Genomic DNA, 57,671 nt, shown 5'->3' on the forward strand with positions numbered 1-57,671 from the left:
CTGTACGGCCTGGGCCTCGGGTAGGGGTTCGGTTCCGGAGTTGCGCACCCGGATCGTGTACTGGATCTGGTCACCCGGGCCCAGCCGCTCCTCGTCGGTATGGGCCTCCAGGTCCACGTGCAGGCTGTCCGTGCCGGGCACGGCCTCCCCCGCCGCCTTTCCCGGCTGGCCGGATGCGAGATGGGTGCCGGGCAGGGCGATCAGGGTCGCCAGTCCCAGCGCTGACACCACGGTTGCTGCGGCCATGATCCCCTCCACGTACGAGCACAGTAATAACAATGCGTATATACGGAATAACACGCAGTATTCATTTTGTTCGTACGCCATGCGGAGAGACCCGGAACACGCGTCGGGGGCGGACGGCCGCTCGGGCCGTCCGCCCCCGGTGCCCGCGTCGGAGGCGGGCGCGGGTGGAGCGCTGGTTCAGGCTCCCACGAAGGACCGCAGCGCGGCGGCGCGCTCGGTGCTCTCCCAGGTGAACTCGGGCAGCTCACGGCCGAAGTGGCCGTAGGCGGCCGTCTTGGAGTACATCGGACGCAACAGGTCCAGATCGCGCACGATGGCGGCCGGACGCAGGTCGAAGACCTCCTTGACCGCCTTCTCGATCAGCTCCGGGGCGACCCTCTCGGTGCCGAAGGTCTCGATGAACACACCGACCGGGTGGGCCTTGCCGATGGCGTAGGCGACCTGGACCTCGGCACGCTCGGCGAGCTCGGCGGCGACGATGTTCTTGGCGACCCAACGGGTGGCGTAGGCGGCCGAGCGGTCCACCTTCGACGGGTCCTTGCCGGAGAAGGCTCCGCCGCCGTGGCGGGCGTAGCCGCCGTAGGTGTCCACGATGATCTTGCGGCCGGTCAGGCCGGCGTCGCCCATGGGACCGCCGATCTCGAAGCGGCCGGTCGGGTTGACCAGGAGGCGGTAGTCGTCGGCCTCCAGGCCGTAGGCGGACACGACCGGCTCGATGACGTGCTCGCGGATGTCGGGAGCGAGCATCTCGTCGAGGTGGATGTCCGCGGAGTGCTGGCTGGAGACCACGACGGTGTCCAGGCGAATCGGGGTCTGGCCCTCGTACTCGACGGTGACCTGCGTCTTGCCGTCCGGGCGCAGGTAGGGCACCGTGCCGTTGCGGCGGACCCCGGCCAGGCGCTCGGAGAGAGCGTGCGCCAGCTTGATCGGCAGGGGCATCAGCTCGGGGGTCTCACGGTTGGCGTAGCCGAACATCAGGCCCTGGTCGCCGGCGCCCTGCTGGTTGAGGGCGTCGTCCTCGTTCCCAACGCGTGCCTCGTAGGCGGTGTCGACGCCCTGGGCGATGTCCGGGGACTGGGCGTCGATGGAGACGTTGACCCCGCAGGAGTCACCGTCGAACCCCTTCGCGGAGGAGTCGTAGCCGATCTCGAGGATCTTCTCGCGCACGATGGCGGGGATGTCGACGTAGGTCTGAGTGGTGACCTCACCCGCGATGTGGACCTGACCAGTGGTGATCAGCGTCTCGACCGCGACCCGGCTACACGGGTCCTGGGTGAGCATCGCGTCGAGGATCGCGTCACTGATCTGGTCGGCCATCTTGTCGGGATGGCCTTCGGTGACCGACTCGGAGGTGAAAAGGCGGCGGGACACGTTGCGTGACTCCTTGCAGCGGCTGCTGGCTGACATGCGTCGGCGGCGGTTCCCGGCTGCGCGCCGGGGCCCAATACCGACCGACGGGGTTGGTTATTGGTCCACTGTAACGGGAGTGGTGGGAACGGGCACCCCTCGGCCACCCCGCTGGGCGCCGCGGGGGACGCGGGCGCCCGTTCGAAGTGTGGCGTACTCGGCGGTAGGAATCCAGTCCTCGGACACGCGTGGCCCGGATGCGGTCGTGGTTCCCATGTGGCGGGCCCACGTCGGCGCGGGGTCAGCCCAGGCGCTGGCGGACCAGGTCCCAGACCCTGTCGGCGAGGTCCTCCTTGGGCCCGGTGGGCACGTCCACCGAGGCGCCCTCCGCATCGAGGATGAGGGCCTGATTGTCCTCGGTACCGAACGCGCGCCCCTCACCGACCTGGTTGACCACGAGCAGGTCGCAGCCCTTGCGCGCCAGTTTGGCGCGGCCGTTGGCGATCACGTCGTCGGTCTCGGCGGCGAACCCCACGATGATCTGTTCCAGCTGCTCGGTGTCGCGGGAGGCGACCAGCCCGGCGAGGATGTCGGGGTTCTCCGCGAGCTCGATGGGCGCGGGCGCCGTACCCGACTTCTTGATCTTGGAGGCGGCGCTGGCGACCGGACGGAAGTCGGCGACGGCGGCGCTCATCACGACCGCGTCGGCGCCGACGCGGTCGGCGTCCATGGCCTCGGCCAGTTCCACGGCCGAGCCCACGCGTACGACGCGCACGCCGGCCGGGTCGGGCAGGGAGACGTTCGCGGCGACCAGGGTCACGTCGGCGCCGCGTGCGGCGGCGGTACGCGCCAGGGCGTACCCCTGCTTGCCGGAGGAGTGGTTGCCGAGGAAGCGGACCGGGTCGATGGCCTCGCGGGTGCCGCCCGCGGAGACGACCACGCGCCGGCCGGTCAGGTCGGGGGCGGTGGTGCCGCGGCGTAGCGCCAGGCGGGCGGCCTCGAACAGCTCCGAGGGCTCGGGCAGGCGGCCGCGCCCGGTGTCCGCGCCGGTCAGGCGGCCCACGGCCGGGTCGAGGACCGTGGATCCGCGCGCGCGCAGGGTGGCCACGTTGGCTTGGGTGGCGGGGTGCTCCCACATCTCGGTGTGCATCGCGGGTGCGAACACCACCGGGCAGCGCGCGGTGAGCAGGGTGTTGGTGAGCAGGTCCTCGGCCAGGCCCGCCGCCGCCCTGGCCAGGATGTTGGCGGTGGCCGGAGCCACAAACACCAGGTCGGCTTCCTGGCCGATGCGCACGTGCGGGACCTCATGCACCCGGTCCCACACACCGGTGGCGACGGGCTGGCCGGACAGGGCGGCCCAGGTGGGCTCACCGACGAAGCGCAGGGCCTCGGCGGTGGGCACGACCCGGACCCGGTGGCCGGTCTCGGTGAGTCGGCGCAGCAGCTCGCAGGCCTTGTAGGCGGCGATGCCCCCGCCGACGCCGAGGACCACCCGGGGAACGGTTCGCGTGTCACTCACCGGGTCTCCCGGAGAACGCTCCGGCTGTGGGCCGGAAGGGGCCTTGTCGAACGGCGAGGCGCGGATCGGTGTCCGGCGGTGGGTTCACGCGTTGGTGGAGGTGGTGGGGCGGGAACCAGGCGCGCATGTCCTTCTCCGCTCTTGTCAGAGCTTTCCTCCGGGCTGGGCCCAGCCCGGCTGATGTCGGTCGTGGAGGACTCGGCCGTGCGCCGAGCAGCGTGATCCGAAGCCCGCTCCCCGACGAGGGGGCGGGTCGAAGGGGCGGGAGTCCTACCGGCCGGGCCTCCTCACGCACACGAGCGTCGGCCCGGTTCCGCGTGCGGAACCGGGCCGACGACGGATGACGGGCGCCGGTGACGGCGGAGAACCTCGGTTCCCTCTGCCCCGTGTGCGTGACGGGCCCCTCAGGAACCTTCGTAGGGCTCAGCGGTGAGCAGGCCCGACTTGACCTCGCGCAGAGCGATGGACAGGGACTTCTCCTGGACCTGGGTCTCCACCAGCGGGCCGACGTACTCCAGCAGGCCTTCGCCGAGCTGGGCGTAGTAGGCGTTGATCTGACGGGCCCGCTTGGAGGCCATGGTGACCAGGCTGTACTTGCTGTCCACCAGCTCCAGCAGATCGTCGATCGGCGGGTTGGTGATGCCTTCGGCGACGGGCTCGGTACCAGCCACTTCGAATTACCCCCAGAGATGGTCCGCGGCTCGACGGAGGAGCCGCGGCGCGGTGGTCGGGTCTACGGACGCCGCCGGGACGGTTCCCGGCGCGGGCGCGGGTGGCGCGGGCCGCGGGGCCCGGCCGCTATCACACCTTGGGCGCGGTGATCAACGCTAGCAGCTCCTCGCACACTTCCTGCACGGACGTGTTGACGAGCGTGGTGTCGAACTCCTTCTCGGCGGCCAGCTCGACCCTGGCCACCTCCAGGCGCCGCTGGACGACCTCGTCGGACTCGGTGCCGCGCCCGGTGAGGCGGCGCACCAGCTCCTCCCAGGAGGGCGGGGCGAGGAAGACGTGCAGGGCGTCGGGCATCGACTCGCGGACCTGACGGGCGCCCTGGAGCTCGATCTCCAACAGGACGGGGAGTCCGGCCTGGAGGCGCTCCTCGACGGGGCGGCGCGGGGTGCCGTAGCGGTTGCCCGCGAACTGGGCCCATTCCAGGAGCTGGCCGTCGGTGACGAGGCGGTCGAACTCCTCGTCGGTGACGAAGTAGTACTGGACGCCGTCCTGCTCGCCCGGGCGGGGCTTGCGGGTGGTGACCGAGACCGAGAGCCACACTTCGGGGTTCTCACGTCGCAGGTGGGCGACCACCGTGCTCTTTCCCACACCAGACGGTCCGGAGAGGACGGTCAGCCGTTTCCGGGCCGGGTGGGAATGGGATCCGGGATCGGGCATGTGTGTTCCAGGCTTCCCTTCGGGCCTGTCCGCCACGGGGCGGCGGGGCCGAGGCCCTCGCGTCGCGCACCGGGGACCTGGTTCGGTCCGGGCGCCGTCGCCGTGCGGGCGGCTGGTGTGCGGGTGTCCGCGTACGGTCGCGGGAAGTTCCCTTTATACCACCGGGCCGCGGCGCGGCGGACGGCCGTGACCTGGGGCCACCCGTCCACCGGCCGCGGCCCGGTAGAAGCTCACCGGAGGTCGGCCGCCGATGCGGCGCGGTCTCCGCCGCGACTGTGGGGGACGCGGCGGGCCGGCGGCGTCCAGGTGCTGTTGGTGCCACCTGGTACCGCGGTACTGCGTGGTGCTACTTGGTGAGGTCGCCGAACTCGGCCTCGAGGGCGGAGCGCTGGTTGGTTCCCAGACCGCGGACACGGCGCGACTCGGCGATGTTGAGCCGCTCCATGATCTGCTTGGCCCGGACCTTACCGACGCCGGGAAGGGATTCGAGCAGTGCCGAAACCTTCATCTTTCCGATGACGTCGTCCTTGAGTCCGTCAGAGAGGACCTCGGACAGCGAGATACCGCCGTTCTTCAGTTTGTTCTTGACCTCCGCACGCTCTTTTCTGGCCTTGGCGGCCTTCTCCAGAGCCGCGGTGCGCTGTTCGGGTGTCAGGGGAGGAAGGGCCACGCCGGGTCACCTCGGATTTCTACTCGTTTGTAGAGGGCGGACGCCTGCGCAAGTTAGTAGGTCTGACCCCTGTTAGGCAACGTAAAGTGCCCTTTCAGAGGCTTTTTCGTCGAACTAACTACTTAGAGTAACCAATCAATTGCTAACAGAGACGAAAATCAGGACCTTAGTCCCGGTTGAGCGAAGCACCAAGCGTGTCACCTGTGCAGGTCACACAGGGGTGACCCGGGTCACTCTAGGCAGTGAGTTCCGAGTTTCGGACATGCCTAATTAGCGACCATCTGCGATACATAATCAGGTTTATCCGACCCGTTGCGACAGTTCGTCACTCGGATCCGTCGATCCCTTCGCCCCACGCTTCCCCGCACCGTCGAAGAGTGCTCCCGAAGCCCCGTCCTCCTTCGCTTGCCTAGACGCGAACCCCGGCCCGGCGCACGGCCGCCGCGAGGGAGGCCGCCGCCGATCCGGGGTCCGGCGCCCTGGTGATGGGGCGGCCGATGACCAGCAGGTCCGCCCCCGCCTCGATGGCCTCCTCCGGGGTCGACACCCGCGACTGGTCACCCTTGTCCGCCCCAGCCGGGCGCACGCCCGGCGTGATGAGGGTGATGTCCGGGCCCACCTCGGCTCGCACAAGAGCCACCTCCCGCGGTGAGCACACCAGGGCACGGGCCCCGGCCCCCACCGCCAGCACCGCCAGGCGCCGCACCGCGTCGCGGGCCGGACCGAGCAGCCCCACCTGCTCCAGGTCCGCCTCGCCCATCGAGGTGAGCACCGTCACGGCGGCGATCTCGGTCTCCGGGGCGGCCTCGGCCGCCGCACGGACCATGTCCGCCCCTCCGCCGGCGTGCACCGTGAGGATCGAGGGCTTCAGGCCTGCGACGCTGCGCGCGGCACCGGCGACCGTGGCCGGGATGTCGTGCAGCTTCAGATCGAGGAAGACCCCCAGCCTGCTGGCACCGCGCACCGCGCTGACCACGTCGGGCCCGTAGCGCAGGTACAGCTCCAAGCCCACCTTGACCGTGCTCACGTGCGGCGCGACCGCCGAGGCCCAGGTGGCCGCGGTCTCAAGATCCTTGGCGTCGAGTGCGACGGCGATGGGCGCGGAAGGCGCGGTCATGTCGGTATCTCCAATCGTGTGCGGCCGACCGGGTCGGCGCATGCAACGCACGGATGTACTTACGGACGTGCTTACCGAAGCACCGGACGATGCACGTTCACTGTCATGTGCACACCATCAAGGTGTGCGGTTCCCCGGATGAGGCGCTTCATGCGCCCCACCCGTGTCACTTCCCCGTAACGGCGGCTCAGATGGCCCCAGACGGATCTCACCACCTGGGCAATGAATGGGGACCAAATGCACGCGTTTGGTCGCACAGAGCCATTTCAAGGCCATTCAGGCCGGTCAGCGCCCCCACGTGCCGTGTGCCCGCTGTGTCATACCCCTGCTCCCGTTCGGTGGGCGGCGCCCACGACGTCGGTGGCCCTGGCGACGCCCCGCGCGTCCAGCAGCTCGCTGAGTTCCCGGAGCACGCGCGCGCACGCCGAGGGGTCGGAGAAGTTGGTCGTGCCGACCGCCACCGCGCTGGCCCCGGCCGCCATGAACCCCAGCGCGTCGGTGCCCGTGCGGATCCCTCCCATCCCGACGATGGGCACGTCCGGCAGCGCCTCGTGCACGCGGTAGACGCACCCCACCGCGAGCGGGCGGATGGCCGGACCGGACAGCCCGCCCATCCCCCCGGCCACCGCCGGGCGCAAGGTGCGGACGTCCACGGCCATGCCGCGCATCGTGTTGACCATGGAAAGCCCGTCCGCGCGTGCCTCCACGCACGCGTTCGCCAGTTCCACCACATCGGGGACGTCGGCCGCCAGCTTGGCCAGCACCGGCAGCCCGGAGCGGGTGTGGGAACGAACCGTCCCCACCACCGCCGCGGCCCGGGTGGGGTCGTCCGCGAAACGGCGCCCGGCGGGGTCGGAGGGGTCGGGGCAGGAGAGGTTGACCTCGATCGCGCTGACCCCGTCCGCGGCCGAGACACGCCTGGCCAGCTCACCGAACTCGCCCACGCCCGCGCCGGCGACGGACACGACGGCTCGTCCGCCCCGGGAGAGCAGCCAGGGCAGGTCCCGCTGGAGGAACACGTCCACCCCCGGGCCCTGCATGCCGGTCGTGCTGAGCATCCCGCTGGGCGTCTCCGCCATGCGGGGGGCGGGCCGTCCGGCGTGGGGCTCCAACATCACCGACTTGGTGGTGACGGCGCCGATCGATGCGATGTCGAGGAACTGAGCCAGTTCGCGGCCCGATCCGGCGCATCCGGCCGCGGTGACCACCGGGTTGGGCAGCTCCCAGCCGCCCAGCCGGGTCCTGAGGTCTGCGTTCACGTTTCCTTCTGCTCTCGGGTGCTGGTCGGCGGCCCGGAGGCGCTTCGGTCCGGGTCGTCCACAGGTACGGGCGGGTCTGTCCGGCCGTGGCCGGGAGGGCCGGCCCGGGTGCGGGGGCCGCGGTGTCCGGGGCGGAGCGGGATCCCCGGGGCCGGGGCCCGCACGCCGTCCCGTTCCTCGGCCGCGCGTTCGAATCCTTGTCGGGGTCGGCGCCTCAGGCGATGTCGCGTGCCGACTCGGCGGCGCGGGCCGCGCTGGAGCCCTTCCAGCCTGGCGCGCCCAGGGCGTCGAAGGGGATCGTCCCCACGTCGTCGAAGCGCACCTGCTCGCCTCGGAAGACCGGGCCGTCCACGCACGAGCGGACCATGCGGGTGATGCCGTCCTCCCCCACCACCGGGATGACACAGGTCATGCAGATCCCGGTACCGCAGGCCATGGTCTCCTCCACCGCCACCTGGACGGGGATGCCGTGGCCGCCCGCCACGTCGGTGACCGCGTGCAGCATGGGCATGGGTCCGCAGGTGTAGACGGCGTCGGAGCGGCATTCCTCGATCACCCGGCCCAGGACGTCGGTGACCCGTCCGCGTGTGCCGAAGGAGCCGTCCTCGGTGGTGAAGGCGGCCGTCTCGGCGATGCGGCGGGCGGTGATGGCGCTGAACACCCGGTCGGCGGATGCGGCTCCCAGCACGAAGTCCACCCGGCAGCCGCGCCTGCGCAGCGACTGGGCGAGCGGAAACAGCGGAGCGCTGCCCGAACCGCCGCCCACGAGCACGCAGTTGACCGGTTCGCGCGGCAGCGGGAAGGGGCGGCCCAGCGGGCCGACCACGTCCACCAGGTCGCGTGATCTTCGCTCCGACAACCAGGCGGTACCGGTACCGCGCACCGAGAACAGGAACTCGACGGTGCCGCCGTAGTCGGGCTTGACGTCGTGGATGGCGAAGGGACGGCGCAGCAGGGTGCTGGAGTGGTCGCCGCCGACCGCCACCGACACGAACTGCCCGGAGCGAAAGCGCTCGGCGATGCCCGGGGCGACCACGGTGATGGCGTAGTAGGCGTCCACCCTGCGCACGTTCAGCACGGGGCACCTGGCCTGCACCGGTCCGTTGTCGCTCATCAGGTCATGGCGTCCCTGCCCCGGTACCGCGGACCGGGACGTCGGCGGGACGCCGTCCTCCCCCCTCTGGATTCCTGAGTTGCCCTGTGCGACAACCGTATCGGCGGGGGCGCCGTGGACACACCTTCCACAGCGCCCCCGCCCACGGCCTCGGGCCCGAACGGCCCGGCCACCGGGTAGCCCGAACGACGAGGGGACCTCGCCGCGGGCGCCCGTCAGGGGTGGCGGGCGAAGCGGAGCCCGAAAGCAGGCACAGCTCAGGCGCGGCTGGCGGTGAGGGTCTGCGCGTGCTCCTGGAGGGAGCGCACGCCGACGGCGCCGCGCACCCGTGCCTCGATCGCCTGCACCGCGGCGGCCAGGCCCTGCACGGTGGTCACGCTGGGCACGCCACGCACCACGGCCGCGGTGCGGATCTCGTACCCGTCCAGGCGCGGACCGGCCTGGCCGGCGCTGCCGAACGGCGTGTTGACGATGAGGTCGACGCCCCCGGAGTGGATGAGCTGCACGATGGTCGGTTCCCCGGCGGGACCGCTGCCCTCGCTGTGTTTGCGCACCACCGTGGAGTGCACGCCGTTGCGGCGCAGCACCACGGCGGTGCCCTCGGTGGCCAGGATCTCGAAGCCGAGGTCGGCCAGGCGCTTGACCGGGAAGATCATCGAGCGCTTGTCACGGTTGGCCACGGAGACGAACACCCGGCCCCGTGCGGGCAGGGAGCCGTTGACGGCCAGCTGCGACTTGGCGTAGGCGGAGCCGAACTCGGTGTCCAGGCCCATGACCTCGCCCGTGGAGCGCATCTCGGGGCCGAGGATGGTGTCGACGCCCTCGCCCTCCTTGTCGATGAACCGGTTGAAGGGCAGCACGGCCTCCTTGACCGACACCGGGGCGTCGACGGGCAGGTCGCCGCCGTCACCGCTGGCGGGCAGCAAGCCCTCCTCGCGTAGTTCGGCGACGGTGCTCCCGGCCATGACGCGGGCGGCGGCCTTGGCCAGCGGCACCGCGGTGGCCTTGGACACGAACGGCACGGTGCGCGAGGCGCGCGGGTTGGCCTCCAGCACGTTGAGCACGCCGGAGGCGAGCGCGTACTGGACGTTGAGCAGACCGCGCACCCCGGTGCCCTTGGCGATGGCCTCGGTGGAGTAGCGGATGCGCTCGATGTCCTCGCGCCCCAGCGTGATGGAGGGCAGGGTGCACGCCGAGTCGCCGGAGTGGATCCCGGCCTCCTCGATGTGCTCCATGACGCCGCCCAGGTACAGGTCGCGGCCGTCGTAGAGCGCGTCGACGTCGATCTCGATGGCGTCGTCGAGGAAGCGGTCGATCAGCACCGGGTGCTCGGGGCTGACCTCGGCGTTGCGCTCGATGTAGTCGGCGAGCATCGCCTCGCTGTAGACGATCTCCATGCCCCGGCCGCCCAGCACGTAGGAGGGGCGGACCATGACGGGGTAGCCGATCTCGTCGGCGGCGACCTTGGCCTCGGCGAAGGAGTGGGCGGTGCCGTACTTGGGCGCGGGCAGGCCGGCATCGGCCAGGACCTTGCCGAACTCACCGCGGTCCTCGGCCAGGTCGATGGCCTCGGGGCTGGTGCCGATGATGGGCGCCCCGGCCTCCTTGAGGCGGCGGGCCAGCCCCAGCGGGGTCTGGCCGCCCAGTTGGACGATGACCCCGGCGACCGGTCCGGCGGCCTGCTCGGCGCGCACGACCTCCAGCACGTCCTCCAGGGTGAGCGGCTCGAAGTAGAGCCGGTCGCTGGTGTCGTAGTCGGTGGAGACGGTCTCGGGGTTGCAGTTGACCATCACGGTCTCGTACCCGGCGTCGGAGAGCGCGAAGGAGGCGTGGACGCAGGAGTAGTCGAACTCCACGCCCTGACCGATGCGGTTGGGTCCCGAGCCCAGGATGATGATCTTGGGCCTGTCGCCCTCGGGGACCTCGGTCTCCTCGTCGTAGCTGGAGTACAGGTAGGGCGTCTGGGCCTCGAACTCGGCTGCGCAGGTGTCCACGGTCAGGTAGACGGGGCGGATGTCCAGGGCGTGGCGCAGTTCGCGGACCACGTCCTCGCTCTTACCGGTGATCTGGCCGATCTGGTCGTCGGAGAAGCCCAGTCCCTTGGCCTCGCGCAGCAGGTCGGCCCCGAGCTTGGGCGCGTCGGCCAGGACGCGGGCCATCTCCTCCAGGCGCAGCATCTGGTCCAGGAACCAGGGATCGATCCGGGTGGCCTCGTGGAGCTCCTCGACGGTGGCCCCGGCGCGCAGGGCCTGCTGGACCTGGCGCAGGCGGCGCTCGGTGGGGACGGCGGCCCGGCTCAGCAGCGCGTCCTTGTCGTCGGGCACGCCCTCCCAGGTCAGGCCGACGCCCGACTTCTCCAGGGAGCGCATGGCCTTCTGGAGTGCCTCGGGGAAGGACCGGCCGATGGCCATGGCCTCGCCGACCGACTTCATGGTGGTGGTCAGTGCGGGGTCGGCGCCGGGGAACTTCTCGAAGGCGAAGCGGGGCACCTTGACGACCACGTAGTCGAGCGTGGGCTCGAAACTGGCCGGGGTCTTCCTGGTGATGTCGTTGGGGATCTCGTCCAGGGTGTAGCCGACGGCGAGCTTCGCGGCGATCTTGGCGATCGGGAAGCCGGTGGCCTTGGAGGCCAGCGCCGAGGAGCGGGACACGCGCGGGTTCATCTCGATGACGATGATCCGGCCGGTGGTGGGGTGGACGGCGAACTGGATGTTGCAGCCGCCGGTGTCCACTCCGACCTCGCGGATGACCGCGATACCGACGTCGCGCAGCTTCTGGTACTCGCGGTCGGTGAGGGTCATGGCGGGGGCGACGGTGATGGAGTCACCGGTGTGCACGCCCATGGGGTCGAGGTTCTCGATGGAGCACACGACCACGACGTTGTCGTTGGTGTCGCGCATCAGCTCCAGCTCGTACTCCTTCCAGCCGAGGATGGACTCCTCCAGGAGCACCTCGGTGGTCGGGGAGAGCGCCAGCCCCTGGCCGGCCATGCGCCGCAGCTCGGTCTCGTTGTGCGCGAAGCCCGATCCCGCGCCGCCCATGGTGAAGGAGGGGCGCACGACGACGGGGTAGTCGAGCTCCTCGGCGGCGGCCAGGCACTCGTCCAGGGTGTGGCAGATACGCGAGCGGGCGGACTCGCCGCCGATGCTCTCCACGATGCCCTTGAAGCTCTCGCGGTCCTCACCGGACTGGATGGCCTCGACGTTGGCGCCGATGAGCTCGACGCCGTACTTGTCCAGGATGCCCGACTCGTGCAGGTCGATGGCGGCGTTGAGCGCGGTCTGCCCGCCCAGAGTGGGCAGGAGCGCGTCGGGGCGCTCCTTGGCGATGATCTTCTCGATCATCTCGGTGGTGATCGGCTCGACGTAGGTGGCGTCGGCGATCTCCGGGTCGGTCATGATCGTGGCCGGGTTGGAGTTGACCAGGATGACCCTGAGGCCCTCGGCCCGCAGGACACGGCAGGCCTGGGTACCCGAGTAGTCGAACTCGGCCGCCTGCCCGATCACGATCGGGCCGGAGCCGATCACGAGGACGGATGAAAGGTCACTACGGCGCGGCATGCTCTGTTCCCTCTTGCTTACTTGGCAGCCGGTGCGGGCTGGGCGGACATCAGGTCGACGAACGCGTCGAAGAGCTCGGCGGCGTCGTGGGGGCCGGCGGCGGCCTCGGGGTGGAACTGGACGCTGAACGCGGGCCGGTCCAGCAGCCGCAGGCCTTCGACCACCTGGTCGTTGAGGCCGATGTGGCTGACCTCGGCCTGGCCGTAGAGGGTGTCGAAGGGAGCGTCGAGGGGAGCGTCGACGGCGAAGCCGTGGTTCTGGCTGGTGATGGCGACCCGGCCGGAGCGGGTGTCGATCACCGGCTGGTTGACGCCCCGGTGCCCGAAGGGCAGCTTGTAGGTGCCCAGGTCCAGGGCCCGCCCCAGGATCTGGTTGCCGAAGCAGATGCCGAAGAGCGGTCTGCCCGCGTCCAGGACCCCGCGCATAGCGGCGACGGGGGCGTCGGCGGTGGCCGGGTCGCCGGGGCCGTTGCTGAAGAACACCCCGTCCGGGTCCAGCGCGAGGATGTCCTCGGCGGTGGCCGTGGCGGGCAACACGGTGACCCTGCAACCGCGCTCGGCCAGGCGCTGGGGGGTCATGGCCTTGATGCCGAGGTCGACGGCGGCGACGTGGAAGCGGGTCGGAACCCCTTCGGGCGGCAGGATCTCGTAGGAATCCCCGGTGCTCACCTCAGCGGCCAGCTCGGCACCGGCCATGGACGGCTGCTGGCGCACACGGGCCAGCAGCGCCCGCGGATCGGCCTCGGTGGTGCTGATGGCGGCGCGCATGGCACCTCTGTCGCGCAGGTGGCGGGTCAGGGCGCGGGTACCGGTGAGGGCGATGCCGACCACCTCCTGGCGGCGCAGTTCCTCGTCCAGGGTGCGCTGGGCGCGCCAGTTGGAGGGGATGCGGGCGGGCTCGCGCACGACGTACCCGGCCACCCAGATGCGGCCGGACTCGGGGTCGTCGTCGTTGACGCCGGTGTTGCCGATGTGCGGTGCGGTCATCGCCACGATCTGGCGGTGGTAGGAGGGGTCGGTGAGGGTCTCCTGGTAGCCGGTCATGCCGGTGTTGAAGACCGCCTCGCCGAAGGTCTCACCGGTGGCGCCGAAGGAACGGCCGTGGAACACGCGTCCGTCCTCGAGTACCAGAATCGCCGGTCCGCCGGTTGTCTCGGACACGTTCGCCCCCTCCTCCTCGCCAGGGCTGGCCTGGGCGTTCACTGTTGTGCTCACTGAATCTTCCCCTCCAGGACGGTCGGGGCACCACGCAGGAACGTGGCGCGCACCCGGCCGGGCAGGGTCATGCCCCGGAACGGGGTGTTGCTGCTCTTGGTGACCATGGCCGTCCCGTCGGCCTCCACGGGCGCCGCCGGGTCGTACAGGACCACGTTGGCGTCCTCACCCACGGCGAGGCCGCGGCCGTGGTCATGGGCGCGGCCGATGCGGGCCGGGGCCGCGGACATGCGGTCGGCGACGTCGGCCCAGGTGAGTAGGCCGGTGTCGACCATGGTGCGCTGCACGACGGCCAACGCGGTCTCCAGGCCGACCATCCCCATGGCGGCGGTGGACCACTCGGTCTCCTTGGCCTCCACGGGGTGGGGGGCGTGGTCGGTGGCGACGACGTCGATCGTGCCGTCGGCCAGGCCCTCGCGCAGCGCATGGACGTCCTCCGCGGTGCGCAGGGGCGGATTGACCTTGTAGACGGGATCGTAGCTCTCCACCAGCTCGTCGGTCAGGAGCAGGTGGTGGGGGGTGACCTCGGCGGTGACGTCGCAGCCGCGGGCCTTGGCCCAGCGGAGGATGTCGACCGATCCCCTCGTGGAGACGTGGCACACGTGCAGGCGCGAGCCCACGTGCTGGGCGAGCAGGCAGTCGCGGGCGATGATCGCCTCCTCGGCGACCGCGGGCCAGCCCGGCAGGCCGAGGCGGTCGGAGACGCAGCCCTCGTTCATCTGCGCGCCCTGCGTCAGGCGGGGTTCCTGGGCGTGCTGGGCGACGACTCCGTCGAAGGCCTTGACGTACTCCAGGGCGCGGCGCATGAGCAGGGCGTCGGAGACGCAGATGCCGTCGTCGGAGAAGACCCGGACCTCTGCGGCCGAATCGGCCATGGCGCCGATCTCGGAGAGCTGCTTCCCGGCCAGTCCGACGGTGACGGCGCCGACGGGGCGCACGTCGCAGTACCCGGCCTCGCGGCCCAGGCGCCAGACCTGTTCGACGACCCCGGCGGTATCGGCGACCGGGTCGGTGTTGGCCATGGCGTGGACGGCGGTGTAGCCGCCCATGGCCGCGGAGCGGGAGCCGGTGGCGACGGTCTCGGCGTCCTCACGGCCGGGTTCGCGCAGGTGGGTGTGCAGGTCCACCAGTCCCGGCAGGACTACCAGGCCGGAGGCGTCGACGGTCTCGGCGTCGGCGGGGGCGTCGAGGTCCCGGCCGATCGCGGCGATCCGGCCGTCGGCCAGGAGCAGGTCGACGGGGTCGCCGCCGAGAGGGCTGGCGCCGCGGATCAGGTGCGGTCCGTTGGTGTCGGGCATCGCGTTGTTGGCTTCCTCGTGTTCTCGAATGGGGAGGGGTTCGTGGGCGCCGGGCACCGGGGCGTACCCACCCGGTGCGGGGCGCGGCTGCTCGGTTCGGGCGCCGTCCGGCCTTGGCGGGAACGCGGACGCGATCGCGGGATGGGGTCCATCGCACCTGAGGTCCCGGGGGTTCCCGGTCTCTCTGGCTCCCGGCCCCCGCAGGAGCCTCGCGCGGCCTCCGCCGAGGGTGGTGGCGGGTGACGAGCCGCAAAAGCGAGGCGGCGCCCGGAAGCGAGCACTGTCAGGAGCCGCCGAGCAGCAGGTAGAGCACGGCCATGCGCAGGCTGACGCCGTTGGCGACCTGCTCGGTGACGGTGCACCGGGGCGAGTCGGCGACCTCAGCGGAGATCTCCATGCCGCGGACCATGGGGCCGGGGTGCATCACGATGGCGTCCCCGGGCATGCGGGACAGGCGTTCGCCGTCCAGCCCGTAGTTGCGGCTGTACTCGCGCACGGAGGGAAAGAAGGACTCGTGCATGCGTTCGGCCTGCACGCGCAGCATCATGACCACGTCGGACTTGGGCAGGACGGCGTCGAGGTCGTAGGAGACCTCACACGTCCAGGTGTGCACCGAGACCGGCACCAGGGTGGGCGGCGCGACCAGGGTGACGTGCGCGCCCAGGGTGGTGAGCAGCAGCACGTTGGAGCGGGCGACACGGCTGTGCAGGATGTCGCCGACGATGGCCACACGCAGTCCGTCCAGACGGCCCAGGCGCGAGCGCATGGTGAAGGCGTCCAGCAGGGCCTGGGTGGGGTGCTCGTGGGTGCCGTCGCCCGCGTTGAGGACGGAGCCGTCGACCCAGTTCGCCAGTCGGTGCGCGGCACCGGAGGCGCTGTGCCGGATGACGACGCCGTCGGCGCCCATGGCCTGCAAGGTCAGCGCGGTGTCCTTGAGGCTCTCGCCCTTGGAGACGCTGGAGCCCTTGGCGGAGAAGTTGATGACGTCCGCGGACAGGCGCTTGGCGGCCAGCTCGAAGGAGGTGCGGGTGCGGGTGGAGTCCTCGTAGAAGAGGTTGACCACGGTGCGTCCGCGCAGGGTGGGGAGCTTCTTGACGGAGCGGTCGCCGACCTGGGCGAGCTCGGCGGCGGTGTCCAGCACGAGGGTGGCCTCGTCACGGGACAGGTCGCCGGCGGAGAGCAGGTGGCGCATCAGTCGTTCCCCTCTGTCGTGGAGGGAGACTCCTCGGCCGCAGGCCGACGGTTGAGGGTGGTGGAGGGTGACGAAGAGGGAGACTCCTCGGCCGCAGGCCGACGGTTGAGGGTGGTGGAGGGTGACGGGTGGGCGGGCCCGAGAAGCACCGCGTCGTGTTCGTCGGTCTCGTCCAGGCACACGGTGACGCTCTCGCGCAGGGACGTGGGCAGGTTCTTGCCCACGTAGTCAGCGCGGATGGGCAGTTCGCGGTGGCCCCGGTCGACGAGGACGGCGAGCTGGACGGAGCGGGGGCGGCCCAGGTCGCCGAGGGCGTCGAGGGCCGCGCGGACCGTGCGACCGGAGAAGAGGACGTCGTCGACCAGGACGACGACGCGGTCGTCGATCCCGCCCGCGGGGACTTCGGTCCTGCCCAGAGCCCGGACAGGGGCGGAGCGCAGGTCGTCGCGGTACATGGTGATGTCGAGCGAGCCCGCGGGGACGATAAGGTCCTCCACGCGTTCGATGCGCCGTGCCAGGCGCTGGGCGAGCGGTACCCCGCGCGAGGGAATACCCAGGAGGGTGACGTCCTGGCCGCCCTTGGTGCGTTCGAGCACCTCGTGGGCGATGCGGGTCAGCGCCCGGTTGATCTCATTGCCGTCGAGGACGGCGCGTGTGCCCTCGGGCAGCTGGTAAACACCGCCACCGGCATCACCCGTGGTCGGTTTTTGCGCACGCAAAGTAGTGACTCCCTTCCCTGCCTCACTGAACAGGTCGTTAAAGGACGTCGATCGGATCCACGCTATCAGCGGTGGCAGGACCCCCTGGGGAGCAGCCAGCGACCCCAAGTTGCCAGTGTGACTCTCGTCACATTACACACCCTCATCCTTTCATCTGAATGTAGCCGTATCGTCACTATGCGGATTCGCCCACGAAGCGGTCGAAACATGAAATTCCCTGGAGGAGCGGGCTTTTCGGGACATCGTGACGCACGACTCATCCCGTTCGGTCCGCACATGAGAGGTGCCTCACTTACGCACGGTTTGGCCACCGATTAGCCGTGTTTCACACCAACGGCTTGACCTGGAAGGCAGACCCCCCTACCGTCACTGTCTGTAACCACTGCCGGGTGGGGTTGCATCCCGTGACCATCCGCTGGACCGCATAGGCGGCCCGCCGAGTACGAGCGGACGTCTCCCCCACCACGCCAGCCACCGTCACGGCCGGGAGCGACAAGAAGATGCCATCCGAATACGCCAAGTCCCTTGGTGCGCGGCTGCGTGCCATCCGCACCCAGCAAGGCCTTTCCCTGCACGGGGTGGAAGAGAAGTCACACGGACGCTGGAAGGCCGTCGTGGTCGGCTCCTACGAGCGCGGCGACCGTGCCGTCACCGTCCAGAAGCTCGCCGAACTGGCCGACTTCTACGGTGTGCCGATGTCGGAGCTGCTGCCCGGCGGCGCGGCCCCCACTCCGCTGGGGCCCACACCCAAACTGGTCATCGACCTGGAGCGCATGCAGCAGCTTCCGCAGGAGAAGGCCGGTCCGCTCTCGCGCTACGTCGCCACGATCCAGAGCCAGCGCGGCGACTACAACGGGCGGGTGCTCTCCGTCCGCCAGGAGGACCTGCGCTCACTCGCGGTCATCTACGACAAGTCGCCCGCGGACCTGACCGAGGAGCTCATCAACTGGGGCGTCCTCGACCCCGAGGCACGCCGCGCGGTCGACGCCTTCTAGAACAAGCGCGAAACCGCACCCGCTCGACGAGGACCGGCGCATGTGCGCCGGTCCTCGTCGTGTTCGGGACGCCCGGGCACTGGCGGGCGCGAAGAGGCGGCGCGACCGGACGTGGGGCTTCCCCTCCCCAACCCGGCCGCGCCGCCCTCCGCCGGGCGGGGCCCGACGGAGACTGATCGAACCTCTGTTCGACATCGTCCAGTTAACCCCAGCCCACCGGACCCGTCAAGGACTCCGCGGGGGCTCGCCCCGAAACCGAACGGACCGCGCGGTTCGGGGCTAGGGTTGGATCGTGGTAGCCGATATCGAGCTGCGTGAACTGGCCCCACCCGCCTTCACACACGCCGTCCCCGCGCTGCTCCAGGTGTACGAGGCGGCCATGCGCCCGCCCCCGGAGCAGCTGCCCGGGCGGGCGGCCGTCATGAGCAGCCACGCCTTCCATCCGGGCTTCCGCTCGTTGGCGGCCCTGCGCGAGGGTCACCCGGTCGGCTTCGCCTACGCCTTCCACGGGCACCCCGGCCAGTGGTGGCACGACACGGTCGTGCGGGAACTGCACACGAACGGGCGGGCCGAGCAGGCGCGCCACTACCTGTCCGACCCGCTGGAGATCGCCGAGGTACACGTCCATCCCGAGGCGCAGAACCAGGGCGTGGGCCGGTCCCTGCTCCACGCCCTGTGCCGGAGGCGGCCGGAGCGCACCGCGGTGCTGTCCACCCTCTCGGGCCCCTCCGCGGCGCGCCACCTGTACCGCTCGTGCGGCTTCGCCGAGGTGCTGGAGGACCTGTCCTTTCCCGGCAGCCCCGGTCAGCCCTACTCGATCATGGCCGCCTGGCTGCCTCTGGACGGCTCCGGTGACCGGCGACCTCCTGGTAGATCTGCCTGGTGGCCGTGGACTGGTTCGAGGTGATGAAGTGGATACCCGGCGCGCCCTCGGCCAGAAGCCGCTCACACATGCGCTGGGCGTGCTCGATACCGAAGGACCGCACGGACTCGGCGTCGTCGCCGAAGGACTCGAACCGCTCGGCCAGGTCGCGCGGGAAGGGGGCCCCGGAGAGCTTCTCCGAGCGCGGGATGAACGAGGTGCGCACCACCGGGAAGACCTCGGGGATAATGGGTACCTCGCAGCCGCGCGCGGCCACTCGGTCGCGCAGGCGCAGGTAGTCCTCGGGGTCGAAGAACATCTGCGTGATGGCGTAGTCGGCGCCCGCCTCGCACTTGCGGACGAAGTGGTCGGTGTCGGTCTCGACGTCGGCCGAGCGCGGGTGCTTGAACGGGAAGGCGGCCACGCCCACGCAGAAGTCGCCGCTGTCCTTGATCAGACGGACCAGTTCCTCGGCGTAGGACAGTCCCTGCGGGTGGCGGACCCACTCACCGTCGGGGTCACCGGGCGGGTCTCCGCGCACGGCGAGCATGTTGGACACGCCCGCGTCGGCGAGGCGGCCCACGAGGTGGCGCAGTTCGGCGACGGAGTGATCGACCAGGGTCATGTGCGCGACCGGCAGCAGGGTGGTGTCGGTCGCGATGCGTTCGGTGGTCTCCACCGTCAACCCGCGCGTACTACCTCCAGCGCCGTAGGTGACCGAGACGAAGGAGGGGCCGAGGGCCTCGATCTCCCGGATCGCGCGCCACAGCCGCTCCTGCGACTGGGGTGTGCGCGGCGGAAAGAACTCGAAGGAGAACATCGGCTCGCCCGCGTCGAGGAGTTCGCGGATATGACGCGGCCTGGGGGCCGGGCTTCGGAGCGCCACGGGGCGTGTCGGTGCTGACAGCATGTACACCACCTTAGGCGAGGCACCCTCACTCGGTGGGAGCGACGTCCCACCCTGTGAGACCAGTGGCGGACGACACGCTCCCCGGCACCCGGGACCGGCCCATACCGGACAGCCGATAATGTGCAGAACATGGCCCTTTCTTCTCCGTCCGCCTCACCCGTGTCCGTGATCCGCTCCGACGTGGACCGCGAGCTGTCCGGGTTCAGCGCCGCCCACCGGACCCAGGTGCTGGAGGTCGGTGAGGAACTGGCCCCGGCGATGGACGCGCTGGAGGCGATGCTCTCCGGCGGCAAGCGCCTGCGCCCGACCTTCTGCTACTGGGGGTGGCGTGGAGCGGGCGGCGCGGCCGACGATGAGCGGGTGGTCCGGGCGGCGGCCTCCCTGGAGCTCCTCCAGGCGTGCGCGCTCGTCCACGACGACGTGATCGACAACAGCGACACCCGGCGCGGGATGCCCGCCACCCACAAACGGCTGGCCAAACTGCACGCCGACCACGGGTGGAGCGGCGACAGCGAGGGCTTCGGCATGGGCGCGGCGATCCTCATCGGCGACCTGTGCCTGGCCTGGTCGGACGAGATGTACCAGGCCAGCGGCTTCCCGGCGGAGGTCCTGCGGGACGGGCGGCACCCGTTCGACGCGATGCGCACCGAGGTGATGGCCGGGCAGTACCTGGACACCCTGGAGCAGGTGCGGGGCACCACCACCCGCGAGGCCGCGCTGCGCGTGATGCGCTACAAGACCGCCAAGTACACCGTGGAGCGCCCGCTGCACCTGGGCGCCGCCCTGGCGGGCCGCTACGAGGATCTGGCCGGGGTGTACACCGCCTACGGCATCCCGCTGGGAATCGCCTTCCAGCTGCGCGACGACGTGCTCGGCGTGTTCGGCGCCCCCTCCACCACTGGCAAGCCCGCGGGCGACGACCTGCGTGAGGGCAAGCGGACACTGGTCGTGGCCGAGACCCTGGCACGGGCGGGGGCGGCCGATGCCAAGCGGTTCCGCTCTCTGCTGGGCGTGCCGAACCTGTCGGTGGAGTCGGTGGAGTGGATGTGCTCCCTGATCGAGGACTCGGGCGCCCTGGCTGTGTGCGAGGAGCTGATCGCCGAGTACGCCGACCAGGCCGTGGCGGCCCTGGAGAGCCCTGAGCTGGACGCCGACGCGCGCGGGCCGCTGCGCCAGCTGGTGGTGGCGGCCACCTCCCGATCCCACTGAGAGGCCCTCCCCGGGGATCTCCGAGGGTCTTCCCCGCGAGGGGCGCGTTGTGCCCGGTTCCCCCCTCCGGTTGAATCGCTGACAAGGCATAGCGTGAAACCGGGGAGCCTCCGATGTCTGGACACACCGTCTCGCGTGGTCCTGTCAGCACGGGTGAGCGAGCGCTCGCACCCGACCTGGCGCGCGGGTTCATGCTCTTGTTCATCGCACTCGCGAACACGGTCTGGTTCCTGTGGGCGGCCCCCATGGGCGTGTCGGGTGCCCACCCCGAGCCCGCGGGCACGCTGGACGGCGTCGCGCAGTTCCTCACCATCGTGGCGGTGGACGCGCGCAGCTATCCGATGTTCGCCTTCCTGTTCGGGTACGGCATGGTGCAGCTGGCCCGGCGTCAGGAGGCGGCGGGCGCCGACGCGCGGGACGTGGGCGCGCTGCTGCGCCGCCGCAACCTGTGGCTGATCGCGTTCGGCTTCGTACACGCCCTGTTGTTGTGGATGGGCGACGTCCTGGGCGCCTACGGCCTGGCCGGACTGGTGCTGGGCTGGCTGTTCTTCCGGCGCGCGGACAGGACGCTGTTGCTGTGGGCCGGGCTGCTCACCGGGCTGATGCTGGTGCTGTCGGCGTTCAGTCTGGCGGGGCTGGTGTTCGCACCCGACGACGGTTCGGCCACCCCAGCGGCCGACCTGGGGCAGGCCGCCGCCAACATCGGCGACCCCTCGCCGTGGAGCGCCGCCCTGGGGCGGGTGATGACATGGCCCCTCGTCGTCCTGGGCCAGGGGCTCGTGGGCCTGACCGTGCCCACGGCGATCCTGCTCGGCTACTGGGCGGCACGCCGCCGGATCCTGGAGGAGCCGGGGAACAACCTGGTGCTGCTGCGCCGTGTGGCGGTCCTCGGCGTCTGCGCGGGCTGGCTGGGCGGGGTGCCCCCGGCCCTGGCCCAGGTCGGGGCCGGGGACCTGTCGTACCCGCGGGCCAGCATGCTGGACATGCCGCACACGGTGACCGGCCTGGTCTGCGGTGTCGGCTACGTGGCGCTGATCGCCCTGGTGACGCACCGGATCCATGGGCACGGGCGCGAATCCGGCGTGGTGGTGCGGGCGCTGAGCGCGACGGGTGAGCGCTCGCTGTCGGCCTACCTGGCCCAGTCGGTACTGTGCGCGCCGGTTCTGGCTGCCTGGGGCCTGGGCGTGGGGGCCGACCTGACTTCGTGGTCGATGCCGCTGTTCGCGACCGGCGTGTGGCTGGTGACCGTGGTGGCGGCCTACGCGCTGGAGCGCGCGGGCAGGCGCGGACCCGCCGAGGTGCTGCTGCGCCGCCTGGCCTACCGCCGGCCCCGGGAACCGGGGAGGGGGCCGACCGCGGGACCCCGGCGGGGCAGCGACCGGGAACGCACCATTCCCTGATCCTCCCTGATCCCAAAGCGCGAAAAAGGGGCGTGCCGGTGAGTGCTCGGCACGCCCTCGTAACGCAGGATGGGGTGTCATGGGCGACGATCACATGACAAACCACACCATAGGGGTGACCGGGGCGACCGGGGCGCTTGGCGGGCGGGTCGCCGCCCGGATCGCGAGGCTGGAGGTGGCCCAGCGGCTCATCGTACGCGACATCAACCGCGCTCCGGAGTATCCCGGCAGCAGTGCGGCGATGGCGGCCTACGAGGACACGGAGTCCTTCGCGAGGGCGTGCCGGGGGGTGGACACGCTGTTCCTCGTCTCGGCGACCGAGTCCGAGGACCGGATCGACGTCCACCTGAGCGCGGTGGACGGCGCGGTCAAGGCCGGTGTGTCCCGGATCGTCTACCTGTCCTTCCTGCGTGCGGGGCCGGCGTCGACGTTCACGTTCGCGCGCACCCACTTCTTCACCGAGGCGCACATCAGGTCGACCGGGGTGCGGTACACGTTCCTCAGACCCAGCCTGTACCTGGACCTGCTGCCGAACTGGGTGAACGATGACGGCGTGGTGCGCGGCCCGGCTGGTGAGGGCAGGATCGCTTGGGTGTCTCGGGACGACGTGGCGGACGTGGCCACGGCGGTGCTGACCGATCCGGCGACCACGCTCAGCTCCGAAAACGCCACCTACGACGTCACCGGCCCGGAGGCTCTGTCCCTGGGCGCGACGGTGGACAGGCTGGGCACGCTCACCGGCCGTCCGGTCCGGTATGTGCCCGAGACCCGCGAGGAGGCGCTGGAGTCGCGCCGCGGCGGCGGCTCCCCCGACTGGGCCGTCGAGGGGTGGGTGTCGTCGTACGAGGCGATCGCCTCCGGAGAACTGGACGTGGTCGCGCCCACCGTCCCGAAGCTGACCGGCCACCCGGCCCAGTCGATCGAGGGCTTCCTCCGGCGCCATCCCAGCGCCCTGTCGCACGTCTCGGTCTGACCTCGGGCCCGCTTCCGCCGCCGTGCCACGCGCGCGGCGGTTTCGTCGTCCTCGGGCCCGTGGCACGGTGGACCGGTCCACCGTGCCACGGGCCCGAGGACGACGAAACCGCCGCGCGCGTGGCACGGCGGCGGAAGCGGGCCCGAGGTCAGACCGAGACGTGCGACAGGGCGCTGGGATGGCGCCGGAGGAAGCCCTCGATCGACTGGGCCGGGTGGCCGGTCAGCTTCGGGACGGTGGGCGCGACCACGTCCAGTTCTCCGGAGGCGATCGCCTCGTACGACGACACCCACCCCTCGACGGCCCAGTCGGGGGAGCCGCCGCCGCGGCGCGACTCCAGCGCCTCCTCGCGGGTCTCGGGCACATACCGGACCGGACGGCCGGTGAGCGTGCCCAGCCTGTCCACCGTCGCGCCCAGGGACAGAGCCTCCGGGCCGGTGACGTCGTAGGTGGCGTTTTCGGAGCTGAGCGTGGTCGCCGGATCGGTCAGCACCGCCGTGGCCACGTCCGCCACGTCGTCCCGAGACACCCAAGCGATCCTGCCCTCACCAGCCGGGCCGCGCACCACGCCGTCATCGTTCACCCAGTTCGGCAGCAGGTCCAGGTACAGGCTGGGTCTGAGGAACGTGTACCGCACCCCGGTCGACCTGATGTGCGCCTCGGTGAAGAAGTGGGTGCGCGCGAACGTGAACGTCGACGCCGGCCCCGCACGCAGGAAGGACAGGTAGACGATCCGGGACACACCGGCCTTGACCGCGCCGTCCACCGCGCTCAGGTGGACGTCGATCCGGTCCTCGGACTCGGTCGCCGAGACGAGGAACAGCGTGTCCACCCCCCGGCACGCCCTCGCGAAGGACTCCGTGTCCTCGTAGGCCGCCATCGCCGCACTGCTGCCGGGATACTCCGGAGCGCGGTTGATGTCGCGTACGATGAGCCGCTGGGCCACCTCCAGCCTCGCGATCCGGGCGGCGACCCGCCCGCCAAGCGCCCCGGTCGCCCCGGTCACCCCTATGGTGTGGTTTGTCATGTGATCGTCGCCCATGACACCCCATCCTGCGTTACGAGGGCGTGCCGAGCACTCACCGGCACGCCCCTTTTTCGCGCTTTGGGATCAGGGAGGATCAGGGAATGGTGCGTTCCCGGTCGCTGCCCCGCCGGGGTCCCGCGGTCGGCCCCCTCCCCGGTTCCCGGGGCCGGCGGTAGGCCAGGCGGCGCAGCAGCACCTCGGCGGGTCCGCGCCTGCCCGCGCGCTCCAGCGCGTAGGCCGCCACCACGGTCACCAGCCACACGCCGGTCGCGAACAGCGGCATCGACCACGAAGTCAGGTCGGCCCCCACGCCCAGGCCCCAGGCAGCCAGAACCGGCGCGCACAGTACCGACTGGGCCAGGTAGGCCGACAGCGAGCGCTCACCCGTCGCGCTCAGCGCCCGCACCACCACGCCGGATTCGCGCCCGTGCCCATGGATCCGGTGCGTCACCAGGGCGATCAGCGCCACGTAGCCGACACCGCAGACCAGGCCGGTCACCGTGTGCGGCATGTCCAGCATGCTGGCCCGCGGGTACGACAGGTCCCCGGCCCCGACCTGGGCCAGGGCCGGGGGCACCCCGCCCAGCCAGCCCGCGCAGACGCCGAGGACCGCCACACGGCGCAGCAGCACCAGGTTGTTCCCCGGCTCCTCCAGGATCCGGCGGCGTGCCGCCCAGTAGCCGAGCAGGATCGCCGTGGGCACGGTCAGGCCCACGAGCCCCTGGCCCAGGACGACGAGGGGCCATGTCATCACCCGCCCCAGGGCGGCGCTCCACGGCGAGGGGTCGCCGATGTTGGCGGCGGCCTGCCCCAGGTCGGCCGCTGGGGTGGCCGAACCGTCGTCGGGTGCGAACACCAGCCCCGCCAGACTGAACGCCGACAGCACCAGCATCAGCCCGGTGAGCAGCCCGGCCCACAGCAACAGCGTCCTGTCCGCGCGCCGGAAGAACAGCCAGCCCAGCACCAGTCCGGCCAGGCCGTAGGCGCCCAGGACGTCGCCCATCCACAACAACAGGGCGTGTACGAAGCCGAACGCGATCAGCCACAGGTTGCGGCGGCGCAGCAGCGCGCCCACGTCCCGCGCGTCGGCGCCCGCCGCCTCCTGACGCCGGGCCAGCTGCACCATGCCGTACCCGAACAGGAAGGCGAACATCGGATAGCTGCGCGCGTCCACCGCCACGATGGTGAGGAACTGCGCGACGCCGTCCAGCGTGCCCGCGGGCTCGGGGTGGGCACCCGACACGCCCATGGGGGCCGCCCACAGGAACCAGACCGTGTTCGCGAGTGCGATGAACAAGAGCATGAACCCGCGCGCCAGGTCGGGTGCGAGCGCTCGCTCACCCGTGCTGACAGGACCACGCGAGACGGTGTGTCCAGACATCGGAGGCTCCCCGGTTTCACGCTATGCCTTGTCAGCGATTCAACCGGAGGGGGGAACCGGGCACAACGCGCCCCTCGCGGGGAAGACCCTCGGAGATCCCCGGGGAGGGCCTCTCAGTGGGATCGGGAGGTGGCCGCCACCACCAGCTGGCGCAGCGGCCCGCGCGCGTCGGCGTCCAGCTCAGGGCTCTCCAGGGCCGCCACGGCCTGGTCGGCGTACTCGGCGATCAGCTCCTCGCACACAGCCAGGGCGCCCGAGTCCTCGATCAGGGAGCACATCCACTCCACCGACTCCACCGACAGGTTCGGCACGCCCAGCAGAGAGCGGAACCGCTTGGCATCGGCCGCCCCCGCCCGTGCCAGGGTCTCGGCCACGACCAGTGTCCGCTTGCCCTCACGCAGGTCGTCGCCCGCGGGCTTGCCAGTGGTGGAGGGGGCGCCGAACACGCCGAGCACGTCGTCGCGCAGCTGGAAGGCGATTCCCAGCGGGATGCCGTAGGCGGTGTACACCCCGGCCAGATCCTCGTAGCGGCCCGCCAGGGCGGCGCCCAGGTGCAGCGGGCGCTCCACGGTGTACTTGGCGGTCTTGTAGCGCATCACGCGCAGCGCGGCCTCGCGGGTGGTGGTGCCCCGCACCTGCTCCAGGGTGTCCAGGTACTGCCCGGCCATCACCTCGGTGCGCATCGCGTCGAACGGGTGCCGCCCGTCCCGCAGGACCTCCGCCGGGAAGCCGCTGGCCTGGTACATCTCGTCCGACCAGGCCAGGCACAGGTCGCCGATGAGGATCGCCGCGCCCATGCCGAAGCCCTCGCTGTCGCCGCTCCACCCGTGGTCGGCGTGCAGTTTGGCCAGCCGTTTGTGGGTGGCGGGCATCCCGCGCCGGGTGTCGCTGTTGTCGATCACGTCGTCGTGGACGAGCGCGCACGCCTGGAGGAGCTCCAGGGAGGCCGCCGCCCGGACCACCCGCTCATCGTCGGCCGCGCCGCCCGCTCCACGCCACCCCCAGTAGCAGAAGGTCGGGCGCAGGCGCTTGCCGCCGGAGAGCATCGCCTCCAGCGCGTCCATCGCCGGGGCCAGTTCCTCACCGACCTCCAGCACCTGGGTCCGGTGGGCGGCGCTGAACCCGGACAGCTCGCGGTCCACGTCGGAGCGGATCACGGACACGGGTGAGGCGGACGGAGAAGAAAGGGCCATGTTCTGCACATTATCGGCTGTCCGGTATGGGCCGGTCCCGGGTGCCGGGGAGCGTGTCGTCCGCCACTGGTCTCACAGGGTGGGACGTCGCTCCCACCGAGTGAGGGTGCCTCGCCTAAGGTGGTGTACATGCTGTCAGCACCGACACGCCCCGTGGCGCTCCGAAGCCCGGCCCCCAGGCCGCGTCATATCCGCGAACTCCTCGACGCGGGCGAGCCGATGTTCTCCTTCGAGTTCTTTCCGCCGCGCACACCCCAGTCGCAGGAGCGGCTGTGGCGCGCGATCCGGGAGATCGAGGCCCTCGGCCCCTCCTTCGTCTCGGTCACCTACGGCGCTGGAGGTAGTACGCGCGGGTTGACGGTGGAGACCACCGAACGCATCGCGACCGACACCACCCTGCTGCCGGTCGCGCACATGACCCTGGTCGATCACTCCGTCGCCGAACTGCGCCACCTCGTGGGCCGCCTCGCCGACGCGGGCGTGTCCAACATGCTCGCCGTGCGCGGAGACCCGCCCGGTGACCCCGACGGTGAGTGGGTCCGCCACCCGCAGGGACTGTCCTACGCCGAGGAACTGGTCCGTCTGATCAAGGACAGCGGCGACTTCTGCGTGGGCGTGGCCGCCTTCCCGTTCAAGCACCCGCGCTCGGCCGACGTCGAGACCGACACCGACCACTTCGTCCGCAAGTGCGAGGCGGGCGCCGACTACGCCATCACGCAGATGTTCTTCGACCCCGAGGACTACCTGCGCCTGCGCGACCGAGTGGCCGCGCGCGGCTGCGAGGTACCCATTATCCCCGAGGTCTTCCCGGTGGTGCGCACCTCGTTCATCCCGCGCTCGGAGAAGCTCTCCGGGGCCCCCTTCCCGCGCGACCTGGCCGAGCGGTTCGAGTCCTTCGGCGACGACGCCGAGTCCGTGCGGTCCTTCGGTATCGAGCACGCCCAGCGCATGTGTGAGCGGCTTCTGGCCGAGGGCGCGCCGGGTATCCACTTCATCACCTCGAACCAGTCCACGGCCACCAGGCAGATCTACCAGGAGGTCGCCGGTCACCGGAGCCGTCCAGAGGCAGCCAGGCGGCCATGATCGAGTAGGGCTGACCGGGGCTGCCGGGAAAGGACAGGTCCTCCAGCACCTCGGCGAAGCCGCACGAGCGGTACAGGTGGCGCGCCGCGGAGGGGCCCGAGAGGGTGGACAGCACCGCGGTGCGCTCCGGCCGCCTCCGGCACAGGGCGTGGAGCAGGGACCGGCCCACGCCCTGGTTCTGCGCCTCGGGATGGACGTGTACCTCGGCGATCTCCAGCGGGTCGGACAGGTAGTGGCGCGCCTGCTCGGCCCGCCCGTTCGTGTGCAGTTCCCGCACGACCGTGTCGTGCCACCACTGGCCGGGGTGCCCGTGGAAGGCGTAGGCGAAGCCGACCGGGTGACCCTCGCGCAGGGCCGCCAACGAGCGGAAGCCCGGATGGAAGGCGTGGCTGCTCATGACGGCCGCCCGCCCGGGCAGCTGCTCCGGGGGCGGGCGCATGGCCGCCTCGTACACCTGGAGCAGCGCGGGGACGGCGTGTGTGAAGGCGGGTGGGGCCAGTTCACGCAGCTCGATATCGGCTACCACGATCCAACCCTAGCCCCGAACCGCGCGGTCCGTTCGGTTTCGGGGCGAGCCCCCGCGGAGTCCTTGACGGGTCCGGTGGGCTGGGGTTAACTGGACGATGTCGAACAGAGGTTCGATCAGTCTCCGTCGGGCCCCGCCCGGCGGAGGGCGGCGCGGCCGGGTTGGGGAGGGGAAGCCCCACGTCCGGTCGCGCCGCCTCTTCGCGCCCGCCAGTGCCCGGGCGTCCCGAACACGACGAGGACCGGCGCACATGCGCCGGTCCTCGTCGAGCGGGTGCGGTTTCGCGCTTGTTCTAGAAGGCGTCGACCGCGCGGCGTGCCTCGGGGTCGAGGACGCCCCAGTTGATGAGCTCCTCGGTCAGGTCCGCGGGCGACTTGTCGTAGATGACCGCGAGTGAGCGCAGGTCCTCCTGGCGGACGGAGAGCACCCGCCCGTTGTAGTCGCCGCGCTGGCTCTGGATCGTGGCGACGTAGCGCGAGAGCGGACCGGCCTTCTCCTGCGGAAGCTGCTGCATGCGCTCCAGGTCGATGACCAGTTTGGGTGTGGGCCCCAGCGGAGTGGGGGCCGCGCCGCCGGGCAGCAGCTCCGACATCGGCACACCGTAGAAGTCGGCCAGTTCGGCGAGCTTCTGGACGGTGACGGCACGGTCGCCGCGCTCGTAGGAGCCGACCACGACGGCCTTCCAGCGTCCGTGTGACTTCTCTTCCACCCCGTGCAGGGAAAGGCCTTGCTGGGTGCGGATGGCACGCAGCCGCGCACCAAGGGACTTGGCGTATTCGGATGGCATCTTCTTGTCGCTCCCGGCCGTGACGGTGGCTGGCGTGGTGGGGGAGACGTCCGCTCGTACTCGGCGGGCCGCCTATGCGGTCCAGCGGATGGTCACGGGATGCAACCCCACCCGGCAGTGGTTACAGACAGTGACGGTAGGGGGGTCTGCCTTCCAGGTCAAGCCGTTGGTGTGAAACACGGCTAATCGGTGGCCAAACCGTGCGTAAGTGAGGCACCTCTCATGTGCGGACCGAACGGGATGAGTCGTGCGTCACGATGTCCCGAAAAGCCCGCTCCTCCAGGGAATTTCATGTTTCGACCGCTTCGTGGGCGAATCCGCATAGTGACGATACGGCTACATTCAGATGAAAGGATGAGGGTGTGTAATGTGACGAGAGTCACACTGGCAACTTGGGGTCGCTGGCTGCTCCCCAGGGGGTCCTGCCACCGCTGATAGCGTGGATCCGATCGACGTCCTTTAACGACCTGTTCAGTGAGGCAGGGAAGGGAGTCACTACTTTGCGTGCGCAAAAACCGACCACGGGTGATGCCGGTGGCGGTGTTTACCAGCTGCCCGAGGGCACACGCGCCGTCCTCGACGGCAATGAGATCAACCGGGCGCTGACCCGCATCGCCCACGAGGTGCTCGAACGCACCAAGGGCGGCCAGGACGTCACCCTCCTGGGTATTCCCTCGCGCGGGGTACCGCTCGCCCAGCGCCTGGCACGGCGCATCGAACGCGTGGAGGACCTTATCGTCCCCGCGGGCTCGCTCGACATCACCATGTACCGCGACGACCTGCGCTCCGCCCCTGTCCGGGCTCTGGGCAGGACCGAAGTCCCCGCGGGCGGGATCGACGACCGCGTCGTCGTCCTGGTCGACGACGTCCTCTTCTCCGGTCGCACGGTCCGCGCGGCCCTCGACGCCCTCGGCGACCTGGGCCGCCCCCGCTCCGTCCAGCTCGCCGTCCTCGTCGACCGGGGCCACCGCGAACTGCCCATCCGCGCTGACTACGTGGGCAAGAACCTGCCCACGTCCCTGCGCGAGAGCGTCACCGTGTGCCTGGACGAGACCGACGAACACGACGCGGTGCTTCTCGGGCCCGCCCACCCGTCACCCTCCACCACCCTCAACCGTCGGCCTGCGGCCGAGGAGTCTCCCTCTTCGTCACCCTCCACCACCCTCAACCGTCGGCCTGCGGCCGAGGAGTCTCCCTCCACGACAGAGGGGAACGACTGATGCGCCACCTGCTCTCCGCCGGCGACCTGTCCCGTGACGAGGCCACCCTCGTGCTGGACACCGCCGCCGAGCTCGCCCAGGTCGGCGACCGCTCCGTCAAGAAGCTCCCCACCCTGCGCGGACGCACCGTGGTCAACCTCTTCTACGAGGACTCCACCCGCACCCGCACCTCCTTCGAGCTGGCCGCCAAGCGCCTGTCCGCGGACGTCATCAACTTCTCCGCCAAGGGCTCCAGCGTCTCCAAGGGCGAGAGCCTCAAGGACACCGCGCTGACCTTGCAGGCCATGGGCGCCGACGGCGTCGTCATCCGGCACAGCGCCTCCGGTGCCGCGCACCGACTGGCGAACTGGGTCGACGGCTCCGTCCTCAACGCGGGCGACGGCACCCACGAGCACCCCACCCAGGCCCTGCTGGACGCCTTCACCATGCGCTCGCGCCTGGGCCGTCTGGACGGACTGCGTGTGGCCATCGTCGGCGACATCCTGCACAGCCGTGTCGCCCGCTCCAACGTGCTGCTGCTCACCACCCTGGGCGCGCACGTCACCCTGGTCGCGCCGCCCACCCTGGTGCCGGTCTCGGTGCACACCTGGACGTGTGAGGTCTCCTACGACCTCGACGCCGTCCTGCCCAAGTCCGACGTGGTCATGATGCTGCGCGTGCAGGCCGAACGCATGCACGAGTCCTTCTTTCCCTCCGTGCGCGAGTACAGCCGCAACTACGGGCTGGACGGCGAACGCCTGTCCCGCATGCCCGGGGACGCCATCGTGATGCACCCCGGCCCCATGGTCCGCGGCATGGAGATCTCCGCTGAGGTCGCCGACTCGCCCCGGTGCACCGTCACCGAGCAGGTCGCCAACGGCGTCAGCCTGCGCATGGCCGTGCTCTACCTGCTGCTCGGCGGCTCCTGACAGTGCTCGCTTCCGGGCGCCGCCTCGCTTTTGCGGCTCGTCACCCGCCACCACCCTCGGCGGAGGCCGCGCGAGGCTCCTGCGGGGGCCGGGAGCCAGAGAGACCGGGAACCCCCGGGACCTCAGGTGCGATGGACCCCATCCCGCGATCGCGTCCGCGTTCCCGCCAAGGCCGGACGGCGCCCGAACCGAGCAGCCGCGCCCCGCACCGGGTGGGTACGCCCCGGTGCCCGGCGCCCACGAACCCCTCCCCATTCGAGAACACGAGGAAGCCAACAACGCGATGCCCGACACCAACGGACCGCACCTGATCCGCGGCGCCAGCCCTCTCGGCGGCGACCCCGTCGACCTGCTCCTGGCCGACGGCCGGATCGCCGCGATCGGCCGGGACCTCGACGCCCCCGCCGACGCCGAGACCGTCGACGCCTCCGGCCTGGTAGTCCTGCCGGGACTGGTGGACCTGCACACCCACCTGCGCGAACCCGGCCGTGAGGACGCCGAGACCGTCGCCACCGGCTCCCGCTCCGCGGCCATGGGCGGCTACACCGCCGTCCACGCCATGGCCAACACCGACCCGGTCGCCGATACCGCCGGGGTCGTCGAACAGGTCTGGCGCCTGGGCCGCGAGGCCGGGTACTGCGACGTGCGCCCCGTCGGCGCCGTCACCGTCGGACTGGCCGGGAAGCAGCTCTCCGAGATCGGCGCCATGGCCGATTCGGCCGCAGAGGTCCGGGTCTTCTCCGACGACGGCATCTGCGTCTCCGACGCCCTGCTCATGCGCCGCGCCCTGGAGTACGTCAAGGCCTTCGACGGAGTCGTCGCCCAGCACGCCCAGGAACCCCGCCTGACGCAGGGCGCGCAGATGAACGAGGGCTGCGTCTCCGACCGCCTCGGCCTGCCGGGCTGGCCCGCGGTCGCCGAGGAGGCGATCATCGCCCGCGACTGCCTGCTCGCCCAGCACGTGGGCTCGCGCCTGCACGTGTGCCACGTCTCCACGAGGGGATCGGTCGACATCCTCCGCTGGGCCAAGGCCCGCGGCTGCGACGTCACCGCCGAGGTCACCCCCCACCACCTGCTCCTGACCGACGAGCTGGTGGAGAGCTACGATCCCGTCTACAAGGTCAATCCGCCCCTGCGCACCGCGGAGGACGTCCATGCGCTGCGCGAGGGCCTGGCCGACGGCACGATCGACGTCGTCGCCACCGACCACGCCCCCCACCCCGTGGAGGCCAAGGAGACCGAGTGGTCCACCGCCGCCATGGGGATGGTCGGCCTGGAGACCGCGTTGGCCGTCGTGCAGCGCACCATGGTCGACACCGGCCTACTCACCTGGGCCGACGTCGCCGACCGCATGTCCGCGGCCCCGGCCCGCATCGGCCGCGCCCATGACCACGGCCGCGGCCTCGCCGTGGGTGAGGACGCCAACGTGGTCCTGTACGACCCGGCGGCGCCCGTGGAGGCCGACGGGACGGCCATGGTCACCAAGAGCAGCAACACCCCGTTCCGGGGCATGACCCTGCCCGGCCGGGTGCGCGCCACGTTCCTGCGTGGTGCCCCGACCGTCCTGGAGGGGAAGATTCAGTGAGCACAACAGTGAACGCCCAGGCCAGCCCTGGCGAGGAGGAGGGGGCGAACGTGTCCGAGACAACCGGCGGACCGGCGATTCTGGTACTCGAGGACGGACGCGTGTTCCACGGCCGTTCCTTCGGCGCCACCGGTGAGACCTTCGGCGAGGCGGTCTTCAACACCGGCATGACCGGCTACCAGGAGACCCTCACCGACCCCTCCTACCACCGCCAGATCGTGGCGATGACCGCACCGCACATCGGCAACACCGGCGTCAACGACGACGACCCCGAGTCCGGCCGCATCTGGGTGGCCGGGTACGTCGTGCGCGAGCCCGCCCGCATCCCCTCCAACTGGCGCGCCCAGCGCACCCTGGACGAGGAACTGCGCCGCCAGGAGGTGGTCGGCATCGCCCTCACCGGTACCCGCGCCCTGACCCGCCACCTGCGCGACAGAGGTGCCATGCGCGCCGCCATCAGCACCACCGAGGCCGATCCGCGGGCGCTGCTGGCCCGTGTGCGCCAGCAGCCGTCCATGGCCGGTGCCGAGCTGGCCGCTGAGGTGAGCACCGGGGATTCCTACGAGATCCTGCCGCCCGAAGGGGTTCCGACCCGCTTCCACGTCGCCGCCGTCGACCTCGGCATCAAGGCCATGACCCCCCAGCGCCTGGCCGAGCGCGGTTGCAGGGTCACCGTGTTGCCCGCCACGGCCACCGCCGAGGACATCCTCGCGCTGGACCCGGACGGGGTGTTCTTCAGCAACGGCCCCGGCGACCCGGCCACCGCCGACGCCCCCGTCGCCGCTATGCGCGGGGTCCTGGACGCGGGCAGACCGCTCTTCGGCATCTGCTTCGGCAACCAGATCCTGGGGCGGGCCCTGGACCTGGGCACCTACAAGCTGCCCTTCGGGCACCGGGGCGTCAACCAGCCGGTGATCGACACCCGCTCCGGCCGGGTCGCCATCACCAGCCAGAACCACGGCTTCGCCGTCGACGCTCCCCTCGACGCTCCCTTCGACACCCTCTACGGCCAGGCCGAGGTCAGCCACATCGGCCTCAACGACCAGGTGGTCGAAGGCCTGCGGCTGCTGGACCGGCCCGCGTTCAGCGTCCAGTTCCACCCCGAGGCCGCCGCCGGCCCCCACGACGCCGCCGAGCTCTTCGACGCGTTCGTCGACCTGATGTCCGCCCAGCCCGCACCGGCTGCCAAGTAAGCAAGAGGGAACAGAGCATGCCGCGCCGTAGTGACCTTTCATCCGTCCTCGTGATCGGCTCCGGCCCGATCGTGATCGGGCAGGCGGCCGAGTTCGACTACTCGGGTACCCAGGCCTGCCGTGTCCTGCGGGCCGAGGGCCTCAGGGTCATCCTGGTCAACTCCAACCCGGCCACGATCATGACCGACCCGGAGATCGCCGACGCCACCTACGTCGAGCCGATCACCACCGAGATGATCGAGAAGATCATCGCCAAGGAGCGCCCCGACGCGCTCCTGCCCACTCTGGGCGGGCAGACCGCGCTCAACGCCGCCATCGACCTGCACGAGTCGGGCATCCTGGACAAGTACGGCGTCGAGCTCATCGGCGCCAACGTCGAGGCCATCCAGTCCGGTGAGGACCGCGAGAGCTTCAAGGGCATCGTGGAGAGCATCGGCGGCGAGTCCGCCCGCTCGCGTATCTGCCACACCCTGGACGAGTGCCTGGCCGCCGCCGAGGAGCTCGACTACCCCGTCGTCGTGCGCCCCTCCTTCACCATGGGCGGCGCGGGATCGGGCTTCGCGCACAACGAGACCGAGCTGCGGCGCATGGCCGGCCAGGGGCTGGCGCTCTCCCCGACCACCGAGGTGCTCCTGGAGGAGTCCATCCTCGGCTGGAAGGAGTACGAGCTGGAGCTGATGCGCGACACCAACGACAACGTCGTGGTCGTGTGCTCCATCGAGAACCTCGACCCCATGGGCGTGCACACCGGTGACTCCATCACCGTCGCCCCCGCCATGACCCTCACCGACCGCGAGTACCAGAAGCTGCGCGACGTCGGTATCGCGGTCATCCGCGAGGTCGGAGTGGACACCGGCGGCTGCAACATCCAGTTCGCCGTCCACCCCACCACCGGCCGGATCATCGTCATCGAGATGAACCCGCGCGTGTCCCGCTCCTCGGCGCTGGCCTCCAAGGCCACCGGCTTCCCGATCGCCAAGATCGCCGCGAAGCTCGCCGTCGGCTACACCCTGGACGAGATCCCCAACGACATCACCAGGAAGACCCCGGCCAGTTTCGAGCCCACGCTCGACTACGTGGTCGTCAAGGTGCCCCGCTTCGCCTTCGAGAAGTTCCCCGGCGCCGACCCCGCACTGACCACCACCATGAAGTCGGTCGGCGAGGCCATGGCCATCGGCCGGTCCTTCCCCGAGGCACTCCAGAAGGCCATGCGCTCCCTGGAGAAGTCGGGCGTCGGCCTGACCTGGGAGGGCGTGCCCGACGACAAGGACGCGCTGCTGAGCCGGGCCGCCGTCCCCACCGAGCGCCGCCTGCGCCAGGTCCAGCAGGCCCTGCGCGCCGGGGCCACCGTCGAGGAGCTCCACGAGGCCACCCGGATCGATCCCTGGTTCCTGGACCAGATGCTGCGCCTGGAGGAGATGGCCCGCGTCCTGGCCGACGCGCCCAAGCTCGGGGCCGACCTGCTGCGCGAGGCCAAGGGACTGGGCTTCTCCGACGACCAGATCGGCCAGATCACCGGTAAGAGCGAGGACGTGGTCCGCGAACTGCGCCACGCCCTGGACATCCGCCCCGTCTACCTGACCGTGGACACCTGCGCAGCCGAGTTCGAGGCCCAGACGCCCTACCTGTACTCCAGCTACGACGAGGAGACCGAGGTCCCCGAGGGCGACAGGCCCAAGATCATCATCCTGGGCTCGGGACCCAACCGCATCGGTCAGGGCGTGGAGTTCGACTACTCCTGCGTCCACGCCTCCTTCGCGCTCTCCGACGCCGGGTACGAGACCGTGATGGTCAACTGCAACCCCGAGACCGTCTCCACCGACTACGACACCAGCGACCGGCTCTACTTCGAGCCGCTCACCCTGGAGGACGTGCTGGAGGTCGTGCGCGCCGAGCAGGCCGCCGGACCGGTCGCCGGGGTCATCGTCCAACTGGGCGGCCAGACCCCGCTGGGGCTGGCCCGCCGCCTCAAGGAGGCCGGGGCGCCCATCATCGGCACCAGCCCCGAGGCCATCGACCTGGCCGAGGACCGCGGTGAGTTCGGCAAGGTCCTGGCCGATGCCGGCCTGCCCGCGCCCAAGTACGGCACCGCCCACTCCTTCGCCGAGGCCAAGGTCGCCGCCGACGAGATCGGCTACCCCGTCATGGTCCGCCCCTCCTACGTGCTGGGCGGCCGGGGCATGGAGATCGTCTACAGCGAGGCGATGCTCGCCGACTACATCGAGCGCAACGCCGAGGTCAGCCCCGAGCACCCGGTGCTGATCGACCGCTTCCTCGACGACGCCATCGAGATCGACGTCGACGCGCTCTACGACGGCCGCGACCTGTACCTGGGCGGCGTCATGGAGCACATCGAGGAGGCCGGGATCCACTCCGGCGACTCGGCGTGCACCCTGCCCTCCATCACGCTGGGGCGCGAGGACATCGAGCGCATCCGCTACTCCACCGAGGCCATCGCCAAGGGCACCGGGGTGCGCGGTCTGCTCAACGTCCAGTACGCGCTCGCCTCCGGCGTGCTCAACGTGCTGGAGGCCAACCCGCGCGCCTCGCGCACCGTGCCGTTCGTGTCCAAGGCCACCGCGGTGCCGCTGGCCAAGGCCGCCGCCCGCGTCATGGCCGGGAGCACCGTCGCCGAACTACGCGAGGAGGGCTTGCTGCCCGCCAGCGGTGACGGCGGCGACCTGCCCGTCGACGCCCCGGTGTCGGTCAAGGAGGCCGTGCTGCCCTTCAACCGGTTCATCGACAAGGAGGGCGAGGGCGTCGACACCATCCTCGGCCCCGAGATGCGCTCCACGGGCGAGGTCATGGGCCTGGACACCGAGTTCGGCTCCGCCTACGCCAAGTCGCAGCTGGCCGTCAACGGCTCCCTGCCCGCACGGGGCCGGGTGTTCGTCTCCGTGGCCAACCGTGACAAGCGCTCGATGATCTTCCCGGTCAAGCGCCTGGCCGACCTCGGCTTCGAGATCCTGGCCACCGAGGGCACCGCCGTGGTGCTGCGCCGCAACGGCGTGCACTCCACGGTGGTGCGCAAACACAGCGAGGGCAGCGGTCCCGCCGGGGAACCGACCATCGTGCAGCTCATCCACTCCGGGGGCGTCGACCTCATCGTCAACACGCCGTTCGGCAGCGCCGGCCAGGCCGGTCCGCGCCTGGACGGGTACGAGATCCGCACCGCGGCCGTGGTGCGTGGCGTGCCCAGCGTGACCACCGTGCAGGGCCTGGCCGCCGCGGTGCAGGCGATCGAGGCACGGGTGCGCGGCGCCGTCGGCGTGCGCTCCCTCCAGGAGCACGCGCAGACCCTCACCGCCAGCCGCGCCTGAGCTGTGCCTGCTTTCGGGCTCCGCTTCGCCCGCCACCCCTGACGGGCGCCCGCGGCGAGGTCCCCTCGTCGTTCGGGCTACCCGGTGGCCGGGCCGTTCGGGCCCGAGGCCGTGGGCGGGGGCGCTGTGGAAGGTGTGTCCACGGCGCCCCCGCCGATACGGTTGTCGCACAGGGCAACTCAGGAATCCAGAGGGGGGAGGACGGCGTCCCGCCGACGTCCCGGTCCGCGGTACCGGGGCAGGGACGCCATGACCTGATGAGCGACAACGGACCGGTGCAGGCCAGGTGCCCCGTGCTGAACGTGCGCAGGGTGGACGCCTACTACGCCATCACCGTGGTCGCCCCGGGCATCGCCGAGCGCTTTCGCTCCGGGCAGTTCGTGTCGGTGGCGGTCGGCGGCGACCACTCCAGCACCCTGCTGCGCCGTCCCTTCGCCATCCACGACGTCAAGCCCGACTACGGCGGCACCGTCGAGTTCCTGTTCTCGGTGCGCGGTACCGGTACCGCCTGGTTGTCGGAGCGAAGATCACGCGACCTGGTGGACGTGGTCGGCCCGCTGGGCCGCCCCTTCCCGCTGCCGCGCGAACCGGTCAACTGCGTGCTCGTGGGCGGCGGTTCGGGCAGCGCTCCGCTGTTTCCGCTCGCCCAGTCGCTGCGCAGGCGCGGCTGCCGGGTGGACTTCGTGCTGGGAGCCGCATCCGCCGACCGGGTGTTCAGCGCCATCACCGCCCGCCGCATCGCCGAGACGGCCGCCTTCACCACCGAGGACGGCTCCTTCGGCACACGCGGACGGGTCACCGACGTCCTGGGCCGGGTGATCGAGGAATGCCGCTCCGACGCCGTCTACACCTGCGGACCCATGCCCATGCTGCACGCGGTCACCGACGTGGCGGGCGGCCACGGCATCCCCGTCCAGGTGGCGGTGGAGGAGACCATGGCCTGCGGTACCGGGATCTGCATGACCTGTGTCATCCCGGTGGTGGGGGAGGACGGCATCACCCGCATGGTCCGCTCGTGCGTGGACGGCCCGGTCTTCCGAGGCGAGCAGGTGCGCTTCGACGACGTGGGGACGATCCCCTTCGACGCCCTGGGCGCGCCAGGCTGGAAGGGCTCCAGCGCGGCCCGCGCCGCCGAGTCGGCACGCGACATCGCCTGAGGCGCCGACCCCGACAAGGATTCGAACGCGCGGCCGAGGAACGGGACGGCGTGCGGGCCCCGGCCCCGGGGATCCCGCTCCGCCCCGGACACCGCGGCCCCCGCACCCGGGCCGGCCCTCCCGGCCACGGCCGGACAGACCCGCCCGTACCTGTGGACGACCCGGACCGAAGCGCCTCCGGGCCGCCGACCAGCACCCGAGAGCAGAAGGAAACGTGAACGCAGACCTCAGGACCCGGCTGGGCGGCTGGGAGCTGCCCAACCCGGTGGTCACCGCGGCCGGATGCGCCGGATCGGGCCGCGAACTGGCTCAGTTCCTCGACATCGCATCGATCGGCGCCGTCACCACCAAGTCGGTGATGTTGGAGCCCCACGCCGGACGGCCCGCCCCCCGCATGGCGGAGACGCCCAGCGGGATGCTCAGCACGACCGGCATGCAGGGCCCGGGGGTGGACGTGTTCCTCCAGCGGGACCTGCCCTGGCTGCTCTCCCGGGGCGGACGAGCCGTCGTGTCCGTCGCCGGCGCGGGCGTGGGCGAGTTCGGTGAGCTGGCCAGGCGTGTCTCGGCCGCGGACGGGGTCAGCGCGATCGAGGTCAACCTCTCCTGCCCCGACCCCTCCGACCCCGCCGGGCGCCGTTTCGCGGACGACCCCACCCGGGCCGCGGCGGTGGTGGGGACGGTTCGTTCCCACACCCGCTCCGGGCTGCCGGTGCTGGCCAAGCTGGCGGCCGACGTCCCCGATGTGGTGGAACTGGCGAACGCGTGCGTGGAGGCACGCGCGGACGGGCTTTCCATGGTCAACACGATGCGCGGCATGGCCGTGGACGTCCGCACCTTGCGCCCGGCGGTGGCCGGGGGGATGGGCGGGCTGTCCGGTCCGGCCATCCGCCCGCTCGCGGTGGGGTGCGTCTACCGCGTGCACGAGGCGCTGCCGGACGTGCCCATCGTCGGGATGGGAGGGATCCGCACGGGCACCGACGCGCTGGGGTTCATGGCGGCCGGGGCCAGCGCGGTGGCGGTCGGCACGACCAACTTCTCCGACCCCTCGGCGTGCGCGCGCGTGCTCCGGGAACTCAGCGAGCTGCTGGACGCGCGGGGCGTCGCCAGGGCCACCGACGTCGTGGGCGCCGCCCACCGAACGGGAGCAGGGGTATGACACAGCGGGCACACGGCACGTGGGGGCGCTGACCGGCCTGAATGGCCTTGAAATGGCTCTGTGCGACCAAACGCGTGCATTTGGTCCCCATTCATTGCCCAGGTGGTGAGATCCGTCTGGGGCCATCTGAGCCGCCGTTACGGGGAAGTGACACGGGTGGGGCGCATGAAGCGCCTCATCCGGGGAACCGCACACCTTGATGGTGTGCACATGACAGTGAACGTGCATCGTCCGGTGCTTCGGTAAGCACGTCCGTAAGTACATCCGTGCGTTGCATGCGCCGACCCGGTCGGCCGCACACGATTGGAGATACCGACATGACCGCGCCTTCCGCGCCCATCGCCGTCGCACTCGACGCCAAGGATCTTGAGACCGCGGCCACCTGGGCCTCGGCGGTCGCGCCGCACGTGAGCACGGTCAAGGTGGGCTTGGAGCTGTACCTGCGCTACGGGCCCGACGTGGTCAGCGCGGTGCGCGGTGCCAGCAGGCTGGGGGTCTTCCTCGATCTGAAGCTGCACGACATCCCGGCCACGGTCGCCGGTGCCGCGCGCAGCGTCGCAGGCCTGAAGCCCTCGATCCTCACGGTGCACGCCGGCGGAGGGGCGGACATGGTCCGTGCGGCGGCCGAGGCCGCCCCGGAGACCGAGATCGCCGCCGTGACGGTGCTCACCTCGATGGGCGAGGCGGACCTGGAGCAGGTGGGGCTGCTCGGTCCGGCCCGCGACGCGGTGCGGCGCCTGGCGGTGCTGGCGGTGGGGGCCGGGGCCCGTGCCCTGGTGTGCTCACCGCGGGAGGTGGCTCTTGTGCGAGCCGAGGTGGGCCCGGACATCACCCTCATCACGCCGGGCGTGCGCCCGGCTGGGGCGGACAAGGGTGACCAGTCGCGGGTGTCGACCCCGGAGGAGGCCATCGAGGCGGGGGCGGACCTGCTGGTCATCGGCCGCCCCATCACCAGGGCGCCGGACCCCGGATCGGCGGCGGCCTCCCTCGCGGCGGCCGTGCGCCGGGCCGGGGTTCGCGTCTAGGCAAGCGAAGGAGGACGGGGCTTCGGGAGCACTCTTCGACGGTGCGGGGAAGCGTGGGGCGAAGGGATCGACGGATCCGAGTGACGAACTGTCGCAACGGGTCGGATAAACCTGATTATGTATCGCAGATGGTCGCTAATTAGGCATGTCCGAAACTCGGAACTCACTGCCTAGAGTGACCCGGGTCACCCCTGTGTGACCTGCACAGGTGACACGCTTGGTGCTTCGCTCAACCGGGACTAAGGTCCTGATTTTCGTCTCTGTTAGCAATTGATTGGTTACTCTAAGTAGTTAGTTCGACGAAAAAGCCTCTGAAAGGGCACTTTACGTTGCCTAACAGGGGTCAGACCTACTAACTTGCGCAGGCGTCCGCCCTCTACAAACGAGTAGAAATCCGAGGTGACCCGGCGTGGCCCTTCCTCCCCTGACACCCGAACAGCGCACCGCGGCTCTGGAGAAGGCCGCCAAGGCCAGAAAAGAGCGTGCGGAGGTCAAGAACAAACTGAAGAACGGCGGTATCTCGCTGTCCGAGGTCCTCTCTGACGGACTCAAGGACGACGTCATCGGAAAGATGAAGGTTTCGGCACTGCTCGAATCCCTTCCCGGCGTCGGTAAGGTCCGGGCCAAGCAGATCATGGAGCGGCTCAACATCGCCGAGTCGCGCCGTGTCCGCGGTCTGGGAACCAACCAGCGCTCCGCCCTCGAGGCCGAGTTCGGCGACCTCACCAAGTAGCACCACGCAGTACCGCGGTACCAGGTGGCACCAACAGCACCTGGACGCCGCCGGCCCGCCGCGTCCCCCACAGTCGCGGCGGAGACCGCGCCGCATCGGCGGCCGACCTCCGGTGAGCTTCTACCGGGCCGCGGCCGGTGGACGGGTGGCCCCAGGTCACGGCCGTCCGCCGCGCCGCGGCCCGGTGGTATAAAGGGAACTTCCCGCGACCGTACGCGGACACCCGCACACCAGCCGCCCGCACGGCGACGGCGCCCGGACCGAACCAGGTCCCCGGTGCGCGACGCGAGGGCCTCGGCCCCGCCGCCCCGTGGCGGACAGGCCCGAAGGGAAGCCTGGAACACACATGCCCGATCCCGGATCCCATTCCCACCCGGCCCGGAAACGGCTGACCGTCCTCTCCGGACCGTCTGGTGTGGGAAAGAGCACGGTGGTCGCCCACCTGCGACGTGAGAACCCCGAAGTGTGGCTCTCGGTCTCGGTCACCACCCGCAAGCCCCGCCCGGGCGAGCAGGACGGCGTCCAGTACTACTTCGTCACCGACGAGGAGTTCGACCGCCTCGTCACCGACGGCCAGCTCCTGGAATGGGCCCAGTTCGCGGGCAACCGCTACGGCACCCCGCGCCGCCCCGTCGAGGAGCGCCTCCAGGCCGGACTCCCCGTCCTGTTGGAGATCGAGCTCCAGGGCGCCCGTCAGGTCCGCGAGTCGATGCCCGACGCCCTGCACGTCTTCCTCGCCCCGCCCTCCTGGGAGGAGCTGGTGCGCCGCCTCACCGGGCGCGGCACCGAGTCCGACGAGGTCGTCCAGCGGCGCCTGGAGGTGGCCAGGGTCGAGCTGGCCGCCGAGAAGGAGTTCGACACCACGCTCGTCAACACGTCCGTGCAGGAAGTGTGCGAGGAGCTGCTAGCGTTGATCACCGCGCCCAAGGTGTGATAGCGGCCGGGCCCCGCGGCCCGCGCCACCCGCGCCCGCGCCGGGAACCGTCCCGGCGGCGTCCGTAGACCCGACCACCGCGCCGCGGCTCCTCCGTCGAGCCGCGGACCATCTCTGGGGGTAATTCGAAGTGGCTGGTACCGAGCCCGTCGCCGAAGGCATCACCAACCCGCCGATCGACGATCTGCTGGAGCTGGTGGACAGCAAGTACAGCCTGGTCACCATGGCCTCCAAGCGGGCCCGTCAGATCAACGCCTACTACGCCCAGCTCGGCGAAGGCCTGCTGGAGTACGTCGGCCCGCTGGTGGAGACCCAGGTCCAGGAGAAGTCCCTGTCCATCGCTCTGCGCGAGGTCAAGTCGGGCCTGCTCACCGCTGAGCCCTACGAAGGTTCCTGAGGGGCCCGTCACGCACACGGGGCAGAGGGAACCGAGGTTCTCCGCCGTCACCGGCGCCCGTCATCCGTCGTCGGCCCGGTTCCGCACGCGGAACCGGGCCGACGCTCGTGTGCGTGAGGAGGCCCGGCCGGTAGGACTCCCGCCCCTTCGACCCGCCCCCTCGTCGGGGAGCGGGCTTCGGATCACGCTGCTCGGCGCACGGCCGAGTCCTCCACGACCGACATCAGCCGGGCTGGGCCCAGCCCGGAGGAAAGCTCTGACAAGAGCGGAGAAGGACATGCGCGCCTGGTTCCCGCCCCACCACCTCCACCAACGCGTGAACCCACCGCCGGACACCGATCCGCGCCTCGCCGTTCGACAAGGCCCCTTCCGGCCCACAGCCGGAGCGTTCTCCGGGAGACCCGGTGAGTGACACGCGAACCGTTCCCCGGGTGGTCCTCGGCGTCGGCGGGGGCATCGCCGCCTACAAGGCCTGCGAGCTGCTGCGCCGACTCACCGAGACCGGCCACCGGGTCCGGGTCGTGCCCACCGCCGAGGCCCTGCGCTTCGTCGGTGAGCCCACCTGGGCCGCCCTGTCCGGCCAGCCCGTCGCCACCGGTGTGTGGGACCGGGTGCATGAGGTCCCGCACGTGCGCATCGGCCAGGAAGCCGACCTGGTGTTTGTGGCTCCGGCCACCGCCAACATCCTGGCCAGGGCGGCGGCGGGCCTGGCCGAGGACCTGCTCACCAACACCCTGCTCACCGCGCGCTGCCCGGTGGTGTTCGCACCCGCGATGCACACCGAGATGTGGGAGCACCCCGCCACCCAAGCCAACGTGGCCACCCTGCGCGCGCGCGGATCCACGGTCCTCGACCCGGCCGTGGGCCGCCTGACCGGCGCGGACACCGGGCGCGGCCGCCTGCCCGAGCCCTCGGAGCTGTTCGAGGCCGCCCGCCTGGCGCTACGCCGCGGCACCACCGCCCCCGACCTGACCGGCCGGCGCGTGGTCGTCTCCGCGGGCGGCACCCGCGAGGCCATCGACCCGGTCCGCTTCCTCGGCAACCACTCCTCCGGCAAGCAGGGGTACGCCCTGGCGCGTACCGCCGCCGCACGCGGCGCCGACGTGACCCTGGTCGCCGCGAACGTCTCCCTGCCCGACCCGGCCGGCGTGCGCGTCGTACGCGTGGGCTCGGCCGTGGAACTGGCCGAGGCCATGGACGCCGACCGCGTCGGCGCCGACGCGGTCGTGATGAGCGCCGCCGTCGCCGACTTCCGTCCGGTCGCCAGCGCCGCCTCCAAGATCAAGAAGTCGGGTACGGCGCCCGCGCCCATCGAGCTCGCGGAGAACCCCGACATCCTCGCCGGGCTGGTCGCCTCCCGCGACACCGAGCAGCTGGAACAGATCATCGTGGGGTTCGCCGCCGAGACCGACGACGTGATCGCCAACGGCCGCGCCAAACTGGCGCGCAAGGGCTGCGACCTGCTCGTGGTCAACCAGGTCGGTGAGGGGCGCGCGTTCGGTACCGAGGACAATCAGGCCCTCATCCTCGATGCGGAGGGCGCCTCGGTGGACGTGCCCACCGGGCCCAAGGAGGACCTCGCCGACAGGGTCTGGGACCTGGTCCGCCAGCGCCTGGGCTGACCCCGCGCCGACGTGGGCCCGCCACATGGGAACCACGACCGCATCCGGGCCACGCGTGTCCGAGGACTGGATTCCTACCGCCGAGTACGCCACACTTCGAACGGGCGCCCGCGTCCCCCGCGGCGCCCAGCGGGGTGGCCGAGGGGTGCCCGTTCCCACCACTCCCGTTACAGTGGACCAATAACCAACCCCGTCGGTCGGTATTGGGCCCCGGCGCGCAGCCGGGAACCGCCGCCGACGCATGTCAGCCAGCAGCCGCTGCAAGGAGTCACGCAACGTGTCCCGCCGCCTTTTCACCTCCGAGTCGGTCACCGAAGGCCATCCCGACAAGATGGCCGACCAGATCAGTGACGCGATCCTCGACGCGATGCTCACCCAGGACCCGTGTAGCCGGGTCGCGGTCGAGACGCTGATCACCACTGGTCAGGTCCACATCGCGGGTGAGGTCACCACTCAGACCTACGTCGACATCCCCGCCATCGTGCGCGAGAAGATCCTCGAGATCGGCTACGACTCCTCCGCGAAGGGGTTCGACGGTGACTCCTGCGGGGTCAACGTCTCCATCGACGCCCAGTCCCCGGACATCGCCCAGGGCGTCGACACCGCCTACGAGGCACGCGTTGGGAACGAGGACGACGCCCTCAACCAGCAGGGCGCCGGCGACCAGGGCCTGATGTTCGGCTACGCCAACCGTGAGACCCCCGAGCTGATGCCCCTGCCGATCAAGCTGGCGCACGCTCTCTCCGAGCGCCTGGCCGGGGTCCGCCGCAACGGCACGGTGCCCTACCTGCGCCCGGACGGCAAGACGCAGGTCACCGTCGAGTACGAGGGCCAGACCCCGATTCGCCTGGACACCGTCGTGGTCTCCAGCCAGCACTCCGCGGACATCCACCTCGACGAGATGCTCGCTCCCGACATCCGCGAGCACGTCATCGAGCCGGTCGTGTCCGCCTACGGCCTGGAGGCCGACGACTACCGCCTCCTGGTCAACCCGACCGGCCGCTTCGAGATCGGCGGTCCCATGGGCGACGCCGGCCTGACCGGCCGCAAGATCATCGTGGACACCTACGGCGGCTACGCCCGCCACGGCGGCGGAGCCTTCTCCGGCAAGGACCCGTCGAAGGTGGACCGCTCGGCCGCCTACGCCACCCGTTGGGTCGCCAAGAACATCGTCGCCGCCGAGCTCGCCGAGCGTGCCGAGGTCCAGGTCGCCTACGCCATCGGCAAGGCCCACCCGGTCGGTGTGTTCATCGAGACCTTCGGCACCGAGAGGGTCGCCCCGGAGCTGATCGAGAAGGCGGTCAAGGAGGTCTTCGACCTGCGTCCGGCCGCCATCGTGCGCGATCTGGACCTGTTGCGTCCGATGTACTCCAAGACGGCCGCCTACGGCCACTTCGGCCGTGAGCTGCCCGAGTTCACCTGGGAGAGCACCGAGCGCGCCGCCGCGCTGCGGTCCTTCGTGGGAGCCTGAACCAGCGCTCCACCCGCGCCCGCCTCCGACGCGGGCACCGGGGGCGGACGGCCCGAGCGGCCGTCCGCCCCCGACGCGTGTTCCGGGTCTCTCCGCATGGCGTACGAACAAAATGAATACTGCGTGTTATTCCGTATATACGCATTGTTATTACTGTGCTCGTACGTGGAGGGGATCATGGCCGCAGCAACCGTGGTGTCAGCGCTGGGACTGGCGACCCTGATCGCCCTGCCCGGCACCCATCTCGCATCCGGCCAGCCGGGAAAGGCGGCGGGGGAGGCCGTGCCCGGCACGGACAGCCTGCACGTGGACCTGGAGGCCCATACCGACGAGGAGCGGCTGGGCCCGGGTGACCAGATCCAGTACACGATCCGGGTGCGCAACTCCGGAACCGAACCCCTACCCGAGGCCCAGGCCGTACAGTTCCTGCCGCCGACGATGCGCCACGTCCCCGCCTCGCCCGGTGCCGAGGCGGGGGAGGGGCGGGTGACGTGGCCGCTGTCCCTGGAACCGGGGGAGCAGAGGAGTATGCGGGTCACCGGCGAGATCACCGGGGTCCGCGACGGGGACGCGCACCCGGTCACCACGGTGTGCGCGCGCCCCGAACCCGGAGCGGTCCTGGTCTCCTGCGACGCCGCCGTGCACCGGGTCCACGAGGCGCTGCCGCTGGTGTGGGTGGTCACGGCTCTGGCGTTCTCCGCCTCCGTGGCACTGTGTCTCGGCGGCATGGTGCGTCACCGGAACGCGCAGAGCCAGGAGCCCGGCAGCGGTGGGGCGCGGACCGAACGGAAGGTCAGCCACGTGCTCGCGGCGGAACCCAGGGTCGGACCCGAGCCCGAGCCCGAGCCCGAGCCCGAGCTTCGGCCCATGCCCCGACCGGTGCCCGGACTGCGTGTGGAGGCGCCCCCGGAGAGGGCCGTCGAACTCGACGCCCAGCCCTAGACAGCACTCCACCGCCCCCAACGGCGCCCGAGAGGCGGTGTTCACGCGGCAGGCCCCGCAGAGGTGGTAGCGCACACGACGGGCCGCGTCCCCGGGGGAGCCCGGATTCGGGGACGCGGCCCGTCAGCGGCTCAGCTCAGCTCGTTGAGCGCCTTCTCCGCCTCGGCCAGCCACGAGCGGCGGGCCTCCAGCGCGTCCTCGTGCTCCTTGGCGCGACGGGTGTCACCGCTCGCCCGGGCCTTGTCCAGCTTGGCCTCCAGGCCGCTGATGGCCGACGCCAGCTGGGAGACCGTGTCCTCGGCGCGGGCCCGCGCCTCGGGGCTGGTGCGCTCCCACTCGGCCTCCTCGGCCCGGCGTACGCCGTCCTCGATCTGCCGGAAGGCGCCCTCCAGTTGGTCGCGCACATCACGCGGCAGCTCGCCGGCCTCCTCCCATGCCTCCTGGAAGCCGCGCAGTCGGGCACGCGCCCGGCGGGGGTCGGAGATGGCGGGGATCTCCGCCTTGGCCTCGGCCAGGATGCGCTCCTTGGCCTCGGCGTTGACCCGCAACTCGGCGTCGCGCTCGGCGAAGGTGGCGTTGCGCGCGTCGAAGAAGGTGTCCTGGGCGGTCTTGAAACGCGCCCACAGCTTGTCCTCACTGGCTCTGTCCGCGCGGCCGCTTCTCTTCCACCGCTGCATCAGGTCGCGGTAGGCGCGGGCTGTGGGCCCCCAGTCGGTGGAGTTCGCCAGCGCCTCGGCCTCCACCACGATGCGCTCCTTCTCCACGCGCACCACCTCGCGTTCCTGGTCCAGGTTGGCGAAGTAGGCCTTGCGCCGCTTGGAGAAGGAGTTGCGCGCCGCCGACATGCGCTTCCACAGCGCCTGCTCGGTGGGGCGGTCGGCCCGCGGAGCCTTCTTCCACTCCTCGATGAGCTGTAGCATCCGCTCGCCGCCGGACTTCCAGTGCGTCGTCTCCACCGCGACCCGCTCGGCCTCGGCGACGATGCGCTCCTTGATCTCCCGGGCCTGGCCGCGAGCCTGCTCCTGGGCCTGCTTCTGCTCGACCTTGCGCTCCTCGGCGCGGTCAGCCAGAGAGTCCAGGCGCTTCATCAGCGCGTCCAGGTCACCGACCGCGCTCGCATCCCGTACGGAGCCGCGCAGCTTGTCGATGCTCGCCATCGCGGCGGAGGCGGACAGGTCGGTGCTGCGGAGCCGCTTTTCCAGCAGCTCCACCTCGGTGACCAGGGCGTCGTATTTGCGGTGGAAGAATGCCAGGGCTTCCTCCGGCGCCCCCGCCTGCCACGATCCGACGACCCGTTCGCCTTCGCTCGTGCGCACGTAGACCGTGCCGTCGTCGTCTACGCGGCCCCAAGGGTCCGTGGTCACCGTGTCCTCCTGCTGTCATGAGCCCGGCCGTGGGACGGGTTCGGGTCGTCGCGTCGTGTCCTCGCCGGTTCGTGATGGGAACCACCGTGCTCAGCACGATATCCATACGATTCGACGGTGGGCGCCGCGCCGTGGTTCACGTCTACGCAGATCATGGGTGTCCGCGCGTCCTCGGGCGTCAGGCCGGGAGCCCTCCCGCCCAGCAGAGGCGCAGGCAGAGGCCTCGGCGTATACCAAGGACGGTGACCAATATGGCATTACCACGCGGTTTGGCAAAGAGGCCAGCCGCTGGCGGTGATCGAATGGTGATCAAACACGTTCCGCACTTCGGCGATCGGGTCGCTGCTCCCTCCGCGTCTCGGTAGGCTCTGAAGACGGGTGGTCCGCGTGTCCGGCCTGCGGACCCACCGCCCACGACCGCGCACCCGACCGAGGACAGGACGACACCCGCCGTGCTCATCGCCGCACTTCCCACCGGGCCCCTCGCCGCGAACTGCTACGTGCTCGCACCGGCCCCCGACGGCGAGTGCGTCATCGTCGACCCGGGCCAGGAGGCCACCGAGCAGGTCGACAAGGCCCTGTCCGAGCACAGGCTGACCCCCGTCGCGGTGCTGCTCACCCACGGCCACTTCGACCACGTGTGGTCGGCCGCCGAGATCGGTGGGCAGCACGGTGTTCCCGTCCATCTGCACGCCGCCGACCGCGGCCTGCTCACCGAGCCCGCCTCCGGGGTCGACCCCGGCTTCGCGGCGCAGCTGTCCGCGCTCCTGGGCCCGGGCCCGCACACCGAACCCGAGGACCTCGTGGAGGTCTCCGGAGGCGACACCCTCACCCTGGCCGGACTGGACTTCGGGGTCGAGCACACCCCCGGTCACACCCCCGGCTCGGTCGTCTACACGGTGACCACCGGGGACGGCGTCCCCGTGATGTTCGCAGGGGACCTGGTCTTCGCCGGATCCATCGGCCGCACCGACTTCCCCGGCGGCGACCACACCGCCATGCTGGCCAGCCTCGCCAGCGCGGTGCTGGGCCGCCCCGACGACACCCAGGTCCTGCCCGGCCACGGTCCCGCCACCACGGTCGGGCGCGAGCGCGCCACCAATCCCTACCTGCGCGATATCACCAGCTGAACCGTTGGCCACGGCCGTCGCGGCGAACCAGCTTGCCCGGCAGACGGGCTCACGGCGCCGGGGCCCGCCAGCCGGTCCCGGCCCGGAGACGGGAGGCGGTGCTGGTGGTGGACGGTAGGATTCCAGGTGTTCAAGGGGCACTCTTTCAGCCGGTCCCAGTCAGGGCTCTCCGGCGCCTTCCCTCAGCCGTGTAGTTAGTGGACTTGGTAACTCATGCATCGTTACAGGACTCATACGTGTGGTCAGCTCCGCAAGGAGCACGTCGGACAGCAGGCGCGTCTCTCCGGCTGGGTGCACAACCGCCGGGATCTGGGCGGCCTGCTCTTCGTCGACCTGCGCGACCACTACGGCGTCACGCAGTTGACGGCACGCCCCGAGTCCCCGGTGTTCGAGCAGCTCAGCCGTGTCCCCAAGGAGACGGTCATCCAGGTCACGGGCGAGGTGTCGGCTCGCAGCGCTGAGAACGTCAACCCGAACCTGCCCACAGGCGAGGTCGAGGTCGACGCCACCGAGTTGGAGGTCCTCGGGACCACCGAGGAGCTCCCCCTCACGGTCTTCCCCGAGGACAACACCTCCGAGGAGCGCCGCCTCACCTACCGCTTCCTGGACCTGCGCCGCGAGCGGATGCACCGCAACGTCATGCTGCGTTCGCAGGTGGTGGCGTCCATCCGTCAGAAGATGACGGGCCTGGGCTTCAACGAGTTCCAGACGCCCATCCTCACCAGCTCCAGCCCCGAGGGCGCCCGTGACTTCCTGGTGCCCTCCCGGCTCCACCCCGGGCAGTTCTTCGCCCTGCCTCAGGCGCCGCAGCAGTTCAAGCAGCTTCTGATGATCGCCGGGTTCGACCGCTACTTCCAGATCGCGCCCTGCTTCCGAGACGAGGACAGCCGAGCCGACCGCTCGCCCGGCGAGTTCTACCAGCTCGACGTCGAGATGAGCTTCGTGGAGCAGGAGGACGTCTTCGAGGTCATCGAGAAGGTCATGACCGACGTCTTCCGGGAGTTCTCCGAGGGCTGGGAGATCACCTCCCCGTATCCGCGGATCGCCTACCGCGACGCCCTGGAGTGGTACGGGACCGACAAGCCCGACCTGCGCGTACCGATGAAGATGCTCGACGTCACCGCGCTGTTCGACAAGACCGACTTCCGCGCCTTCGCGGGTAAGAAGGTCCGTGCCCTGGCCGTTCCCGAGGTGCAGGACCAGCCGCGCAAGTTCTTCGACGGTATCGGCGACTTCGCCGTCGAGAACGGCGCCAAGGGCCTCGCCTGGCTGAAGGTCGGGGAGAACAACGAACTGACCGGGCCCATCGCCAAGTTCGTCACCGAGGTCAGCGACGAACTGCTCACCACCCTCGGTGCCGGTCCCGGCCACGGTCTGTTCTTCTGCGCGAGCGAGGACGACGCGGAGATCAACCGCATCATGGCGCCGGTGCGCGTCGAGGCCGGCAAGCGGGCCGGGCACTTCGAGGAGAAGGCGTACCGCTTCTGCTGGATCGTGGACTTCCCGATGTTCGAGCGCTCGGACGAGGGCACGATCGAGTTCAGCCACAACCCGTTCTCCATGCCTCAGGGCGGCCTGGAGGCGCTCCGGGAACAGGACCCCCTGGACATCCTCGCCTGGCAGTACGACATCGTCTGCAACGGTGTGGAGCTCTCCTCGGGCGCCATCCGTAACCACTCGCCCGAAATCATGTACGAGGCCTTCGAGATCGCCGGATACGACAAGGAGGCCGTGGAGGCCGAATTCGGCGGCATGCTCAAGGCCCTGAAGTTCGGTGCCCCGCCACACGGCGGCATCGCTCCCGGTATCGACCGGATCGTCATGCTTCTCGCGGACGAGCCCAACATCCGCGAGACCATCGCCTTCCCGTTGAACCAGAACGCGCAGGACCTGGTTATGGGCGCGCCCTCCACCGTCTCGGACAAGCAGCTGCGTGATGTCCACATTCGTACGGTCCTGCCCCCGGAGGACCAGAAGAAGAAGTAGGTCACGGATTCTGACGCCCTCGGGCAGGGCCGGAGCCGAGGAGCGGTCGAAGTAGGGCGCTGAGGAGCCTGGGGGCGGTGCGCGGAGTCGCGTGCCGCCCCTTCGTGTGCCGGAGGGGCGGTCAGCGCTTCCTGCCCCCGCACCAGCAGGTGCCGTCGCTGTCGTCGTTGTCCGTGCCGCACAGAGGGCACTTCCAGCCCCAGGCGGTGCCGCTGATTCCGAACTTTGTCACGGCACGCGTAAGTACCAGGTACATGGGCATGTCCTCTGGGATCGAAGGATTTCGCACTGCATGGTGCGTGCCCGGATTTATCTCGCTTTGAACCTGCCACATTCGGTCACACGGAGAAAACCGTCGACTATCGGGCGTTGACGGGTGCGAACGTGGCCGAACACGGCCGCGTCGCCCTGGTGCGGATGCGTTGAGAGCCGTCATCCCCTACCGTTGGGGGCGAATCACCCCTCTCGCACCGCGATGAGCATGTGCCTGGAGTGAACACAGCACATTCACGGGATTTCCCGTACGCGGTCGGAAGTGGTGGCGGAGTTCTTCTGCGCCATTGAGTCACACGAGCGTAACGATTCACACCCTGTGATCGGTCGGATGCGGCCGAGAGTGTGGAATTCGGCGCCAGCCCACCACACCGGAAAACCGTCACGCCCCGTGCCCGGCCGGGCCGTGCGGTAACCGGGTGGAACGGGCGCCGCCGTCCGCCCCGATCCGGTAACGCCCCAGCCTCGGACACCTAGAATGAGCCGGCCGGAACGTTTCAGGGGTGGCCGCGCCTGAGCGCGGGTGTGACGTCCGAGACGACATGAGGATGAGTCATACGTGAACGGAAAACGCGCTGTAGGTGATGGTTCCGAGAGCGCTCTCGCGGGAGCGTTCTCCCACGCCCCCGAGCCCATGGCGCTCGCCCGGACCGACGGCGCGATCCTGCACGCCAATCTGGCCTTCACCGAGCTCTTCGGCCTTGAGGAGGCCGACATCGCCGGCCGGGCGTGGTACGGCCTCCTCGACGGTGACGACGTCCAGCGCGGCGTCCGCGCCCACGACGACGCTCTCGCCGGGCACTGGGGCCGCCGTGCCCGCCTGCGCCTGAGCGTGGCCGAGAAGGCCGCCCACCTGGTGGAGGCCGAACTGCGCGTCCTGCCCCGGGACGACGAGGACGCCGACGGCGCGCGCGTGGTCGCACTGCTGCACGTGCTCTCCACCGAGGAGGCCGACCTGCGGGTCGTCGGCGAGCTGCGCACCGACAACTCCGACTCCGTCCTGTGGAGCCTGGACCTGGGCACCGGGCGCCTCCGCGAGCTCTTCGGACCCACGCCGCTCGGCGCCCTGCTGGCCGGGAACGACCGCGAGCTCGAACGCATCCTGGAGCGGGTCCACCCCGACGACATCGCCCGTGTCCGCGACGCCATGTCCGCCTCCTTCGCCGGACGCGACTACGAACAGCGCTTCCGCGTCTTCGACCGCCTCGGAGACGAGCGCTCCCTGCACGTACGCGCTCGCTACGTGCCCGGCGACCCTGACCGCCTGGTCGGCATCGTCGACGACGTCACCGAGCACGTCCAGCTCGTCCGCCGACTCGCCGACCGCCGCCGCACCGAGGCCGAGCACGGCCGCCTGGTCACCGAGCTGTCCTCCAAGCTCGTCTCGGCCACCACCGTCGACAAGGTCATGGACCTGCTCAGCGAGGAGTTCCTGCCGATCTTCGGCGGTGTGCAGGCCATCGCCCTCTACGTGGAGGGCGGGCTGCTACGCAGCTCTCCCAACGCCCGGGCCCAGGGCGGCAACCTCGACCGCATCGACGGCCGTCGCGCCGACGACACCGACTTCCCCATGGGCGCCGTCATCCAGGACCGCCAGCCGCGCTTCTTCGAGAGCCGCGCCGAAGTCATCAGCCGCTTCCCCGCCGCAGTCGAGCTCATGCGCCAGGTGCGCGGCCAGGCATGGGCCACGGTACCGATCTTCGGTGACGGCAAGGTCGCCCTCGGCGTCTGGCAGATGGTGTGGGACCGCCCCCACCACGCCAGCCGCGACGAGCGTGCCCTGATGCTCACCTTCGCCGGGCTCGCCGGACAGGCCCTGCAACGGATCAAGGCCCAGCAGGCCGAACTGGAGCTGGCCGACGCCGTGCAGCGCCGCATGCTGCCCCGCCAGGTGCCCTGCTTCTCCGACATGGACATCGCCACCAAGTACCTGCCCTCCCGGGCGGACTGGCGCATCTGCGGCGACTTCTACGACGTCATCGAGCTGCCCGAGAACAAGGTCGGCCTCCTGGTCGGCGACGTGCAGGGACACGGAGTGGAGGCGGCCGCCGCCATGGGCCAGATACGCGTGGCCTTTCGTGCCTACGCCTCCAACCAGTCCGACCCCGGTGTGGTCCTGGGCGAGACCAACCGCCTGCTCACCGAGACCGGTGAGATCGTCTTCGCCACCTGCGCCTACCTCGTCGTGGACCGCGAGAGCGGTGTCATGCAGGCCGCATGGGCCGGGCAGCCGCCGGCAGTGCTGGCCTCCAAGGGCAGCTACGAGATCTGGGAGCCCGAGACCGGCCCGCCGCTGGGCGTGCTCCCCGACACCGAGTACCCCGTCACCACGCGCATGCTCACGCCCGGCGTCTCCCTGCTGCTGTGCTCAGACGGGCTCGTGGAGAGCTCGGAGGTGCCCATGAACGACGGACTCGCCCAGGTCGGAGCGACTCTGGCCGAGCACTACGAGACCCCCGAGACCGCCGCACACGTCCTGGCCGAGATGGCTCCCGCCGGGCGCGGCGACGACATCGCCCTGCTGGTTACCCGCATGACCCCTTCCGCCGAGTTCGCGCGCGGCCGGACCGCGGTGGCGTCGGAGGCCTGACCGTTCCGGGGCTACCCTGGGGGCGTGCACGAAACGCTGTTCGACGACGCAGGAGCCGAGGCCGCCCGAGGGCAGGAGCCGCTTGCCGTGCGTATGCGCCCCCGGACCCTGGACGAGGTCATGGGCCAGCGCCACCTGTTGGGCCGGGGCAGCCCGCTGCGGCGCCTGGTCGAGGACGACGCGCCCATGTCCATCTTCCTGTGGGGCCCGCCCGGCACCGGGAAGACCACCCTGGCCATGGTGGTCAGCCGTGTCACCAGGCGCCGCTTCGTGGAGCTGTCGGCGGTCAACGCCGGGGTCAGGGACGTACGCGCCGTCGTCGACGACGCCCGGCGGCGCATGGGCATGCACGGCACCCGCACCCTGCTCTTCGTCGACGAGGTGCACCGCTTCAACAAGACCCAGCAGGACGCGCTGCTGCCCGCGGTGGAGAACCGCTGGGTCAGTTTCATCGGAGCCACCACCGAGAACCCCTTCTTCTCCGTGGTCAGCCCGCTGCTGTCCCGCTCGCTGCTGCTGTCCCTGGAGTCCCTGGAAGAGGACGACGTCCGCGCCCTCGTGGACCGGACCCTGACCGACGAGCGCGGGCTGGACGGCCGCTACACGCTCTCGAAGGACGGTGCCGACCATCTCGTGCGCCTGGCGGGCGGCGACGGCCGTCGCTCCCTGACCTACCTGGAGGCTGCCGCCCTCGTCGCCGGATCTCCCTCCGAGGAGCCGGTCACCATCACCGCCGAGCACGTCGAGCGCGCCGTTGACCGGCATGCCGTCCGCTACGACCGCTCCGGGGACCAGCACTACGACGTCGTCAGCGCTTTCATCAAGAGCATGCGCGGTTCTGACCCCGACGCCGCCCTGCACTACCTCGCCCGCATGATCGAGGCGGGGGAGGACCCCCGCTTCATCGCCCGCCGTATCGTCGTGCACGCCAGCGAGGACGTGGGCATGGCCGACCCCACCGCTTTGCAGACTGCCGTGGCCGCCGCCCAGACCGTCGACCTCATCGGCATGCCCGAGGCCCGTATCAACCTCGCCCAGGCCGTCATCCACATCAGCCTGGCCCCCAAGTCCAACGCCGTGATCACCGCCATCGACGCCGCCTCGGCGGATGTGCGGGCGGGCATGGCCGGACCCGTCCCCGCCCATCTGCGCGACGGCCACTACAAGGGCGCCGCCGATCTCGGCCACGGGAAGGGCTACCGCTACGCCCACGACTTCCCCGGCGGTGTCGCTCCCCAACAGCACGCCCCCGAGGGCCTCACCGACCGCGAGTACTACCGTCCCACCCAGCACGGTGCCGAGCGGCGTTTCGGCGAGGTCCTCCAGCGCATCAAGGGCGTCCTCCGGGGCGGTGGCCAGCGCGGCTGAGGGCCGGGGCGACGAGGGGGAGACGGGCCCGTAGGGCCGCTCCCCCTCGAAAGCACCCAGGAGGAGCCCCCTAGTCGGTGAACAGCTCGGTGACCTGCACGACCTCGCGGGGGTCCCCGTCCTCTCCGGAGTCCTCGGAGAAGGTCACCTCCACGATCACCACCGGCCCCCACGACAGGTAGTCGACGAAGTCGCTTCCGGTCAGCTCCCAGGTGCCGCGACCCTCCGCGTCGAGGAACACGTGGTCGGGCGCGGCGCAGAACTTCGCGCAGAGCACCTCGGCGTCGGGGGCTATGACCGCCTCGGCTGGCTCACCGGCCTCGTCCCACTGTTCGGCCCAAGCGGTGTGGCTGGGCACCCCCCGTCCGCGGATCGGCTCGTCGTCGCGGTCGACGGGGGTGTACACCCACGGCCCCGACTCGGGGGACTCCTGGTCGGCGGGGTCGAACCGCACCACCAGTGTCAGCGGATCCTCCTCGGCGGAGGGGCTTTCCTCGGCGACCTCCTCCTCGGCGGCGTCGGAGGCCAGGGCCTCGTCATCGTCGGGCCCGAACAGCTGGGAGAGCCCCCAGACTCCGGCGCCGATGAGCCCGAGGGCGAGCGCCACGCTCCCCGCCAGGAACAGCGCACGGGTGGGGCGACGGTTGGACATGCGCCCCTCCAGGCGGATGACCTGGGGCACGCGCGCGGGTGGTTCCACGGCGTGCCACTCGCGCTCCAGGATGAGCGACAGTTCGCCACGGTCGGGGGAACCGGCCCCGGTGGTGTCCCCGGCCGGGGACACCGCGCGGTCCTGGGCGCTCCCGGCGTTCTCCGCCTGCCACATCGCGATGACCGCGCCGATCACCTCGCGCAGGCTGGGGCGGCGGTCGGGGTCGGGGTCCAGGGCGCGCCCGACCACGTGCCTCAGCCCCTTGGCCAGCGAGTCCAGGTCGAAGGAACCCCGCGCGGCGCGCTCGGCGATCTCCTCGGGGTCGCCGGGGCCGAAGGGCAGGCGTCCCGTTCCGGCGAAGGCGACGACGGCGCCCCAGGCGAACACGTCGGCGGCGGGTGTGGCCGCCCCGCCCCCGAACCGTTCGGGGCTCAGCCAGGTGGCGCCCGATCCGCGCAACCGCTCCGCGGAGGCTGCGACCGCGCACTCCATGATGTGCGGCCCGTGCGACTCCAGCAGGACATCGCCGGGACGCAGAGAGCCGTGTGCCACCCCGCGTGTGTGCAGCGCGGACAGGCCTTCGGCCAGGCCGGTGGCCAGGGCGATGAGTTTCCCGGTGCCCAGCCCGCCGCGCTTGGTGACGTAGTGCGACAGGCGCTCGCCCGCCAGGTAGGGCATGGACAACCAGGGCGGGTTGGCGTCGCTGTCGAAGGCCAGGGGGACGACCACGCGTCGGGGGTCGACGTTGGACAGGGCGCGCAGGCGCTGTTCCAGGGCGGGATAGACGTCGGGGGAATCCAGTTCGGGGGAGGTGAGTACCTTCACGGCGACCAGGCGGTCGCCCGCGCTGGCGGGCGCGGTGTCCACGGCGGCGTAGACGGTGCCGGTGGCTCCCTGGCCCAGACGTCCGAGGACGAGGTAGGGGCCGATCCGCGAGGGGTCGTCCGGATAGAGGGGTGCCAGGTCCGGCGGTACCAGTACGGAGATCTCTCGGGGAGAACGAGGGCTCATGGGTGTCCTGTCGGTGCTTCAGGGGCCGGTGGGCGGCTGAGTGTCCGGACATCGTAGTGAAGATCCCGCTTCGTAGTGATTCTCCTTCAGAGCAGGCCGTTCGTCGATCCCGAGTCCTCCACCGACCGCACAGTGCGAACAGTCGACTGGTGCGTGACCCGTGACACTTTCGGCTCCGCCGTGGCGTGTCCGCACGACCGGCGGCAGGACACGATAGGGTCAGCCGAAATCGGCTCGACCCGCGTACCACGGGGAGCCCGGTCGTCCCTCAGGCCCGGCGCGTGCGCGAGGTCGTCCGCACCCTCTAAGTAACCCTCTATCTGCCCACGGAGCCCGCATGCTGACCGGAGGAGAGGTCGCCGCGCTCGTCGCCGCGGTGGTCTGGGCGGTGCTGGCCACGTTCATGTGCGTGGCGCTCGTCAAACTGATCAAGCTCATCAACGAGACGACCAAGGTCGTTTCGGAACTGGGGGACCGCACCCCGCCGCTCATGGACGACGTCGCGTCCACGGTGGAACGCACCAACACCTCGCTCGAACGCGTCGAGGAGATCACCGCCAACGTCCAGGCCAGCTCTGAGGACGTCTCCACGGTGACCGCGCTGACCCGGTCGGTCCTCACCGGTCCGCTGGTGAAGGTGGCGT

Annotated in this window: 47 protein-coding genes (2 of these 47 cut by a window edge); 25 read left to right on the top strand and 22 right to left on the bottom strand. The window is 70.8% G+C overall.

Translation table 11 applies throughout. From position 1 onward, the window contains the following. The 14 genes from AC0T5L_RS18125 to pyrR (AC0T5L_RS18190) all read right to left on the bottom strand — a co-directional run. Positions 1–246, bottom strand: the beginning of a protein-coding gene (locus AC0T5L_RS18125) for a hypothetical protein (protein WP_476166685.1). The gene continues 519 nt to the left of window position 1, outside the view; 246 of the gene's 765 nt are visible here — the first part of the coding sequence; it begins with the start codon at positions 244–246; the stop codon falls past the left edge of the window. A 177-nt stretch (positions 247–423) separates the two neighbouring features. Continuing rightward, positions 424–1,617 (bottom strand): methionine adenosyltransferase, encoded by a 1,194-nt coding sequence (metK, locus tag AC0T5L_RS18130; RefSeq protein WP_476166686.1) that lies wholly within the window; start codon positions 1,615–1,617, stop codon positions 424–426. A 277-nt stretch (positions 1,618–1,894) separates the two neighbouring features. Continuing rightward, positions 1,895–3,085, bottom strand: a complete 1,191-nt coding sequence (gene coaBC, locus AC0T5L_RS18135; RefSeq protein WP_476166704.1) for a bifunctional phosphopantothenoylcysteine decarboxylase/phosphopantothenate--cysteine ligase CoaBC — start codon at positions 3,083–3,085, stop codon at positions 1,895–1,897. 431 nt (positions 3,086–3,516) lie between these two features. Beyond that, positions 3,517–3,783 (bottom strand): DNA-directed RNA polymerase subunit omega, encoded by a 267-nt coding sequence (rpoZ, locus tag AC0T5L_RS18140; protein WP_211716102.1) that lies wholly within the window; start codon positions 3,781–3,783, stop codon positions 3,517–3,519. A gap of 130 nt (positions 3,784–3,913) precedes the next feature. Next, positions 3,914–4,501, bottom strand: a complete 588-nt coding sequence (gene gmk / locus AC0T5L_RS18145; RefSeq protein WP_476166687.1) for a guanylate kinase — start codon at positions 4,499–4,501, stop codon at positions 3,914–3,916. A 346-nt stretch (positions 4,502–4,847) separates the two neighbouring features. Further along, the gene (gene mihF, locus AC0T5L_RS18150; RefSeq protein WP_476166688.1) at positions 4,848–5,171 is read right to left on the bottom strand and encodes an integration host factor, actinobacterial type; all 324 of its coding nucleotides are present in this window, start codon (positions 5,169–5,171) and stop codon (positions 4,848–4,850) included. 409 nt (positions 5,172–5,580) lie between these two features. Beyond that, entirely contained in the window at positions 5,581–6,288 is a 708-nt protein-coding gene (gene pyrF, locus AC0T5L_RS18155) for an orotidine-5'-phosphate decarboxylase (RefSeq protein WP_476166689.1), read from the bottom strand. A gap of 317 nt (positions 6,289–6,605) precedes the next feature. After that, positions 6,606–7,547 (bottom strand): dihydroorotate dehydrogenase, encoded by a 942-nt coding sequence (locus AC0T5L_RS18160; RefSeq protein WP_476166690.1) that lies wholly within the window; start codon positions 7,545–7,547, stop codon positions 6,606–6,608. A gap of 214 nt (positions 7,548–7,761) precedes the next feature. Further along, complete coding sequence (locus AC0T5L_RS18165; protein WP_476166691.1) at positions 7,762–8,661, bottom strand: dihydroorotate dehydrogenase electron transfer subunit; 900 nt, start codon at positions 8,659–8,661, stop codon at positions 7,762–7,764. Positions 8,662–8,918: 257 nt separating this feature from the next. After that, a complete protein-coding gene (carB, locus tag AC0T5L_RS18170; RefSeq protein WP_476166692.1) occupies positions 8,919–12,221 on the bottom strand; it encodes a carbamoyl-phosphate synthase large subunit in 3,303 nt (1,100 codons plus the stop codon). Between the two features lie 17 nt (positions 12,222–12,238). Further along, positions 12,239–13,381: a glutamine-hydrolyzing carbamoyl-phosphate synthase small subunit gene (carA, locus tag AC0T5L_RS18175; protein WP_476166705.1), complete on the bottom strand. Its 1,143-nt coding sequence runs from the start codon at positions 13,379–13,381 to the stop codon at positions 12,239–12,241. A 50-nt stretch (positions 13,382–13,431) separates the two neighbouring features. Then, positions 13,432–14,733 (bottom strand): dihydroorotase, encoded by a 1,302-nt coding sequence (locus AC0T5L_RS18180; protein WP_476166693.1) that lies wholly within the window; start codon positions 14,731–14,733, stop codon positions 13,432–13,434. A gap of 283 nt (positions 14,734–15,016) precedes the next feature. Continuing rightward, the gene (locus AC0T5L_RS18185; RefSeq protein WP_476166694.1) at positions 15,017–15,925 is read right to left on the bottom strand and encodes an aspartate carbamoyltransferase catalytic subunit; all 909 of its coding nucleotides are present in this window, start codon (positions 15,923–15,925) and stop codon (positions 15,017–15,019) included. Continuing rightward, entirely contained in the window at positions 15,925–16,644 is a 720-nt protein-coding gene (gene pyrR / locus AC0T5L_RS18190; protein WP_476166695.1) for a bifunctional pyr operon transcriptional regulator/uracil phosphoribosyltransferase PyrR, read from the bottom strand. Before pyrR (AC0T5L_RS18190) ends, AC0T5L_RS18185 begins: the two co-directional genes overlap by 1 nt. Before the next feature lie 500 nt (positions 16,645–17,144). Here pyrR (AC0T5L_RS18190) and bldD (AC0T5L_RS18195) point away from each other — a divergent pair, with 500 nt between their 5' ends. Both bldD (AC0T5L_RS18195) and AC0T5L_RS18200 read left to right on the top strand, forming a co-directional pair. Beyond that, positions 17,145–17,639, top strand: coding sequence for a transcriptional regulator BldD (gene bldD, locus AC0T5L_RS18195; RefSeq protein ID WP_476166696.1), 495 nt, complete (start codon positions 17,145–17,147; stop codon positions 17,637–17,639). Positions 17,640–17,931: 292 nt separating this feature from the next. Further along, positions 17,932–18,546: a GNAT family N-acetyltransferase gene (locus tag AC0T5L_RS18200; protein ID WP_476166697.1), complete on the top strand. Its 615-nt coding sequence runs from the start codon at positions 17,932–17,934 to the stop codon at positions 18,544–18,546. Here AC0T5L_RS18200 and metF (AC0T5L_RS18205) read toward each other — a convergent pair. Continuing rightward, positions 18,458–19,321 (bottom strand): methylenetetrahydrofolate reductase [NAD(P)H], encoded by an 864-nt coding sequence (metF, locus tag AC0T5L_RS18205; RefSeq protein ID WP_476166706.1) that lies wholly within the window; start codon positions 19,319–19,321, stop codon positions 18,458–18,460. The genes AC0T5L_RS18200 and metF (AC0T5L_RS18205) overlap by 89 nt on opposite strands. A 219-nt stretch (positions 19,322–19,540) precedes the next feature. On the opposite strand from metF (AC0T5L_RS18205), the gene AC0T5L_RS18210 reads away from it, so the two are divergent. The 3 genes from AC0T5L_RS18210 to AC0T5L_RS18220 all read left to right on the top strand — a co-directional run bounded on the left by AC0T5L_RS18210 (position 19,541) and on the right by AC0T5L_RS18220 (position 22,993). Next, entirely contained in the window at positions 19,541–20,620 is a 1,080-nt protein-coding gene (locus tag AC0T5L_RS18210; RefSeq protein WP_476166698.1) for a polyprenyl synthetase family protein, read from the top strand. A 113-nt stretch (positions 20,621–20,733) separates the two neighbouring features. Then, a complete protein-coding gene (locus AC0T5L_RS18215) occupies positions 20,734–22,020 on the top strand; it encodes a DUF418 domain-containing protein (protein WP_476166699.1) in 1,287 nt (428 codons plus the stop codon). Between the two features lie 79 nt (positions 22,021–22,099). Further along, positions 22,100–22,993 carry an SDR family oxidoreductase gene (locus tag AC0T5L_RS18220; protein WP_476166700.1) on the top strand — a complete coding sequence of 298 codons (894 nt, stop codon included), beginning with the start codon at positions 22,100–22,102 and terminating at the stop codon, positions 22,991–22,993. 148 nt (positions 22,994–23,141) lie between these two features. Here AC0T5L_RS18220 and AC0T5L_RS18225 read toward each other — a convergent pair whose 3' ends face one another. The 3 genes from AC0T5L_RS18225 to AC0T5L_RS18235 form a co-directional block, all read right to left on the bottom strand. Further along, positions 23,142–24,035 carry an SDR family oxidoreductase gene (locus AC0T5L_RS18225; protein ID WP_476166700.1) on the bottom strand — a complete coding sequence of 298 codons (894 nt, stop codon included), beginning with the start codon at positions 24,033–24,035 and terminating at the stop codon, positions 23,142–23,144. A 79-nt stretch (positions 24,036–24,114) separates the two neighbouring features. Beyond that, entirely contained in the window at positions 24,115–25,401 is a 1,287-nt protein-coding gene (locus AC0T5L_RS18230) for a DUF418 domain-containing protein (RefSeq protein ID WP_476166699.1), read from the bottom strand. 113 nt (positions 25,402–25,514) lie between these two features. Beyond that, entirely contained in the window at positions 25,515–26,594 is a 1,080-nt protein-coding gene (locus AC0T5L_RS18235) for a polyprenyl synthetase family protein (protein ID WP_476166698.1), read from the bottom strand. Between the two features lie 219 nt (positions 26,595–26,813). On the opposite strand from AC0T5L_RS18235, the gene metF (AC0T5L_RS18240) reads away from it, so the two are divergent. After that, entirely contained in the window at positions 26,814–27,677 is an 864-nt protein-coding gene (gene metF, locus AC0T5L_RS18240) for a methylenetetrahydrofolate reductase [NAD(P)H] (RefSeq protein ID WP_476166706.1), read from the top strand. Here metF (AC0T5L_RS18240) and AC0T5L_RS18245 read toward each other — a convergent pair. Together AC0T5L_RS18245 and bldD (AC0T5L_RS18250) are read right to left on the bottom strand one after the other, a co-directional pair. Continuing rightward, entirely contained in the window at positions 27,589–28,203 is a 615-nt protein-coding gene (locus AC0T5L_RS18245) for a GNAT family N-acetyltransferase (protein ID WP_476166697.1), read from the bottom strand. The two genes, metF (AC0T5L_RS18240) and AC0T5L_RS18245, sit on opposite strands and share 89 nt — an antisense overlap. Positions 28,204–28,495: 292 nt before the next feature. Then, on the bottom strand, positions 28,496–28,990 hold the full coding sequence (gene bldD, locus AC0T5L_RS18250; RefSeq protein WP_476166696.1) for a transcriptional regulator BldD: 495 nt from the start codon (positions 28,988–28,990) through the stop codon (positions 28,496–28,498). 500 nt (positions 28,991–29,490) lie between these two features. On the opposite strand from bldD (AC0T5L_RS18250), the gene pyrR (AC0T5L_RS18255) reads away from it, so the two are divergent. From pyrR (AC0T5L_RS18255) to AC0T5L_RS18320, 14 genes are all read left to right on the top strand, one after another. Next, complete coding sequence (gene pyrR / locus AC0T5L_RS18255; protein WP_476166695.1) at positions 29,491–30,210, top strand: bifunctional pyr operon transcriptional regulator/uracil phosphoribosyltransferase PyrR; 720 nt, start codon at positions 29,491–29,493, stop codon at positions 30,208–30,210. Continuing rightward, positions 30,210–31,118, top strand: coding sequence for an aspartate carbamoyltransferase catalytic subunit (locus tag AC0T5L_RS18260; RefSeq protein WP_476166694.1), 909 nt, complete (start codon positions 30,210–30,212; stop codon positions 31,116–31,118). The genes pyrR (AC0T5L_RS18255) and AC0T5L_RS18260 overlap by 1 nt, the downstream gene beginning before the upstream one ends. A gap of 283 nt (positions 31,119–31,401) precedes the next feature. Further along, on the top strand, positions 31,402–32,703 hold the full coding sequence (locus AC0T5L_RS18265) for a dihydroorotase (protein WP_476166693.1): 1,302 nt from the start codon (positions 31,402–31,404) through the stop codon (positions 32,701–32,703). A gap of 50 nt (positions 32,704–32,753) precedes the next feature. Next, positions 32,754–33,896, top strand: coding sequence for a glutamine-hydrolyzing carbamoyl-phosphate synthase small subunit (carA, locus tag AC0T5L_RS18270; RefSeq protein WP_476166705.1), 1,143 nt, complete (start codon positions 32,754–32,756; stop codon positions 33,894–33,896). A 17-nt stretch (positions 33,897–33,913) separates the two neighbouring features. Continuing rightward, positions 33,914–37,216 carry a carbamoyl-phosphate synthase large subunit gene (gene carB / locus AC0T5L_RS18275; protein ID WP_476166692.1) on the top strand — a complete coding sequence of 1,101 codons (3,303 nt, stop codon included), beginning with the start codon at positions 33,914–33,916 and terminating at the stop codon, positions 37,214–37,216. A 257-nt stretch (positions 37,217–37,473) separates the two neighbouring features. Then, entirely contained in the window at positions 37,474–38,373 is a 900-nt protein-coding gene (locus AC0T5L_RS18280) for a dihydroorotate dehydrogenase electron transfer subunit (RefSeq protein ID WP_476166691.1), read from the top strand. Positions 38,374–38,587: 214 nt separating this feature from the next. After that, positions 38,588–39,529 carry a dihydroorotate dehydrogenase gene (locus AC0T5L_RS18285; RefSeq protein WP_476166690.1) on the top strand — a complete coding sequence of 314 codons (942 nt, stop codon included), beginning with the start codon at positions 38,588–38,590 and terminating at the stop codon, positions 39,527–39,529. A gap of 317 nt (positions 39,530–39,846) precedes the next feature. Beyond that, the gene (gene pyrF, locus AC0T5L_RS18290) at positions 39,847–40,554 is read left to right on the top strand and encodes an orotidine-5'-phosphate decarboxylase (protein WP_476166689.1); all 708 of its coding nucleotides are present in this window, start codon (positions 39,847–39,849) and stop codon (positions 40,552–40,554) included. 409 nt (positions 40,555–40,963) lie between these two features. Continuing rightward, a complete protein-coding gene (gene mihF / locus AC0T5L_RS18295) occupies positions 40,964–41,287 on the top strand; it encodes an integration host factor, actinobacterial type (protein WP_476166688.1) in 324 nt (107 codons plus the stop codon). 346 nt (positions 41,288–41,633) lie between these two features. After that, the gene (gene gmk / locus AC0T5L_RS18300) at positions 41,634–42,221 is read left to right on the top strand and encodes a guanylate kinase (RefSeq protein ID WP_476166687.1); all 588 of its coding nucleotides are present in this window, start codon (positions 41,634–41,636) and stop codon (positions 42,219–42,221) included. Between the two features lie 130 nt (positions 42,222–42,351). Next, positions 42,352–42,618 (top strand): DNA-directed RNA polymerase subunit omega, encoded by a 267-nt coding sequence (rpoZ, locus tag AC0T5L_RS18305; RefSeq protein WP_211716102.1) that lies wholly within the window; start codon positions 42,352–42,354, stop codon positions 42,616–42,618. Positions 42,619–43,049: 431 nt separating this feature from the next. Continuing rightward, positions 43,050–44,240, top strand: a complete 1,191-nt coding sequence (gene coaBC, locus AC0T5L_RS18310) for a bifunctional phosphopantothenoylcysteine decarboxylase/phosphopantothenate--cysteine ligase CoaBC (RefSeq protein WP_476166704.1) — start codon at positions 43,050–43,052, stop codon at positions 44,238–44,240. A 277-nt stretch (positions 44,241–44,517) separates the two neighbouring features. Further along, entirely contained in the window at positions 44,518–45,711 is a 1,194-nt protein-coding gene (gene metK, locus AC0T5L_RS18315) for a methionine adenosyltransferase (protein WP_476166686.1), read from the top strand. Positions 45,712–45,888: 177 nt separating this feature from the next. Then, complete coding sequence (locus AC0T5L_RS18320; RefSeq protein ID WP_476166685.1) at positions 45,889–46,653, top strand: hypothetical protein; 765 nt, start codon at positions 45,889–45,891, stop codon at positions 46,651–46,653. Between the two features lie 131 nt (positions 46,654–46,784). On the opposite strand, the gene AC0T5L_RS18325 is transcribed toward AC0T5L_RS18320, so the two are convergent. Further along, a complete protein-coding gene (locus AC0T5L_RS18325) occupies positions 46,785–48,017 on the bottom strand; it encodes a DUF349 domain-containing protein (RefSeq protein ID WP_476166684.1) in 1,233 nt (410 codons plus the stop codon). Positions 48,018–48,469: 452 nt separating this feature from the next. On the opposite strand from AC0T5L_RS18325, the gene AC0T5L_RS18330 reads away from it, so the two are divergent. From AC0T5L_RS18330 to AC0T5L_RS18345, 4 genes are all read left to right on the top strand, one after another. Beyond that, positions 48,470–49,147, top strand: a complete 678-nt coding sequence (locus AC0T5L_RS18330) for an MBL fold metallo-hydrolase (protein ID WP_476166683.1) — start codon at positions 48,470–48,472, stop codon at positions 49,145–49,147. A gap of 213 nt (positions 49,148–49,360) precedes the next feature. Further along, positions 49,361–51,133 (top strand): aspartate--tRNA ligase, encoded by a 1,773-nt coding sequence (gene aspS, locus AC0T5L_RS18335; protein ID WP_476166682.1) that lies wholly within the window; start codon positions 49,361–49,363, stop codon positions 51,131–51,133. 907 nt (positions 51,134–52,040) lie between these two features. Continuing rightward, on the top strand, positions 52,041–53,996 hold the full coding sequence (locus tag AC0T5L_RS18340) for a SpoIIE family protein phosphatase (RefSeq protein WP_476166703.1): 1,956 nt from the start codon (positions 52,041–52,043) through the stop codon (positions 53,994–53,996). A gap of 24 nt (positions 53,997–54,020) precedes the next feature. Beyond that, positions 54,021–55,364 carry a replication-associated recombination protein A gene (locus AC0T5L_RS18345; RefSeq protein ID WP_476166681.1) on the top strand — a complete coding sequence of 448 codons (1,344 nt, stop codon included), beginning with the start codon at positions 54,021–54,023 and terminating at the stop codon, positions 55,362–55,364. Positions 55,365–55,434: 70 nt separating this feature from the next. On the opposite strand, the gene AC0T5L_RS18350 is transcribed toward AC0T5L_RS18345, so the two are convergent. Next, positions 55,435–57,027, bottom strand: coding sequence for a serine/threonine protein kinase (locus AC0T5L_RS18350; RefSeq protein WP_476166680.1), 1,593 nt, complete (start codon positions 57,025–57,027; stop codon positions 55,435–55,437). Positions 57,028–57,364: 337 nt separating this feature from the next. On the opposite strand from AC0T5L_RS18350, the gene AC0T5L_RS18355 reads away from it, so the two are divergent. Next, positions 57,365–57,671 carry the 5' portion of a DUF948 domain-containing protein gene (locus AC0T5L_RS18355; protein WP_476166679.1) on the top strand. The gene runs 86 nt beyond the window's last position, so 307 of the gene's 393 nt are visible here — the first part of the coding sequence; it begins with the start codon at positions 57,365–57,367; its stop codon lies off the right edge, out of view.

The sequence above is a fragment of the Nocardiopsis sp. TRM 82005 genome (genome assembly GCF_056312425.1).

Excerpts from the sequence above, each read along its gene's own strand:
- gmk (WP_476166687.1), bottom strand. The coding sequence starts at position 4,501 with ATGCCCGATCCCGGATCCCATTCCCACCCGGCCCGGAAACGGCTGACC.
- pyrF (WP_476166689.1), bottom strand. The coding sequence starts at position 6,288 with ATGACCGCGCCTTCCGCGCCCATCGCCGTCGCACTCGACGCCAAGGAT.
- AC0T5L_RS18165 (WP_476166691.1), bottom strand. The coding sequence starts at position 8,661 with ATGAGCGACAACGGACCGGTGCAGGCCAGGTGCCCCGTGCTGAACGTG.
- carB (WP_476166692.1), bottom strand. The coding sequence starts at position 12,221 with ATGCCGCGCCGTAGTGACCTTTCATCCGTCCTCGTGATCGGCTCCGGC.
- AC0T5L_RS18180 (WP_476166693.1), bottom strand. The coding sequence starts at position 14,733 with ATGCCCGACACCAACGGACCGCACCTGATCCGCGGCGCCAGCCCTCTC.
- AC0T5L_RS18185 (WP_476166694.1), bottom strand. The coding sequence starts at position 15,925 with ATGCGCCACCTGCTCTCCGCCGGCGACCTGTCCCGTGACGAGGCCACC.
- bldD (WP_476166696.1), top strand. The coding sequence starts at position 17,145 with ATGCCATCCGAATACGCCAAGTCCCTTGGTGCGCGGCTGCGTGCCATC.
- metF (WP_476166706.1), bottom strand. The coding sequence starts at position 19,321 with ATGTTCTCCTTCGAGTTCTTTCCGCCGCGCACACCCCAGTCGCAGGAG.
- AC0T5L_RS18210 (WP_476166698.1), top strand. The coding sequence starts at position 19,541 with ATGGCCCTTTCTTCTCCGTCCGCCTCACCCGTGTCCGTGATCCGCTCC.
- AC0T5L_RS18215 (WP_476166699.1), top strand. The coding sequence starts at position 20,734 with ATGTCTGGACACACCGTCTCGCGTGGTCCTGTCAGCACGGGTGAGCGA.
- AC0T5L_RS18220 (WP_476166700.1), top strand. The coding sequence starts at position 22,100 with ATGGGCGACGATCACATGACAAACCACACCATAGGGGTGACCGGGGCG.
- AC0T5L_RS18225 (WP_476166700.1), bottom strand. The coding sequence starts at position 24,035 with ATGGGCGACGATCACATGACAAACCACACCATAGGGGTGACCGGGGCG.
- AC0T5L_RS18230 (WP_476166699.1), bottom strand. The coding sequence starts at position 25,401 with ATGTCTGGACACACCGTCTCGCGTGGTCCTGTCAGCACGGGTGAGCGA.
- AC0T5L_RS18235 (WP_476166698.1), bottom strand. The coding sequence starts at position 26,594 with ATGGCCCTTTCTTCTCCGTCCGCCTCACCCGTGTCCGTGATCCGCTCC.
- metF (WP_476166706.1), top strand. The coding sequence starts at position 26,814 with ATGTTCTCCTTCGAGTTCTTTCCGCCGCGCACACCCCAGTCGCAGGAG.
- bldD (WP_476166696.1), bottom strand. The coding sequence starts at position 28,990 with ATGCCATCCGAATACGCCAAGTCCCTTGGTGCGCGGCTGCGTGCCATC.
- AC0T5L_RS18260 (WP_476166694.1), top strand. The coding sequence starts at position 30,210 with ATGCGCCACCTGCTCTCCGCCGGCGACCTGTCCCGTGACGAGGCCACC.
- AC0T5L_RS18265 (WP_476166693.1), top strand. The coding sequence starts at position 31,402 with ATGCCCGACACCAACGGACCGCACCTGATCCGCGGCGCCAGCCCTCTC.
- carB (WP_476166692.1), top strand. The coding sequence starts at position 33,914 with ATGCCGCGCCGTAGTGACCTTTCATCCGTCCTCGTGATCGGCTCCGGC.
- AC0T5L_RS18280 (WP_476166691.1), top strand. The coding sequence starts at position 37,474 with ATGAGCGACAACGGACCGGTGCAGGCCAGGTGCCCCGTGCTGAACGTG.
- pyrF (WP_476166689.1), top strand. The coding sequence starts at position 39,847 with ATGACCGCGCCTTCCGCGCCCATCGCCGTCGCACTCGACGCCAAGGAT.
- gmk (WP_476166687.1), top strand. The coding sequence starts at position 41,634 with ATGCCCGATCCCGGATCCCATTCCCACCCGGCCCGGAAACGGCTGACC.
- AC0T5L_RS18320 (WP_476166685.1), top strand. The coding sequence starts at position 45,889 with ATGGCCGCAGCAACCGTGGTGTCAGCGCTGGGACTGGCGACCCTGATC.
- aspS (WP_476166682.1), top strand. The coding sequence starts at position 49,361 with ATGCATCGTTACAGGACTCATACGTGTGGTCAGCTCCGCAAGGAGCAC.
- AC0T5L_RS18340 (WP_476166703.1), top strand. The coding sequence starts at position 52,041 with ATGGCGCTCGCCCGGACCGACGGCGCGATCCTGCACGCCAATCTGGCC.
- AC0T5L_RS18350 (WP_476166680.1), bottom strand. The coding sequence starts at position 57,027 with ATGAGCCCTCGTTCTCCCCGAGAGATCTCCGTACTGGTACCGCCGGAC.